The organism is Roseivivax sediminis, assembly GCF_900112685.1.
Taxonomy (GTDB): Bacteria; Pseudomonadota; Alphaproteobacteria; order Rhodobacterales; family Rhodobacteraceae; genus Roseivivax; species Roseivivax sediminis.
On record NZ_FOMS01000014.1, the window covers coordinates 56,536 to 112,644 of the forward strand.

Below are 56,109 nucleotides of genomic sequence, written 5' to 3' on the forward strand. Positions count from 1 at the left end.
AGAGCTGCAGATCGTGCATTTCGACCCCGGCTCCGACGTCGTCTATTACCGCTTTCTCGCCGACGAGCTGATCTCCAAGCACGGGGTGCGCCTGATCTTCGGCGCCTACCGCTCCAGCACCCGGATGGCGGTGAAATCCGTGGTCGAACACAAGAACGGCCTGCTGTTCTACCCTACCCAGTACGAGGGCTTCGAATATTCCCCGAACGTGATCTATGGCGGGGCCGTGGCCAACCAGAATTCCAGCCAGATGGCGGAATTCATCGCCGAGACCGCAGGCCCCCGCATCGCCATCATCGGCTCGGATTACATCTGGCCACGCGTCGCCTCCCGCACCATGGCCGAGCAGGTCTGCCCCGACGACCAGCCCCCCCTGACCGATTTCTTCGTCAAGCTGGACGCGCCCCGGGATGAATTCGACAATTACCTCCGGGAAATCCTGAAAACCTCGCCCGACGGCATCTATTGCAACCTCGTCGGCCCCTCGATCACGCATTTCTACCAGGCCTACCGCGCCATGGGGCTGGATCCGGCAAAGCTGCCGATCTTCAGCCTCACCACCTCAGAGACGGATATCTCGATGATGGGCTTTGACGCAGGCGAAGGTCATTTCACCGCCGCCCCCTATTTCCAGTCGCTGGACAATGCCCGCAACCGGCAGGTTCTGGGCGATTTCTACGACTGGCTGGGGCAGAGAACCCCCACGAACCTGGTCTGGGAAGCGACCTATTCCCAGGTGCACCTGGCCGCAAAGGCGATGCAGGCCTGCGGCACTGATGATCCTCACCAGGTGCGCGAGGCGCTGATGGGCGCCACGTTCGATGCCCCGCAGGGCCGGATCAAGATCGATGCCGATAACGGCCATACCTATCTCTGGCCCCGGATCGGCAGGATCAACGCAAGCGGCCAGTTCGACGTGATCCGCGAATCCGTCAGCGCCGTGAAACCCGACCCCTATTCACCCTTCGTGCACGAAAAGACATGGGTGATGCGGGAGCCGGCCCTGCTGTCAGGGAGCAAGAATTGAGCCGATGGCCGCGCCGGATAGACCAAGCAAGCCGATACGGGAATTGGTCCAGAGCTTTCGGAGCTTGCGGATCCACCTTCTGGTGCCCCCCGGGGGCGAGGCCAACGAGTTGATCCAGCACCTGCGCCGCATGGGCTGTTCGGCCGTCACCTCCTGGCCGCCGCCGCCACAGGCAGAGATCGACGCCGATGTGGTCTTCATCTCCATCCGTCACCTGATCGAGGATCCGCCCCCCTTCGACTGGAATGTCGAGGACCCCTCCGCCGCGCTGATCGCCATCGCCGATTACGAGAACCCGCTGATGGTCGAGAAGACGCTGTCGATAAATGCACAATCCATCATCACCATGCCCCTGCGGACCTTCGGGGTGCTGATGGAAGTGCTGCTGAGCGTCGCCAATTTCAAGCGCGAGCAGGAACGCCGAGCCCACATCAGGCGGCTGGAGGAGAAAGTGCGATTCAGCGACAAGATCGAGAAAGCCAAGGCGATCGTCGCCAGGCAACATGGCGTCAACCGGGACGAAGGCTACACGCTCCTGCGGCAATTCGCGATGCGAAAGCGCGTGACCATAGCCGAGATCGTCGAGGAGCTGATCGCCGGCGCGGAGTGAGATGATGCGCATTGGCACAGAGAAGGAGGACAGGACGAAAGATGAAGCCCGGCATGCCGGGCGGCGTGCCCCTGACACGGTTCCGAAACCGAACCCGAACGAGACGCGAGAAACGATGAATAAACCGTCACTTTCGGAGATTTCTCGTCGAGAAACAGCCCCGGACCAAGATTGAGAGCACCCTTTTCTTGACTGGCTTCAACCAGCGAATCTAGCTTGTCCCGAATGCGGCAACAGCGCCGCACCTGCGCCTTCTGGGAGACAACCCGAAAAGGCGCCTATCCGGAAAACGAACGCATATGCGCGCTATCGCTCGCCGCGTCCAGCAACCGGAAAATCCACAAAAGCAAAACATGATTGGCTCAATTCGGCTCCCGCCATTTGAGTCCACAGGAGAGGACTGTCCAATGAAATTCAGCAGAAGAAACTTCATGAAAGCTGCCAGTGGTGCCCTGGCCTATGCCAGCGCCCCCAGCATTCTCGCCACCGCCGGTATCGCACAGGAAAAGCCGATCGTGATCGGCAACATTCTCGATCAGACCGGGGGCCTGAACATCTACAGCCTGCAGCAGATCAAGACGACGGCCATGGCCGTGGACGAGATCAACGCCGCCGGCGGCGTGGTCGGACGGCCCCTGGAACTGGTGTTCTACGATTCCCAGTCGAACAACCAACTCAACGCGCAATACATGACCGAGGCGCTGGTCCGGGACGAGGCCGTCGTCGTGCATGGCGGCGTCACGTCCTCGGCGCGCGAGGTGATGCGTCCCATCGTCAGCAAGTTCGGCGGGCTCTATTTCTACAACTCGATGTACGAGGGCGGGGTCTGCGATCCCCGCCATGTCTGCCCGGCGATGGTGCCTTCGCAGCAACTCAAGCCACTGGTGCCGCACGTGGTGCAGAACATGGGCAAGCGTGCCTATGTGCTGGGCGCCGACTACCTCTACCCCCACACGATGGGCGAATGGATCAAGAGATACACGGAGGAAGCCGGCGGCGAGGTGATCCAGACCGAGTTCTTCCCGCTCGACGTGTCAAACTTTGCCTCCGCCATCACCCGCATCCAGGCCGAAAAGCCCGACGTGGTGTGGTCCGTCCTGGTCGGCAACGCCCATAACGCCTTCTACCGCCAGTACGAGGCGACCGTGGGCAAGGACACGATTCCGCTTGCGTCCTGCATGTTCGGAATCGGGCGCGAACAGACCTATCTCAGCGCCGACGAATCCGCCGGCATCGTCAACGCCACCTCCTTCCATGATGGGCTGGAAACCGAGGCGGCGCGGGTCTTCCTCAAGAATTTCAGGGCCTATACCGGCGACGAGTCCTACGTGGGCGATTATGGCGAGTTGGGCTACCGGGGCGTGAAACTCTGGGCCCTGGCGGCGGAAAAGGCCGGCGATCCATCCGCCGATGCGGTGATCGAAGCCCTGCCGGGCACCAGCTTCGACGCGCCGGGCGGCAAGGTCACGATCGACGGTCAGACCAATCATGCCGTGATGGATATCCACCTGATCCGCGCGAACCGCGAACAGGGCTGGGATCACCTCGGCACAACCGAGCAGCTGGAACCGGTCGATACGCAGGCGGTCTGCAGCCTCGGCAGCTAACTCCAACCCGTCAGGCGGCGTGTCCAAGCTCGCGCCGCCCGCGAGGAGCGCACCATGTATGACGCGATAATATTCCTCTACCAGATCCTGTTCTCGATCAGCCTGTTCATCCTGATCAGTACGGGCCTGGCGGTGATCTTCGGCATGATGAAGGTCATCAACCTCGCGCAGGGGGAGTTCATCATGCTCGGCGCGTATTTCGCGCTGTTGGGCGAAGTGATCGGACTTCCCTTCATCCTGTCGGTCGTGCTGGCGATGGTCGGCGTGGGCCTCTTCGGCGTGCTGGTCGAACGGCTGCTGATCCGGTTTCTCTACGGACGCCTCACGGACACGCTGCTGGCGACATGGGGCCTCAGCCTGCTGATGATCGGCGCCGTGACCACGTTCCTCGGCCCACAGGTCGCGGGCGTCAGCGTCGAGACCGGGCGCATCGCCGTCGGTGAGGTCTACTCGATTTCGGTCTATAACCTCTACATTATCCTCGTGGCCTTCGCCGCCCTTGCGAGTTGCTGGGCGCTCTGGCGATACACGACGTTCGGAATGATCGCCCGGGCGGTCATGGCCAATCCCGGCATGACCTCCGCCCTCGGTGTCGACTGCCACAGGTACTACATGCTCACATTCGGGATCGGCTCTGCCATCTCCGGCCTCGCCGGGGCAATGCTGGCGCCCATCGTCGGCACCCAGCCGACGATGGGCGGACTCTACGTAGCGCAGGCCTTCGTATCCGTGATCACCGGCGGCGAGCTGCCCTTTCTCGGCACGCTTCTGGCCGGCGGGCTGTTCGGCACGACCAATGGCGTCCTCTCTTATGCCTATTCCCAGGTGATTGGCGAGATTGGCGTTTTCCTGATCGCAATCGTGCTCTTGCGGTTCCTCCCGCACGGGATGACATCGCAGAAAGGACGTTCCTGATGACCCCGAAACTTTCCACGACCGAGATCGCGACGCTTATCATCCTGGCACTGGCGAGCGTCGCCATCCTGGCGGTCCCGAAATTCGCCGGGCTAAGCCTGCAGCTCGACCTGTCGATCATCTTTGTCTACGCCATCCTCGCCCTCTCCATGGGGTTCATGTGGGGACAGGTCGGCATGCTGAGCTTCGGCCAGACGGTGTTCTTCGGCATCGGCGGCTACAGCTACGCGATTTTCGCGCTGAACACCGGCGACACCACCACCGCCATGTTGCTGGCGATCCTGCTGCCGATGCTCGTCGCCGCGCTGCTGGGCTATTTCATCATCTATGGCGGCATCAACGATATCTATTTCGCGGTGATCACCATGGTCGCCACCATCGCGCTGGAAAAGGCCGTACGCGCCACCTCGGACCCGCGGATCAAGATCGGTGACGTCAGGCTGCAGGGGCAGAACGGCATCGCCGCCCTGCCCGACCTCAAAGTCCCGTGGAACCCGTCCGAGACGCTGTTCGTGACGGAGGTCTACTACCTCATCTTCATCGCCATGCTGCTGGTGACCGCGGCCTATGCCCTGCTGCTGCGCGCCAGGGTCGGGCGTGTGCTGGTGGGAATCCGCGAAAATGAGCAGCGCATCGCCCTGCTGGGCTATGACCCGCGCCGCTACAAGCTGCTGATCTTCGTCATCTCCGGCGGCGTGGCCGGGCTGGCGGGCGGGCTGTACGCCGTCTGGGGCAACTTCGTCGCACCGGAAATGATGAACCTCAACGCCTCCGCCTCGGTGGTGATCAACGTGCTCGTCGGCGGCAAGGCCAGCCTTCTCGGCCCTCTGGTCGGCACCGGCATCGTGCAGTCACTGACAAGTTGGCTGGGTTCGGCCGGGGTCGGACAGGTCAACGTCGTGCTGGGCCTCATCCTGATCGCTGCCGTGCAGGTCTTCCCGCAAGGGGTGGTTCCGATGGTCTCTGCCATCTGCAGATGGGGCCTGGGACATCTGGTAAGACTGGCGCAGCCGTCGCGGCGCGCCTCGGCCACCGGAGGAAAGCAATGACCGCGCTTCTGGAAACACGCGATCTGACGCGGCGCTTTGGCGGGGTCACGGCGATCGACAATGTCAACTTCGCCGTGGACCACAAGGAACTGCGCTGCCTGATCGGCTCCAACGGCGCGGGCAAGAGCACCTTCTTCAAGATGCTCACCGCGCAGATGCCACCCAGCACCGGCCGGATCATCTTTGACAATCGCGACATCACCGACCTGGAGCCGAGCGAGATTGCCCGGCTGGGCATCGGCATCAAGAACCAGGTGCCGGACGTGCTGGACGGGATGAGCGTGGAGGAAAACATCTGGCTGGCCGCGCGGTCCCGCGTAGGCAGGGAGGGCGCACTGTCCGTCGTAGAGGACACGCTGGCGCTCTTGGATCTCAGGGTGCGGCGCAAGGATCTTGTCGGCAATCTCGCCCATGGCCAGCGGCAGTGGGTGGAGTTCGGCATGGTCATCGCGCTGGCCCCGAGACTGGCCCTCCTGGATGAGCCGACCGCCGGCATGACCGCCGCCGAAACCATCCGCACGGCAGAGCTGATCGCCGAGTTGAACAAGACCATGGCGGTGATCGTGGTCGAGCATGACATGCAGTTCATCCGGCGCCTGAACGCCTTTGTCACCGTCTTCCACCAGGGCCGCGTCCTGGCCGAGGGGCCTATGCACAGGATCATGGAGAACGAGGAGGTGAGGAATGTATATCTCGGACGCGATGCAGCTTGAGGTGGACGGGCTGACCTCCGGCTACGGCGGGATCACCGTGCTGGAGGGGCTGACGCTGGCCGTGGCCGAGGGGGAGCTCGTGGGCATTCTCGGCCATAACGGTATGGGTAAGACGACCCTGATGCGCAGCCTGATCGGCGCGGTTCCGGCACGGGCCGGGCGGCTGTCCTTCATGGGTACGGACATCACAAATCTGCCGCCACACCGACGCAACCAGCTCGGCATCGGCTACGTGCCGCAGGGACGCGAGATCATCAAGGGCCTCTCGGTGAAAGAGAACCTGCTGCTGGGTCAGGCGGCGCACAGGGGCGCGTCGGAATATGACAGGACGCTGGCGCTCTTCCCCGAGCTGGTGGAACTTCTGGAACGTCCAGGCAGCCGCCTGTCGGGCGGACAGCAACAGCTTCTCGCGCTGGCCCGCTGTCTGATGGGCCGTCCCCGCCTGCTGCTCCTGGACGAGCCGACGGAGGGCATCCAGCCTTCGATCGTCAGCGACATCGCCCAGAAACTGAGACACCTGCGCTCCGAGCTGGGGCTGACGATCATCGTGGTGGAACAGAACCTCGACTTCCTGTGCAGCATTGCCGATCGCAGTATCGTCCTGCGCGGAGGCCGGATCGTCGCCGACCTGCGCGGTGCGGCCGTCCCGGACCGGGACGAGATCGAGCAGCACCTGCTGATCAACGCCTGAGGCGCCGTCCCCTCGGAATGTCGTCCGTTTCTGCAACCGGGTAAACTGCCCGCCGCATCCCGCGTCGGGGCTTTTCATGTCCCGGCTCTCACGGAACAGAAACGATACGGCGGTCTCTGGAGCAATCCTGACGAGGTCCTTGACCTGACATCTTGGGAGTGCGTGATGTGCTTAATGCCGCGCCGGTTCGGCGAGATCGGCCAAAGCCCCCATCACCGAAGGTTCAATGGTGCTCACAGCGATGGATCTGAACACCATCGGGCAGTTCGCTAAAAGACTTGGATCGTGCTCGACCTATGCCTACGGCGTCACAGCATGCCTCGATTTGGTCGAAATACTCGTCCGCCTGCTCGACACCCCACGTGTCGTAGGTGTAGCGTCAGATGCCTCGCAAATCGTCTTCGGCTGCGAGTGATAGGTCATACGTCGTCATGCCGTCGATTACAGTCCGGCTTGCTTGCGCGCTTCGCGGCGGATGTCACCTAGGGACTTGGTGGATAGCTCACCGTGACGCGCCTGCTCGATTCGAGGCTTCAGGAAACTCGCCACGGCGCTGAAGGCCTCGTCCTCGCTCATGCTGTCAAGGGCAGGAGCCTCGCGGAGAGTGCAGTTCAGGACATAGTCCTTTATACTCTGACCCTTAAGCGCAGCAATGGCTTTGAGCTTCTGGTACTCTTCAGGGGTTATATCAATGGATATCCTAGGCATAGATTCCATATAGCGCAACGCGAACAACATAACAACATTTGCGCTCGTGACCTGAGCCCCGATGAGTAGAAGACCACGTCGTCGCGCGGCAACTCCTTCAGTGTCGCGCCGATGGCGGCGAAGGCCTCGTCCCCCGTCGTCTCGACGTATCGGTCGGTGGCGGCGTCACAGCGCGTCGGGTGGGTGAGCCGACCGGTGCTCTCGAGCTCGTGGTCGGTCCAGTCGCGCAGGTCCGCGGCGGTATGGTCTTTTCAGAAGTCCGGCGTGCAACGCGCCGTGGTGGGTTCCCAGATCGTCGCCTTGGCGCCGTTCTCGCAGAATTCGAACGGCTTGTAATTCGCGGGCTTCGGTCAGGCGCAGGAAACGCACATGAAGCCGCCGGTCTTGTTCTGCCGCAGCAGCGTCTCGACCAGGCCCCCAGCCCCCTGCGGGGCCATGATCGGACATCTCGTTTTCATCTTTATTGTGGTTCGGCTTGAACGCGCCTGTTTCGGAATCTATGCAAATATAGTAAATAATGCAATTATACGCAGTCATATACCGAACAAGGCGCTGTATGATCGACAAGCTCGAGATGTTCATTGCCGTGGCGACAGAGGCGCATTTCGGGCGTGCCGCCGAACTCCTCGGCATCAGCCAGCCGACGCTTTCGTCCGGGATCAAGCAGCTCGAGGACCAGCTGGGCGTGCAGTTGATCGTGCGCGGGTCGCGCTATGGCGGGCTGACGGCCGAAGGGGAGGTCGCGCTCCAGCGCGCGCGGCAGATCGTCGGCGATGCCCGTATGCTGCGGGACGAGATGCGCTTTTCCCGCAACGAAATCTCGGGCGAGCTGCGCCTTGCGGTCATTCCGACCGCACTCAACTGCGCCGCCGACCTGGCGGCGCGTTTCAGCGACCTGCATCCGCATGTCCACGCGACGGTGCTGTCGCGCAACTCGACCGAGATCCTGCGCATGATCGACAACCTCGAAGTCGATGCGGGCCTGTCGTATCTCGACAACGAACCGCTCGGCCGCGCGACGACGGCGCCGCTCTACCGCGAAAGCTACGCGCTGCTGTGTTCTCCGGAGGGCGCGTTCGCGCAGCGGCAGGCGGTGTCGTGGAGCGATCTCGACGGCGCGCCCCTCGCGCTGCTGACGGGCGACATGCAGAACCGCCGGATCATGAACCGCAACCTGGCCGATGTGGGCGCGCGGCCGGTGATCGCGCTCGAATCGAATTCCCTGATCGTGCTGGCAGCGACGTCCGCGCGTCACGGCTGCATGACGATCCTGCCGGACGACGTGGCGCGCGTCCTCGCCGCAGGAAACGGCCTTGCCGTCGTTCCCATTGAGGGCGGCCGCCCGGGGCATACCGTCGGCCTCGTGGTACGCAGAAGCGAGCCGCACACGCCGATGATCCGCGCGCTGCTCACAGAAGCGCGGCGCATGACCCGCGTGCCGGAGGTCGCCTGACGGCGCTCGATAGGGAACGCCGATCACCCGACGGAAAGCCATTATTGATGGTACGGGGCGGCATGGCGACACTCCGGGCAGCCAAGGAGACCGCCATGACCGACATCGTTCCGCCCACAGCGGATGAAATGCGCGAGATCATCGCCGCGCATCAGGGCCTCGAAGGGCCGCTCTTGCCTATCCTCCACGCCATGCAGGACACGTTCGGATACGTGCCCGAGGATGCCGTCGCGCTGATCGCCGACGCGCTGAACCAGACGCGGGCCGAGATCCACGGCACGATTTCGTTCTACCACGATTTCCGCCGCGCGCCCGCCGGCCGCCACGTTCTGAAGATCTGCCGGGCGGAGGCCTGCCAGGCGATGGGCGGCGCCCAGTTGGCCGCCGCGACGCTCGGCAAGCTGGGCGTCGACTGGCACGGCACCAACGCCAACGGCGCAGTGACGGTCGAACCCGTCTACTGCCTTGGCATGTGCGCCTGCGCGCCGGCGGCGATGATGGATGATCGCGTCGCCGCGCGGCTCGACGAGGCGGGCATGGGCGAGCTGCTGGCGGAGGCCGGGGCATGAAGATCTACGTCTCGCGCGACAGTGCCGCCAAGGCGGTGGGCGCCGACCGCGTCGCCACCGCGATCGAGGCCGAGGCGATCCGCCGCGGCGAGCAGATCGAGATGATCCGCACCGGCAGCCGCGGCATGGTCTGGCTGGAGCCGCTGGTCGAGATCGACCGGGGCGAGGGCCGGATGACCTTCGGTCCCGTCGCCCCCGGCGATGCCGCGGCGCTGCTCGACGGCACGCTGGAGGGCCACGGCCCGACCGAGGAGATCCCGTTCTTCGCCCGCCAGACCCGGCTGACCTTTGCCCGCTGCGGGGTGATCGACCCGCTCGACCTCGATGCCTACGCCGCGCATGGCGGGCTCGCCGGGCTGCGCCGCGCACTTGAGATGACGGCGGAGGATATCGTCGAAGAGGTCAAGACCTCGGGCCTGCGCGGCCGCGGCGGGGCCGGTTTCCCGACCGGCATCAAGTGGGACACCGTGCGCAAGGCCGAGGCGGAGCAGAAATACATCGTCTGCAACGCCGACGAAGGCGACAGCGGCACCTTTGCCGACCGCATGATCATGGAGGGCGACCCCTTCACCCTGATCGAGGGCATGGCCATCGCCGGGCTCGCGGTCGGCGCGACCAAGGGCTACGTCTACCTGCGCTCCGAATATCCCGACGCCATCGCGGTGATGCGCGCGGCGGTGGAGCTCGGGCGCCGCAAGGGCGTGCTCGGCGGCGATATCCTCGGCTCGGGCCGCGCCTTCGACATGGAGATCCGCGCCGGCGCAGGGGCTTATGTCTGCGGCGAGGAAACCTCGCTCCTGAACTCGCTGGAGGGCAAGCGCGGCGTCGTGCGTGCCAAGCCGCCGCTGCCGGCGCTCGAGGGGTTTCTCGGCAAGCCGACGGTGGTCAACAACGTCATCTCGCTCGCCACCGTGCCGGTGATCTTCGAGAAGGGCGCACAGCACTACGCCGATTTCGGGCTCGGACGCTCGCGCGGGACCGCGACGCTGCAGATCGCCGGCAACGTGAAGTATGGCGGCCTTTTCGAGACCGCGTTTGGTCTGCCGCTGGGCGAGATCGTCGAAGAGATCGGCGGCGGCACCGCGACCGGACGGCCGATCAAGGCGGTGCAGATCGGCGGCCCGCTCGGCGCCTATTTCCCGCCCGAGAAGTTCGACACGCTGTTCGGATACGAGGAATTCGACGCCAATGACGGGCTGATCGGCCATGCCGGCATCACCGTCTTCGACGACAGCGCCGACATGCTGTCGATGGCGCGCTTCGCGATGGAGTTCTGCGCCGTGGAGAGCTGCGGCAAGTGCACGCCCTGCCGGATCGGCGCGGTGCGCGGGGTGGAGACGCTCGACCGTATCGCGGCGGGGGAAGCCGATGCGCTGCCGCTTCTGACCGAACTTTGCGACACCATGACGGACGGCTCGCTCTGCGCGCTCGGGGGGCTCACGCCCTATCCGGTAATGAGCGCCGTCCGCGACTTTCCCGACGACTTCGCACGCCACAAGGAGGCCGCGGAATGAAGGACTTCATCATCCCCACCGACGACCGCGACATGGGCACCCCCGCCAAGACCGGCGCGCCGGTCAGCCTGATCGTCGACGGATTCGAGATCACCGTGCCCGAGGGCACATCGGTCATGCGCGCCGCCGCCGAGGCCGGCATCGACGTGCCCAAGCTCTGCGCCTCGGACAACCTGGAGGCGTTCGGGTCCTGCCGGCTCTGCGTGGTGGAGATCGAGGGGCGGCGCGGCACGCCGGCCTCGTGCACCACGCCGGTGACCCAGGGCATGGTCGTCCACACCCAGACCTCGCGCGTGAAAAAGGTGCGGACGGGTGTGATGGAGCTCTACATCTCCGACCACCCGCTCGATTGCCTGACCTGTTCGGCGAACGGCGATTGCGAGTTGCAGGACATGGCCGGCGCCGTCGGCCTGCGCGACGTGCGCTACACCAGCGGGCGGAACCACTACGACCCCTCGGGCGCCGGGACGCTGGCGCAGGGCGACATCCGCGCGCGGGCGCCGGGAACGGACCTCGGCAACCCCGACTTCATCCCGAAGGACGACTCGAACCCGTACTTCACCTACGATCCGTCCAAGTGCATCGTCTGCAACCGCTGCGTCCGCGCCTGCGAAGAGGTGCAGGGCACCTTCGCGCTGACCATTGAGGGGCGCGGGTTCGACAGCCGCGTCAAGGCGGGCAACGAAGGCGACGATTTCCTGACCTCCGATTGCGTGAGCTGCGGGGCCTGCGTGCAGGCCTGCCCGACCGCGACGTTGCAGGAGAAATCCGTGGTCGAGATGGGCACGCCCGACCGCTCGGTCGTCACGACCTGCGCCTATTGCGGCGTCGGCTGCTCGTTCAAGGCCGAGATGAAGGGCGACCAGCTTGTCCGCATGGTGCCCTACAAGCACGGCAAGGCGAACAGGGGCCATTCCTGCGTGAAGGGCCGCTTTGCCTACGGCTACGCCCACCACCCCGACCGGATCCTGTCGCCGATGATCCGTGACAGCATCGACGAGCCCTGGCGCGAGGTCGGCTGGGAAGAGGCGCTGGAGTTTGCCGCGACCAAGATGAAGAGCCTGCAGGAAAAGCACGGCCGCCGCTCCATCGGCGTGATCACGTCGAGCCGCTGCACCAACGAGGAAACCTACCTCGTCCAGAAGCTCGCCCGCGGCGTCTTCATGAACAACAACACCGACACCTGCGCACGGGTGTGCCATTCGCCCACGGGCTACGGGCTGGGCCAGACCTACGGCACCTCCGCCGGCACGCAGGATTTCGACAGCGTCGAGAAGGCCGACGTGGTCGTGGTGATCGGCGCCAACCCGACCGACGGGCACCCGGTCTTCGCCTCGCGAATGAAGAAGCGGCTGCGCGAGGGGGCCAAGCTGATCGTGGTCGACCCGCGCCGCATCGACCTTGTCCGCTCGGCCCATATCGAGGCGTCGCACCACCTGCCCCTGCGGCCCGGCACCAACGTTGCCGTCGTCACCGCGATGGCGCATGTGATCGTCACCGAGGGTCTGATGGACGAGGCGTTCATCCGCGAGCGCTGCGACGGCGAGAGCTTCCGCGACTACATGGACTTCGTGAGCGATCCGCGCCACGCGCCCGAGGCGATCGAAGCCCAGACCGGCGTGCCGGCGCAGGAGCTGCGCGAGGCCGCGCGCCTCTACGCCACCGGCGGCAACGGCGCGATCTACTACGGCCTCGGCGTGACCGAGCACAGCCAGGGCTCGACCACCGTCATCGGTATCGCCAACCTTGCGATGCTGACCGGCAATATCGGGCGCGAGGGCGTCGGCGTGAACCCGCTGCGCGGGCAGAACAACGTGCAGGGCTCCTGCGACATGGGCTCCTTCCCGCACGAGCTGCCGGGCTACCGGCACGTGAAGCTGCCCGAAGCGCGCAAGGTCTATGAAGACCTCTGGGGCGTCGAGATCGACCCCGAGCCGGGCCTGCGCATTCCCAACATGCTCGACGCCGCGGTCGACGGCACGTTCAAGGGACTCTACTGCCAGGGTGAGGACATCCTGCAATCGGACCCCGACACCAAGCACGTGGCCGCCGGCCTCGCCGCGATGGAATGCGTGATCGTGCACGATCTCTTCCTGAACGAGACGGCGAACTACGCGCATGTCTTCCTGCCGGGGTCGAGCTTCCTCGAGAAGGACGGCACGTTCACCAACGCCGAGCGGCGGATCAACCGCGTGCGCCGCGTGATGTCGCCGCGCGCGACCTATGCCGACTGGGAGGTCACGCAGCTTCTCGCCAAGGCGATGGGGGCAAACTGGAACTACACCCACCCCGCGCAGATCATGGCCGAGATCGCCGCGACAACGCCGACCTTCTCCAATGTCGACTACCCGCTGCTCGATACCCAGGGCTCCGTTCAGTGGCCGTGCAACGACGCCGCGCCCGAGGGCACGCCGATGATGCACGTGGACGAGTTCAAGCGCGGCAAGGGGCGGTTCATCGTCACCGAATACGTGTCGACCGACGAGAAGACCGGCCCGCGCTTCCCGCTCCTGCTCACCACCGGGCGGATCCTGTCGCACTACAACGTGGGCGCGCAGACCCGGCGCACCGCCAACACCGCCTGGCACCCCGAGGACCTCCTGGAGGTGCATCCCCACGACGCGGAGACCCGCGGCATCAAGGAGGGCGACTGGGTGCGCCTTGCGAGCCGCGCCGGGGAGACGACGCTGCGCGCCAAGCTGACGGAACGGGTGAGCCCGGGCGTGGTCTACACCACGTTCCACCACCCCGAGACGCAGGCCAACGTCATCACCACCGATTTCTCGGACTGGGCGACGAACTGCCCAGAATACAAGGTGACGGCGGTGCAGATCAGCCCCTCGAACGGGCCGACGGACTGGCAAGAGGATTACGCCGCGCAGGCCGAGCAGGCGCGGCGCATCCTGCCCGCGGCAGAATGATGATGGAGCGCGATACCGCGCTCAGCGTACCGGGGCGCGCCGTGCAGGACAGCGGTGCGCTCCACGTCTCGCGCGCGCTGCCCGAGGAGACGCCGGTCGCCATCGTCTGCAACGGCACCACCCAGGCGGTGATGATGGCGACCCCGGCCGATATCGAGGACTTTGCGATCGGGTTCTCCCTGACAGAGGGGTTCATCGGCAGCGGCGCCGATGTGCGCGACATCGAGGTGGTCGAACATGCCAAGGGCATCGAGGCGCGGCTCTGGCTGAGCGAGGCGCGGGCGGACGCGCTGCGCGCGCGGCGGCGTGCGATGGCGGGGCCGGTGGGCTGCGGCCTGTGCGGCATCGACAGCCTGGAGGAGGCCGACCGCCCGCTGCCAAGCGTTGCCGATGCGGGCGTGCGGCTGACCGAGCGGGAGACCGGGCAGGCCACCGACATGCTACGCACCCATCAGCCGCTGCACGACCGCACGCGGGCCACTCATGCGGCGGGCTTCCTCGTGCCCGGCGACGGTATCCTGGCCAGCCGCGAGGATGTTGGCCGGCACAACGCGCTCGACAAGCTGCTCGGCGCCCTGCACCGGCAGGGCATCGATCCGGGCTCAGGCGCCGTGGTGATGACCAGCCGCGTCTCGGTCGAGCTGGTGCAGAAATGCGCCCTGGTCGGGGTGCCGGTGCTGATCGCCGTCTCGGCCCCCACGGCGGCGGCGCTACGCGCCGCGCATGCTGCCGGGATCACGCTTGTCGCCTTTGCCCGCGGCAACGGCTTCGACGTCTATTCCCATTCCCATCGCATCGGCAGCGGAGAGCCACCATGTCGCCAGACAAGATGACCCACATGGCCAATCAGATCGCCACCTTCTTCAAGACCCAGCCCGGGGATGACGGAGCGAACAAGGTCGCCTCGCATATCAACGACTTCTGGGAGCCTCGGATGCGTGCGCAACTGTTCGACTATGTCGACAATGGCGGGGCAGGCCTCGACCCGTTGGTGCTGGAGGCGGTCGAAAAGAATCTCGTCGCGCCGGTGTGACCGTAGGACGACGGCGCATCGACACCGAAGTCCCGCCCCGGGGAGGGAGACTGCAGCATGACTGACATGGATTCTGAGGCCGCCTCCGCGCGAGATTGTCTGACCGACCTCATAGCGCAGGCCGCGATCCTCGTTGTCGATGATGAGCCCGGTATGAGAAATGTCCTCGCGAAATGTCTCTCCCCGCATGCGCGTGTCGTTGTCGAAGCTGCATCGTCCGAGGAGGCCGGAACCCTGCCACAGCTTCGGCACGCGCAGGTTCAGGGCGCCAAGGCGTGTCTTCAGCTCACGGTCTCGGTAGCCGTTGCGCCAGGTCTGCCGCCCGTCACCGCGTTCGTAGCGGCCAGCGCCGATCAGCCCTTCGACGTCGTGCTCCATCAGGGTCTGGAGCACCGCCTCGGTGACGGCGCGGAGAAAGTCTCCCTCGTCGTGCTTTTGCAGCAGCTCGACCAGGGGCATGTTGGCCTCGGTCATCGAGGTCTCCATCGGTCCGTGGTTGAAGTCCGTAAACTCCACCATCACCGACGCCCTCGATGGCTACACCGTCGGCGCGGTGCCAAATTCCACCACGTGCTCGGAGACTACCTGAAGGGGAGCTTCGCTGGACGCTCGAGGTCGTGGGTGAAGGGAACACGTCCCATATCTGGGAGGATACCTTTGCTTCGGACTTCGCTGCCCTAGTGGAAGCGCAGAAGGCAATCCTGACCCTCGGCCCGGAGGCATTCATCGGGGGCGATGCAATTCCGACCATCCTCTGAGAGCCCGCGCTTGGATCGTCATGCTTACCCGTAGCCGCGCTTCGCCTTCGCCATGTGGAGTTCGAACCGCGCGTTCTTGGCTTCTGCTTCCGTGTTGAACCAGTCGATGCGCATCTGCCCGGACCGTCCGATCCGCCCCCATTCCCGGACCAAGGCCCACTCCCCGAAGAGGCCGGGGACGATCTCCATTCGGTAGTAGCGATGGAGGTTGGCTTCGGGAACGCTCCTGGTCAGGTCCATGTCTATCCCCCCATCATGGCTGCGATGTCCTGCTCTTCTTTGCCGGCAGGACGGGCACGGTCCGGTGGACCACCTTCGCCCGGCCCGTGGTGTCCTCGCGCTTCCTCAGGCTGCGGATGGCGATGATGCCACCGCAGAAATCGACCCGGGCCGGAGTGATCTGCATGAGTTCAGAGGGCCGGCAGCGGGTGAAATGCAGCGTCTCGCAAAGAGTCCGGTCGCGGGCGGGCTGCCGGTGGGCCACGGCGAGAAAGGCAGCGCGCTCCTCGGCGTTGAGATAGAGGCGGTTGCCGGCAGGGTCATGGAGGCGCATTCTGAGCATATCTAACAGTTTACGGAATATCCGTTAACAACCCGAGCGAAATCGGCCTCCCCTGCCCGCTCCGGGAGGACGGATGGGAGGGGGGCTTGTACCGCGAACGGCGGCTCCGGGCCCTTACGGTTAATTGGTGCCCCGACGATAAATGACGGCTTCGACCTAAAAGTCTCCGTGTGCGCCCCCGGAGCTATTCCGGCGCGGAAGAGGCGCGGAGCACCAGTGCGGGCTCCGGCAGGAGGCGTACGGGAGGCGTCTCGGCGCCTTCGATCATGTCGAGGAGCGCGAGCGTTCCGCGCTCGGCGGCCTCCTCGAGATGCAGGTCCACCGCAGTCAGGGGCGGCGTCTCGGTCCGTGCGCGCAGCCCGTCATAGCGTGTCACCACCCTGACGTCTCGAGGAACGTTGCGACCTGCAGCGCGCAAGCCTGCCATCACTCCGGTGGCCAGCGCGTCGACCGGCACGAGAACGCCGTCGAGCGCAGGGTCCTCTGCAAGCCGCGCCTCGACCGCCGCGGCGCCGGCCTCTTCGCCATGCGCCTCGTCCACGCGGATTACCCTCGGCACAAGTCCCGCGCTGGCCAGAATCGTGCAATACATCTCCTCGAACTCGCGATAATACTGCCGCGCGCTGGTGCCGATAACGAGCGGAAAGGAGCGCGAGCCCGCGGAAAGCAGATGCTCGGTCAGCAGCTTTGCGGTGGCGCGGTAGTGCAGGTCAATGCAGGGCATGCCGGCACGCGGCGCGGCGCCAATGCCGACGACGGGGACGGCGCGGGCCGACAGCAGATCGAGGAACGGGTCGTCCTCGGCCGGCTCCACCAGAAGCGCACCGTCGAAGGGAACGTTACGTAGCGCGTCCGCCGGTGCGGCGATGGGCGGGACGAGCACCAGCGCCACGTTGCGCCGCAGCGCCACCTGGGCGGCCGAGGCGGCGATCTCCATCATGAAGCCGAGCTTGGAGGCGCCCGCGGCAACCGCCGTCGGCATCGAAGAGAAGAGCGCGATGGTGCCCGCGCGCCCCGTGCGCATGCCACGGGCGGCCATGTTGGGCACATAACCGAGCGTCGCGATGGCCTTCTCGATCCGGGCGCGCGTCTCCGAATCGACCGGGCGTTTTCCGTTGATCGCGTTCGACACCGTGCCCGGAGAGACCTGCGCGGCCCGCGCCACGTCGATCACCGTGACCCGCTTTTCCGGCCGTTTCGTCGTCTCTGTCATTCGCGTTTCGCTCAAAATTTCAGTTTTTGGACGCGTTCGGCGCTTATGGGCGTGCAACTGGAGTCTCAGGATCCTCGCTGCGATTAAAACGTTTTAAGTCACGCTTCACAAGTGATTAACGTTGTTAAAACGTTTTAACGGCATCGGCGGTCCCTTGCCGCCTCACGGACAGAAAGGAGACCCCATGACCGCCACGACCCTCAAACGCCCAACCGAGCTGCTGCCCGACCAGGTCACGCTGCGGCGCCGCGCGCTCGGGCTGACCGCGCACGATCCGGCGCGCACCGCGGGAGGCTACACGCTCTTCGCCGGGCAGACCGCGGAAGGCCGCGTCGACCTCGTCGATATCGACGGGCGGCGGGTGCACAAGTGGCAGATGCCGGTTCGCGCCGGGCGCGACGCAGTGATCCTGCCGAATGGCAATCTCGGCTACAACGGCAGCCACGCCATCTCTGCGGATCTCTATCCCGCCTGGGACCTCTGGCATGGCGGCGACTTCTACGAGGCCACACCGGACGGCGAGATCGTCTGGCGACACGAGGACATCCATCACCACCACGACGCACAATGGCTGGACAACGGCAACCTCCTGTACACTGTCGCCGCACCCTTGCCGGCGGAGAAGGCTGCACGCATCACCGGCGGCGACCCGCGCAAGGACGCTGCCGACGGCATCGTACAATCCGACATCGTGCGCGAGGTGAACCGCGCCGGCGAGACAGTCTGGGAATGGCGCATCTGGGATCATCTCGATCCGGCCGACTTCCCGGTGCACCAGATCTTCGACCGCCGTCACTGGCCGATGATCAATGGGCTGTCGGTGACCGCCTCCGGGCTGATCCTGATGAGTCTGCGCACGACAAGCGGCATCATCGCCGTCGACCGCGCCACCGGCCGCGTCATCTGGAATGTGGGCTCCGACGTCGTCGCCCAGCAGCACACGCCGGTCGAGACCGAAGGCGGACAGGTTCTGTGCTTTGACAACGGCAACCTGCGCCAGGGCTCCACCTCGCCGTTCTCGCGCGCGCTGGAATTCGATCCGGCCACGGGCGACGTGGTCTGGAGCTACACCGACCCGATGCCTTCGGCGTTCTTCTCGCCCTACATGGGCGGCGCCCAGCGACTCTGGAACGGAAACACCTTCATCTGTGAGAGCGCCTTCGGCCGGCTCTTCGAGGTCACGCCCGAGGGCGAGACTGTCTGGGAATACGTCATTCCCGACTTCGCCGAATACCCCGCGCCACTCAGCGGCTTCATCCGCGGGCTGCACAATTCGTGTTTCCGTGCCCATCGCTACACCAAGGACCAGGTGCCATGGCTGTGACCGATCTCCTCCCCCCCTCTGAGCGCAAGGGCCGGCAACGGCCCGGCGCGACCGCCCTCAGAAGCATGGCCGCCGGCGCGCTCCTACGCGGGCCGCTCATCTCCTTCGTCTTCGTCTTGGGGCTCTGGTCGGTCGTCGGCGTATTGCAGCTTGTACCCGAGTCGATCTTCCCGGCCCCGTGGTCGGTCTGGTCCGCGACGGTGGAAATGTGGGCGAACGGCACCCTGCCGAACGACCTTTCCGTCTCGCGCAGCCGCGCCGCCATCGGCTTCACCATCGGCGCGAGTCTCGGCGTCGCGCTCGGCCTGATGACCGGCCGCATCGCGGTGGTGCGCACGCTCCTCAACCCGTTCCTGACGGTGCTGCGGCCGATCCCGGCCATCGCGCTGGTGCCCGTCGCCATCGTCTGGTTCGGCATCGGCGAGGGTTCGAAGTACTTCGTGATTTCCTACACCGTCTTCCTGACCGTCTGGTTCAACACCCATCACGGTATGGAATACGTGCCCGAGGTCTATCTCCGCGCCGCGCGCTCGCTCGGGGTGTCGCGCCTGCGCGAGTTCCTGACCGTCATCGTTCCCGCCGCCGCCCCCTACATCTTCGCCGGGCTTCGGCTGGGGGTCGCACTCGCCTTCCTCAGCCTCGTTGCAGCGGAACTGTCGGGCGCGTCCTCGGGGATCGGCTACCGCCTGCAGGAGGCACGGCAGTACATCCGCACCGACAGAATGTTCTCGCTCTTGATCATCCTCGGCCTGATGGGAGCGACCGTCGACCTGATCGTCCACCGCATATCCCGCAAGCTCGTGCACTGGGAGCAATCGTGATGACCAACGACATCAAGGAAGGCCATGTTCGCGTCGAGGACGTGACGATCAACTTCGCCGGCAAGTCTGGCCCCGTGACCGCGCTCGACACCACGTCGGTTGAGCTGAAGCCCGGCACCTTCACCGCGTTGATCGGCCCGTCGGGTTGCGGCAAGTCCACGCTGATGAACGCGATCGGCGGGTTCGTGACACCCTCCACAGGCCGGATCACCCTCGACGGCACGCCGATCACCGGCCCGTCCACGAAGGTGGGCGTGATCTTCCAGCAATACGGCCTCTTTCCGTGGTTCACCGCGCTCGGTAATGTACGCTTCGGTCTGAAGCGCTACGGCCTGCCGAAATCCGAGGAGATCGACCGCGCCCGCGCCGCGCTCGACGAGGTCGGCCTCGGCGCTCATGCGGACAAGTTCCCGCAGCAGCTCTCGGGCGGCATGAAGCAGCGGGTCGCGATCGCGCGTACCTTCGCCGTCGGGCCCAAGGTGCTGCTGATGGACGAGCCCTTTGGTGCGCTCGACGCGCAGACCCGGCTCGTGATGCACGATCTGCTGCTCGACGTCTGGCAGAAGCATCGCGCCACGGTGCTCTTCGTCACCCATGACGTGGACGAGGCGCTGCTCCTCGCCGATGACGTGCGGGTGATGAGCCAGGCGCCTGGCCGGCTGATCCGACACTACGAGATAAGGCAGCCGCGCCCCCGCGCGCTCAGCCGGTCCGGGTCGGACCTGCTCGCCACCCGCGACGAGATTATCGACCTGCTGCGCCCCGCCGGCGCACTGGCCGACGTGCACTGAAACCCACGACCGAAACGCATGACCGACAGGAGAGACAGATGACCGTTTTCAAGACCCTGGCCCTGACTGCCACGCTCGCCCTTGCACCCTCTTTCGCCAGCGCCGAAGAACTCGTCTTCGCCTGGAGTCCCAACCCGCAGACCCCGCAGGTCGATGTCGCGCTTGCCCAGGGGTATTTCGAGGAGGCCGGCGTCGACGTGTCGCTCGTCTCCTTCGCCTCGGGCCGAGAGGGCTTCGAGGCGCTGCTCGGCGGACAAGTGGATGTGGCCTTCATGGCCGAGTTTCCCGCCGCCACCGGCGCGCTGACCGGTCAGCCCTTCCGGATCGTCGGCGATCTTGCGCGCTACACCGGCAGTCGCGTGATCGGCAACGCCGAGGCCGGCCCGCTCGAGAGCGCGGCCGATCTCGCGGGACGTCGCATCGGCACGACGATCGGCACGAATGTCCACTATTTCCTCGACGGCCTTCTGAGCGAGGCGGGCATCGAGGCGGAGATCATCTCCGCTGCGCCGCCGGACCTGGTGCCGGCAGTCGAGCGGGGCGATGTGGACGCGATCGTCGCCTTCCCGACCTTCTACGCCGCAGCGGAGGAAACGCTGGGCGATAGCTACACCGAGCTGCGCGGCAGCGACTACCAGGTGCATTACATCCTCGCCACGACGCCCGAGATGACCGAGGCGAAACGCGGTACGCTCGAAGCCTTCATCGGCGCGCTTGCAAAGGCTGACGCGGACGTCGCCGCCGATCCGGATATGGCGATGGAGGCGGTCGCGGCCTCGATGAGCGGGGCGATGTCCGTCGCTGAGCTCGAGGCGATGTGGCGCGACGTCGATATCGGTCTGACGCTGGACGATGACCTGACCGATCTGATCACGGCCGAAGCGGGCTGGATCCTCGATCAGGGCGTCATCCGGGCCGAGCCTCTCTCGCGCGACGCGGTCGCGGCCTTTGTCGCGCCGGGTCCGCTTGAGGCGGTGGCCCCCGAAGCGGTGTCGCTCGCCAACTGAGCGCGTCCGGGGTGGGCAGAACCGGGCATTGAACCAAGCCGTCGCGCTCCACCGGCCGCGGCGTGGTGGCGAAGAAGCTCGCCGAACTGAACGCGCGCTACGGCATCGAGATCCACAAGGTGGAGCCGGCCTACACCTCGAAGACCTGCTCGGCCTGCGGCTATGTCGACGGCCGGCAGCGATCGGAAGAGACATACCACTGCCGCCATTGCGGCAGGAAGTTGCATGCAGACGTGAACGGCGCCCGGAACATCGCCAAGGCGGTGACTGGGCATCCGGCGGATCACGAAGCAGCCAAGGGGGACGGACGTTCCGCTCGCCCTGGCACACCATCGCCCGCCGGACGCGCACGCTCACGCAAGGCCTCGTCGTCGCCCCGAGCCCGGAGCGTCACGCTCCGCGATCTGGTCCGGCGCTTCGGTGAGAGCATAGCCCGGATTCCAGTTGAGAGCGGCTCAGTTCTCAGGGGGCAGAGCGTGTCTCACGAGGACGGGCTGGCTGCGTCATCGGGCGCTCTGGCTCCGGCCATGCGTCGGCTGGTCGGGGCCGAGGGGCTGCTTGCCGCGTTTCCCGGTTGCCGGGCGCCTACCGTCCGGTAATTCCCGGGAAGGTGACGAGCAGGCCCACGGCGAGCACCTGGAGCGCGATGAAGGGCAAAAGCGACTTGAAGATCTCTCCCAGCGAGATCTCCGGCGGGGCCACGGACTTGAGGTAGAAGGCAGCCGGGCCGAAGGGGGGCGAGAGGAAGCTGACCTGCATGTTCATGGCGAAGAGCACCCCGAACCACACGGGATCGAGTCCCAGCGACTTCACGATGGGCACGAAGATCGGCATGGTCAGGAGCGCGATGCCCACCCAGTCGAGGAAGGCCCCGAGCACGAAGAGGATCGCCATCATCACGAGCACGATGACGGTGGGATTGTCGGAGATCCCGGTCATCAGATCCGAGATGAAGCGGATCCCGCCCATGAGGTTGTAGACCCCGACGAGAGCCGTCGCGCCGATACCGATCCAGACGATCATGCCGACCGTGGCAAGGGTCTGCATGGCGCTGTCGCGGAGCATCGCGAAGGTCAGCTCGCCGCGCAACAGGGTCGAGAGCAGCACCCCACCCACGCCGACGGCGGAGGCCTCCGTCACCGAGGCGATGCCCGCGTAGATCGAGCCCAGCACGAAAAAGACCACGAGGAAGGGCAGGATCAGACCCTTGAGGAGCCTGATCTTCTCGGCGCGGGGGATGGGTTCGGCTTCGGGGGGTGGGGCGATGCCGGCACCGGTATAGGAGCGCACCAGCACGTAGGCGACGTAGAACATCGCCAGCATGAAGCCGGGCAGGAAGGACGCGGTGAAGAGGTCTCCGATCGAGACGTTCGCCGTGAGTCCGTAGATGATGAGCACGATGGAGGGCGGCACCATGGTGCCGAGCGAGCCGCCCGCGCAGACGACACCGATGGCGAGGCGGCGGTCGTAGCCCTGGCGCAGCATCTGCGGCAGGGCGATGAGGCCGAGAAGCACGATCTCGCCGCCGATGATGCCGGACATGGCCGCTAGGATGACCGAGACGAAGATGGTCTGCACCGCGACGCCGCCCCGGATGCGACCCCCGACGAGGCGCATGGCGTCGAAGAGGTCGCGCGCGATGCCGGACCGGTCGAGCAGCGCGGCCATGAGCACGAACATCGGGACCGAGACGAAGACGAAGCTCTCGACGAAGGTGTAGATGCGGCTCGTGATGATCGGCACGGCCAGGGTGCCGTAGCCGAGCAGCGTGAAGACGAGGGCGACAAGCAGCGTGACGAAGGCCAGCGGCATGCCCGTGAGCAGCAGCACCACCATGAGGCCGAACATGTAGAGCGTGAGCGGGCCGATCCCGATGGCGGCGAAGTCGAGAAGGGCGCTCATTCGAAGGACTCCGTGCCGCGGACGGGGCGGCGCAGGTAGCCGTGCGCGAGAACGAGGAACTGCACGGCCATGACGATCAGGATGACGAGGAGGAACGCCTTCACCAGGGCCGGAGTCGGGGGGTTCCAGGCGCTGCCGGACGTTTCCATGCGGACGTCTCCCTGGGGCGTCCAGAACGCCTTGCCCACCATGATCCAGGCCGCGAAGGCGAAGAAGCCCGCAGCGACCATGGAGAGGAGCGACAGGAAGATGTTCAGGATGCGCCGCGCGCCCGCGGGCAGGGCGTCGTAGATCAGGACCACGCGGATATGGCTGTTGCGCGAGACGCAGAAGAGGCCGCCGTAGAGGAAGGCGAGGCCGCACAGGAAGGTGGTCGTCTCGTGCGCCCAGATGGTGGGGCGGTTGAAGACGTAGCGCAGGAAGACCTCCATCAACAGGATGCAGGCCGCCAGCACGATTCCGGCAGCGAAGAGGTAGGCCCCCTTCTCGATTGCGCGCCCGAGGCGTCCCGCCTCGGGGATCGCACGAGGCGCCTCTCGGACTGGGCTTTCGACGTCGGTCTGGCTCATGGCTCTTCTTCCTGAGAGACGCGGGGAGCGGGGGCGGTCCGGTCCGCCCCCGGGGTCCATCACTGGATGAGGCCCTTGGACTCCAGGTAGGCGTTGAGCGTGTCGTAGACCTTTTGCGCCATCTGCGACTCCGCGGCGACCTTCTCCCACTCGCCGCGGGCGATTCCGCGGAAGCGGGCGCGCTCCTCGTCCGACCAGTCGTGGACGGTAATCTCCCCGCCGGCCTTGGCCTCCTCGACGGCGGCCAGATCACGCTCCCTGAGCGAGTCGACCTGCGTCTGCTGGAACCGCTTCACTGACTCGCGGAACATCTGCTTCACGTCGTCAGGCAGCGCATCCCACTTGGCCTTGTTCATCGAGACCTCGACGAGGGGCAGCGAGTGAAAGCCCGGGTAGACGGGGTTGGGAGCCACGTCGTTCATGCCGACCTCCTGGTTGACCGAGAACACCGAGTAGTCGGCGGCGTCGATCACGCCCTTGTCGACGGAGGTATAGACCTCGGAGGCGGGCAGGTTCACCGGCGCGGCGCCGGCGGCGCGGAAGACGTTGGCGATCAGACCCTCGGGGGTGCGGACCTTGAGGCCCTGCAGGTCGTCCACGCCCTCGAGGGGCACCTTCGAGACGAAGGCTTCGAGGCCGGGTGTGGAAACGCCGATGAACTCGAGCCCGTAGGGGTTGAGAAGCTCGTTCATCAGCTCGGCCCCGCCGCCGTTCTCGACGAAATCGATCATCTCCGCGGGCGACGACCAGGCCCCCACCGGGTTGGCGATGAGGCCGAAGGCCGGGTCCTTGCCCGCGAAGTAGGAGGTGTCGGTGATGTGACCGTCGATGATGCCCGCGCCGACGGCGTCCTGCGTCTCCTTGTAGTCGACGATGGAGCCGACGGGCAGGAGTTCGACCACCACGTTGCCGTCGCTCATCTCCTTCAGGGTCTCGGTCCAGCCCTGCTGGAACTCGAAGTTGGGATTGCCCGCCGGGTCCGAGGACTGGAAGCGGAACGAATGCTCCTGCGCCTGAGCGGCGAGGCTCGTCGCGGCGATGGCGGCGGTTGCGAGTAGGGTCGTCAGTCTCATGGTCTCTCCTCCCTTGAAACTCGGGTTGGACCCCGGCCGTCAGGGGCCGGGGAAGCGGATCTGCACCTTCATGGCGCGGGACTTGTCGGCGGCGAGGTCGAAGGCCTCCCGCGCCTCCTCCGCCTCGTGAACGCCGGTCAGCAGGGGGGCGGGGTCGATGCGCCCCGTCTCGATCATGCGGGCGGCGAGAGCGAACTCCTCGTGGAAGCGGAACGTGCCGCGCAGGGTGAGCTCCTTGGCGACGGCGGTGCCGAGAGGCAGGGGCACCTCGCCGCCGATGCCGACCAGCACGACCGTTCCGCCCGCGCGGGTGGCCCCGAGGGTGCCGGCAATCGCGGGCGGCGCGGCCGAGCACTCGAAGCTGGCATCCACCGTGCCCTTGCCGCGCGAGAGCGTCTCCATCGCCTCGGGGCTACGCCCAAGGTCGATGACCTCGTCCGCGCCCATGCCCCGGGCGATCCCGAGCGGAGCCTCGGCGATATCGGTGGCGACGATCTGCGCCGCTCCCGCGAGACGCGCGGCGGAGATCACGAGGCACCCGATGGGGCCGCAACCCGTCACGAGCACCCGCTTGCCGACAAGGCTGCCCGCCTGGCGAACCGCATGAAGCGCGACGGCGAGCGGCTCGGTCATGGCGGCCAGCGCGAGATCGGTACCGGGCGCGAGGCGCACGGCCTGCGCGGCGGGGAGGGTCAGCTGCGCGCGCATCAGGCCCTGCTCGTGAGGCGTGCGCATGGCCGACCCGTTGAAGCGCATGTCGAGGCACTGGTTCGGCTGGCCGCGCAGGCAGTAGGCGCAGGTTCCACAGGGCCGCGAGGGGTTCACGGCCACGCGGTCCCCGACGGCCAGCCCCTGCGTCTCCGGCCCGAGGGCGGTGACGATGCCCGAGACCTCGTGCCCGAGGATCAGCGGCTCGACGAGGCGCACCGCGCCGAAGCCGCCGTGAAGATAGTAGTGCAGGTCCGAGCCGCAAATGCCGCCGTGGGAGATGGCGATCTGCGCCTCTCCGGGGCCGGGGGCGGCGGCCTCGGGGCGGTCCTCGATCCGCAGGTCGCGCGGGGCGTGGCAGACGACGGCCTTCATGGGCGCACCACATCGAGGAGGGGCTTTCCGGCGGCGAGGCGGTTGATGTTCTCGGCCACCGCGGCGCGGCGACGGGCGATGGTGCCCTCGGTCCAGCCGGACATGTGCGGAGAGAGGGTCACGTTCGAGAGCTCGTGGAACGGATGCCGCGAGGGAAGAGGATCGGGGGTCTCCTCGCTGGGATAGGTATACCAGGTGTCGAGGATGGCGGTCAGACGGCCGTCCTTCACCGCCTCCCACAGCGCGTCCTCGTCGACCACCGGTCCGCGGCCGACATTCACCACGATGGCGCCGTCCTTCATCGCCGAGAGCGTGCCGACGTCGATCAGCGAGCGCGTCCCGTCGGTCAGGGGAAGGGTGTTCACGAGGATGTCCACCTCGCCCGCAACCTCGTCCAGCCGGTCCAGGGTCGCCGCACCGGCATAGCGCGGCTCCTCCACGGGGGAGCGGTTGACGACATGGACCGCCATGCCGAAGGCGAGCGCGCGATCGGCGACGGCCTTGCCGATATGCCCGTGCCCGACGATGCCGATGGACCGGCTGCCCAGTTCCGTGCGCGGCGCGCCGGTCCCGGCCCAGTAGTGCCAGTCGCCCTTGCGCAGCCGCGCGTCGGCGTCGGCAAGCGGGACATGCCGCGCCAGCAGCACGGCGAAGGTCCATTCGGCGATGGCGGCCTCGTGACCGAAGGCGTTGCAGACGGTGCAGCCATCGGGCAGCGCGTCCATGTCGATGCCGTCGTAGCCCGCGGCGGGAAGCTGGTAGAGCCGCGCCGAAAGGGGCGGATCGCCCGCGCGGTAACGCACGCCCACCACCACGTCGGCATTCGAGAGCGCCTCGGCCTCGCCGGGCTGGTCGACGGTCGGAGAGAGGACCCGGATGTCATGATCCCCGTCCAGCATGTCCTCGATACCGGGGGCGAAGGCGGCGGCGTTGGTGCCGTGAAAGACGATCCGCATCAGAGCACCGAGATCATGCCGCCGTCGGCATAGATGATCTGCCCCGAGACGTAGTTCGACGCATCCGAGGCAAGGTAGATGCAGGTCCCCGCCAGTTCCTCGGGCAGGCCCCAGCGGCGCATCGGCGTGCGGCCCTTCACCCAGGCGTCGAACTCGGGATTCGACGTCAACGCCTCGTTCATGTCCGTCACCATGTAGCCCGGCCCGATGGCATTGGCCTGGATACCCTTCTCGCCCCATTCGGCGGCCATGGCCTTGGTGAGCATCTTCACGCCCCCCTTGGCGACCGTATAGGGGGCCACCGTCGCCCGCGCGAGTTCCGAGGTCAGCGAGCCGATATTGACCACCTTGCCCCGGCCCCGGCCCGCCATGCGCCTGGCGGCCTCGCGCCCCACGACGAAGGCGGCGGTGAGGTTGATGTCGATGACGCGGCGCCAATCCTCCGTCTCCAGCTCCAGCATGGGCTTGCGAAACTGGATGCCGGCGTTGTTCACGAGGATGTCGATTTCGGTGCCGGCCGTATCGAAGGCCTCGAAGGCGGCAATCACGGCGGCCTCGTCGGCCACGTCGAAGGCGGAGATCAGCACGTCATGGCCCGCCTCGCGCATCTCGGCGGCGGCCTGTTCCAGCCGCTCGGTGTTCACGCCGTTGAGCACGACGCGTGCCCCCGCGCTCGCGAGGCCTTCGGCGAAGGCGCGGCCGAGGCCCCGCGAGGAGCCGGTGATGAGCGCCGTGCGCCCGGTCAGGTCGAAGAGGTTCGTGGGCATCAATCTGCCTCCGAGAGTCGCGTGGTCAGGTCGGATCGCTCGAAGAAGCCGGGCAGCAGTTCGGTGCCGAGGCCCGGCCCCTCCATGGGAAGGATGCAGCCGTTCTCCACCCTGGGAACTTCGGTGACGAGTTCGCGATACCAGCCCTCGTAGAAGGCGCGGACGGATTCCTGGATCAGCGTGTTGGGCTGGCTGATCGACATGTGGACGGCGGCGGCGAAGCCCACGGGGCCGATGCAGTCGTGGGGCGCGAAGGGGCGGTGGTAGGTGTCGGCCATGGCGGCGATCTTGCGCCCCTCTGTCAGCCCCCCGGTCCAGCACAGGTCGGCCATGACCACATGGGCGGCGTCCCGGTCGAGGTAGTCCTTGTAGGCGAAGCGCGAGCCCAGTGTTTCGGAGGCGCAGGTCCAGACCGGGGTGGAGCGGGCGAACTCGCCCAACGCCTGCGGGCTGTTCATGCGGATGGGGTCCTCGAACCAGCGCGGGGCGTAGGGCTCCAGCGCGCGGGCGATCTCCATTGCGGCGGGCAGGTTCCACAGGGAGTGCATCTCCACCATGATCTCCATGCGGTCCCCCACCGCGGCGCGGATCTGCTCGAAGGGGCGCAGGGCCTCCTTCATCTGCGCTCCGGAGATGAAGACGCCCTTGTTCTCGATGGCCGCCGGATCGAAGGGCCAGATCTTCATGGCAGTGATGCCGCTGTCGAGGAGGTTCTCGGCCAGCGCCCCCGCGTCGGTCATGAAGGCGTCGAGATCCTCGTAGGGGCCGTCTGCGCCACGGTTCCAGGTGTCCACCGGCTTGATGCGGTTGGTGCGCACGTAGCGGGTGCCGGCGCAGGTGTTGTAGGTGCGGATCTTGTCCCACGTCCGCCCGCCCAGCATGACGTGGACGGGCTGGCCGGAAACCTTGCCGAAGAGATCCCAGAGCGCGATGTCGACAGCCGAGGCGGCGCGATACTCGACCCCGGTGGAGGCCTGCGCGTTCGGCAGGCTCACCATCTCCTTGTGGAGCGCCTCGATGTTCAGGGGATCCTGCCCGAGGAGGCGTACGGAAAGAGTGTCGTGGATATGCGCCTCGCAGGCGGCGGCGCCGTAGAAGGTCTCGCCAAGACCGGTGATCCCGGCGTCGGTCTCGACATGGACCCACAGGACGTTGGCGAACTCCTCCAGGCGGAACGTGCGGATGGCGGTGATTTTCAAAGGTGTCCTCCCAGCTCCGCCCGGCGGGCGGCGTCCTCCTGTCGGGATGCTTAGAAAAGTCAGGGCATATGGACAAACCGAGTTTACGAAAACTACCGGATTGTCAGACAATTTTGGAGAGTTTATCGTCAACTCCTCGAAAACCCGGGCCCGGTTCGCCGGCTCCGCCGCACTTCGTCAGGAGGTTTCCATGAAGGCACCCATCCCCCAGGAGCGACATCCCGAGACGAGCCTCGCCGAACGCGCGATGGTCGGTATCCGGGACCTGATCCGCTCCAGGGGGCTGCGCCCCGGCGACAGCCTGCCCTCGGAGGCGGCGCTCGCCGCCCATCTCGGGGTTTCGCGCCCGGTCACGCGCGAGGCGCTGAGGGGATTGGCCACGCTGCAGCTTCTCGACATCGGAGGCTCGCGCAAGGCGCAGGTGGCAATGCCGGATGCGGGGGCGATCAGCGTGATCCTCGATCACGCGACCCATGCCAACGGGATGAGCATCCAGCAGGTGCTCGACGTGCGCAGGACGCTGGAAATGCGCACGGTCTGCCTCGCGGCCCTGCGCCGGAGCGACGCCGAGGCCGCCGAACTGCTCGACCTCTCCGCGCGCATGATCGCCGCACTCGACACGAATCACTCGGTGGTCATGGAACTCGACCTCCGCTTCCATTCGGTCATCGCCCGAGCCTCGGGCAACGCCCTTTACGCCATGCTCGTGGACAGCTTCCGCGTCATCACCCGCAAGACATGGGCCATCGGCTGGCGCTCGCGCGGGACGCGGGAAAACCGGCTGGAAAACCTGAAATGCCACGAGCGCATCGCCACCGCCATCACCGCGCAGGACGCGGGGCGGGCCGAACAGGCCATGTCGGAGCATTTCGACAGCGCCGTGAACGTTCTCCTGCGCGCGGGTGTGACCTGACGCACTCGCTGTCCGGGACACATGATCTTTGGCTAGGCCCAGGGGACCACGAACATCGTACTTGGAGACCAGAAGCGGCACCGGCCCGCCATACTGCCCGGACAGGGACGGCGCGGTGGCGGGGCGTCGCCTCAACCGCTGCGGCCGGTGATGGCAGCAACGTAACCAAGGCGGAAAACCACTTACGAAAAGCCCGGACCTTGTTCAGATCAGCCGAGCCGTCTCCGTGACCTCGCGAGGCGCGCGTCCCGGTGATCATCGAGGCAGACCTCTCGCTGCGGAAAGGCGGGGATGTGAATGGCATTCGCCTCAGCGAGGCCCCATCACGATCGAGCGCGCTCCTTGAAGGCCGGAATCTTGTCGGCAAGAGCCTTGTACCACAATTGCCGCGACAAGTTGCGGTTCGGATGGTGATCGAGGCGGAACTGGCCCGCGTATTTGTTGTCGATCACGCCGGTCTCTGCGAGCATCGCCTTGTCGATACGATGGAAGCTGATGCGGTTATCGAACCGCGGCAATTCCTGCTCCAACGCATCGTTGAGGGCGAGACCCCGCTTCGTACGGGCGACCTGCGAGAGGTCCATACGTTTTCCCAGCTCCTCGAAGGCCGAGCGTTCGAGCTTGGTCTGTGGCCCCGTGACATCGATGAAGTTCTCATCGAGCACGGGTGTCGGATGTGCGCCAAGGACGCAAATGTCCTCGATGACGGAGTCGGGGAAATCGTCGTCACACAGCAGAGTCAGAAAGGAGATGTAGTTGCGGACCCTGTCGGCGATGAAACGCTCCAGGGTGACGTCTGGGTCAAGCGCGCTGGAGCGATAGAAAGTGAAATCGATATCGACGTTCCCGAACATCAGGACAAGCGTCTTAGTCTCCGGCGCGCGCGCAAGATGCCGAATGATCGCGCCGTGCTGGGTGTGAGACCTCGGCGAGGGAAGACCCGCGATCGTCGCTCCGGAAAAGGAGGTGAAAGAAAACTTTCCCCATGTATCGATCTGAAAGATCCTTGAATGGGAATCCCCGCAAAACATGAACATTTATTCGAACACCTTTTCTTATCGCCCGCCGGCCGTTTTCTTTTCGGCTTTGGCCACTCTTTTTATCAACTTCTTTGTCGCCTTTCTATACGTGTCCAGCATGACCTTGGACATGTTATTTTCGGCGTCGGCCGCGGTGACGGCAGAGGACAGTTCGATATCCGGACAGAACGTCTTCAGAAGGGATATGTCGAGTTTGTTCTGCGACTCCACGCTTTCGAGCTGTTCCGCGGAAAACAGGAGACGGGCATCCATCCGCCCCCGCGCGTTTTCGACGCGTTCCTGCATCGGGATGCCCCCGAGCAGTTCGGACAGATCGGTCACGGCTTGCAAGACGGATGTCTGCGCACCGAGATAGCAGTAGTCGTTGCGTACATGCTCCTTGCAGAGGTCCAGAACCTCCGCATCGGAACGCCCCCCGAAGTCCGGCTCGCTCAGCCCGCTGATGAAGCGGGCCTGAATGTTGTTGTAGAAATAGGAAATGTCCGGCTGCCGCAGCGCGTGCTCGATCGGGGTGTCGACCAGCAGGCCCGCCTTTTCGGTCCCCATGCTGGGCAGGTTGAGTTCGATGGCGTGCTTGTAATGCGAGAAGATGCGCGCCACCGGATCACGCAGAACGGAGATGTACTTGAACGGGCGCCCGTCCAGCGCACGATGCATTCCGTACATGAAATGCCCGTGCACGACCTTCACCGACGGGTTCTCGTCCAGAACCTTTCGCAGTTCCTCCAGCGAGCGGTCGATGTTGTAAGGGTTAGAGGGGTTCCAGTGAATAAAATGGCCCGGCGCCAGAGCCTCTTTCACGGACCGGAGCAGCGACGTGCCGGCCGTCTTGGGGATGTGGCTGTGGAAGACGACCCCACGTTCCATTGCGTCCGCAACGCCGTCGCTATTTTTCCAGACCATGTCTTTATTGTACCTCGGCGCGGCCGTGCGTGGGGTGATCGGGCAGTCGATATGACGCGAGATGGAAAGCGGCTCGGACGCGAAGTGTCAAGGTGATCGCGGGTCTTTACCCGACCAGGCAGGCCCCCGGACGACGCCGTGCGAAGACAGACCCGGCAAGCGGTCCCGCCAGTCTCCGGCACCCGCGCCCCAGGGTTCAGGAATGCCGATCCGGGAGAAACGTTTCGCGCGCGAAACACCCCTACCCTTTCGCGCGCGCTTTCACGAAACCCAGGAAGGCCGCGTCGGCCGAGCGCAGGCGCGGCCGGCCCGAGGCGGCCCAGTAGGCGCGCCAGTCGGCCTCGAGCGCGTAGACGTCGGCACCGGGCGTCAGGGCGCGGGCAGCCTCGAGCGTCTCCGGTGCCAGCGCGGGGGCGTCCGCGCCCTTGTCGCGCAGCGGCCGGCGGCGGGTGAAGCGGACAAGATCGCCCTCCTCCTCGGCCATGGCGTAATCCGGCAGATGGTCCGAGGCGATCATCTTGCGCAGGTTCGCCCGGAACACCCGGCGCGGCGCCGCGGAGCCGGACTTCTTCAGCAGCACCTCGACCGACACGCGCCACGACGCCTGCCGCCCGCAATGCTTGCGCGCCAGTTCATAGATCCGCCGCTCCAGCGGTTTCCTCAGTCGGAAATAATCGCGGCTGAGAGTCAGTACCGATTTCGCCATCACCGCCCGGAAGAGCCAGTCCGACAGCGTCACCGAGACCGAGATCATCCGCCCCCCGCGCGAGCGGCGCAGGATCTCCCAGCTCTCGATCAGGCCGAAGCCGGTGGTGGTCTCGACCTCGCCGGTGGAGATGTTGGTGGTGATGCGGGTGCCGGCGAGGCGTTCGAACGCCTCGCGCAGGCGGCGATAGGCGTCTCCGCTGGTTTCGCGGTTCGTCGCCACCAGAAGATCGTGGGCGCGCAGGGTGAGCGTCCGCCCGACCTCCCGGCCGGCATTGAGCGCGGCCACGAGTTGGCTGATACAGAAGATCAGAATGTCCTTGTCGTGGATCGTGGCGAGGCCCTTCACCGAGGGAATGACCTCGATCTCGGCGCCGTTATGGGCATAGCGCAGGATGCGCCGGTCGGGACGCGTGGCCAGCGAGAAGACCGGATGCTCCATCGTCGCCAGATCGTCCTTGGGGATCGCATCGAAGATGTCGCAGATGAAGAAATCCATCTGCCCGTGCCGGTCCGGCATGAGGGTCCCGCCCCCGCCGCTCTGCGCCGCTGCCATCGCCTGTCCCGTTCCTGCCGCGGCGAAGGAAGAACGCCCCGCGCCGTTTGCCGCCCGATCCGATACCGCGGCGCCGGAACTGGAGCCCGGCTTATCGTGGTTTCGGTGACGCCCAGCCTATGCGCGCCCCCTGCCCCGGTCCAGCGCCGAGATCGGGGGTTCGGAATCGCTTCATCGGGGGTTCGGAGTCGCCACGACGTGGTTTCAGAGTCGCGCAGCCTTTCAGCAAGCTCCGAAAACCCAGACAGATCAGTAGGTTTGCCAAACGCTCTGAAACCCGTAACACTATAGATAACACGATTCTAACACGTGCAGAAAATCTTGGACGTCCCCTGCCCTGCCCCCTGCGCGACCGATTACCTCCGAATTTCCTGAGAAAAATCGAATCGGATGCGGTCTTCGCTTCCATGTTCGCGGTTTTTGCGTATCCTGATAAAAACGCGGCATGTCCGGCAGGATGCTCCGGACGATGACCGCCACAGGCAGCGACCATGGATAGGACGAGGCATGAGCGGCGAGGACGTTCCCTATCACAATATCGACCCCGACCGGGCGATGCGGGATCTCGGCGATCCCTTCTCCACCGCGCGGTTCTCGGAGATCGCCGAAGCCTGTGCCCGAGGTCGGCACGACCTGGCCTCACGCGGGCTCGACGAAGGCGGATCGAAGACGCTGCGGCTCTTCTCCACGTGGGAAATCACCCGCTACATGATCCCCGTCGCCACGCCGCATTTCCGTCGCGTGCTGAAGGCCAATCCCGACCTGCCGCAGGGCCGGTCCGATACCGCCGGCGGGGCGAAGTGGTTCACCCTCGACGAAGTCTTGCGGCTGCGCGCCCATTTCGCTGCGGAAGGGTCGAAATCGAAGGGCTACCTGCCCTACCGGCCCGAGGGGCAGCCGGCGAAGATGGTGGCGGTGGCGAACTTCAAGGGCGGGGTCGGCAAGACCTCGACCGCGGCACACCTGGCGATGTCGGCGGCGCTCGACGGCTACCGGGTGCTGGTGGTCGATCTCGACAGCCAGGGCTCGATGACCTCGATCTTCGGCGGCAAGGTCGCCGACGAATGGGGCACGGTCTTTCCCCTGCTCGCGCGCCACTATGCGCAGCACCTGCGACGCGAGAACCAGGCCCGCCTCGACCGGGGCGAGGCCCCCCTGCCCCTCGACGACACGCTCTCGGAGGCGCTGGAGATCGGCGCGGCCGATATCGTCCAGAAGACCCATTGGCCGAACATCGACCTGATCGGCGCGCAGCTGAACCTCTACTGGTCCGAGTTCCAGATCCCGGTCTGGCGGATGCAGGGGCGCACCTGGAAACTGTGGGACGCGCTGACCGAGACGCTCGAGGCCGACGGGGTTCTGGACCGTTACGACGTGGTCTTCCTCGATACCCCCCCTGCCCTCGGTTACCTGACGATCAACGGGCTCGCCGCCGCCGACATCCTTCTGGTGCCGCTCGGCGCCTCATTCCTGGAATTCGATTCCACGGGGCGGTTCTTCGACATGCTGCATTCCACCTTCGCCTCGATCGAGGAGGGAGAGAACATGGCCGCGCGGGCGTTGGGTCGCGAGGGGCTGGCCTTCGAATGGGACGCGGTGCGCGCGATCCTGACACGCTACGACGGCGCCCAGCAGGGCGAGCTCGCCTCACTGATGCAGGCCTATCTGGGCGCGACTCTGTCTCCCGAGCGGCAGGACTATACCGCGCTCATCGGCCAGGCCGGGGAGCAGGTCTCGGGCATCTACGAGGCCGATTATCGCGACTTCAACCGCGAGACCTATGCCCGCGGCCGCGCCACCTTCGACGCCACCTATGCCGCCTTCAAGCGGCTGCTCGTCGGCACCTGGCGGCGCGACGAGCTGGCCCGCGCAAAGGCGGCGGAGTGAGGATGTTTCGCGTGCGAAACGCAGGAGCGCGCCCGTCCGGCCCGAACGTTTCGCGCGCGAAACATCGGACCCGGACCACGGCCCACACGAAGGAAAGTGAGACATGGCCAAGCGCAAGCGACTGACCCCGGCCAATCCCGACTATCTCGGCCAGGCCGATGCGGGGGAGGGCGACGCGGCTCCCGGGCCGAAAGCGGCCTTTGCCTCGGCGCCGTCGCGCGCGCCCATCGCCGAGATCGCGCGCGAAACCTCCTCGGCCGCCGCGCTCGGCGAGCTCAGCCGCTCCATGGAGGAGGCTCGCGCGCAGGGGCGAATGATTCTGGCGCTGCCGCTCGATCAGGTCGCGGCGGAGCACCTGGTCCGCGACCGGATGGGCGCCGATGACGAAGACTTCGCCGCCCTGATCGAGAGCCTTGCTGCCCGCGGTCAGCAGACCCCGGTGGAGGTCGTCGACCGAGGCACGGACGCCGCGCCGCGTTACGGGCTGATCTCGGGCTGGCGGCGGCTCGCCGCGCTGAGGCATCTCGCGGAGGAGGGCAGGGGGGCCGGAGAGGTGCTGGCGGTCGTCCGCGCGCCCCGCACCGCCTCGGACGCCTATGTGGCGATGGTCGAGGAGAACGAGATCCGCGTCGGCCTGAGCTATTACGAACGCGCCCGGATCGCGGTGAAAGCCGTCGAGGAGGGGGTGTTCGAGACTCGGGAGGAGGCGCTGCGCGCGCTCTTCGCGAACGTTTCGCGCGCGAAACGCTCCAAGATCCGCAGCTTCACCGAGATCGTTGTGGCGCTCGACGGGGTATTGGTATTCCCTACGGCACTCGCTGAACGCAGCGGTCTTGAGTTGGCTCGGAGACTGGCCAAAGATCCAGACTTGGCTTCGCAGATCAAGGTTGATCTCGCAGCCTATCCGCCGGCGAATGCAGCTGAGGAACTCAAGCGTCTTGCAGCACCAGCGGTAGGGCAGGGGATGCGCACGAAACACGGCAGGGCAGGGGCTCAGACAGAAGCGAAGGCCACGGCCGCTTCGGACAGTGCCGACAAATCTGCCGCTCCCGTCGCCCCGTTGCGCCTCGAAACGACCTATGATCCCGAGCGTCGGGAGATCACCGTTTCCGGGTCGGGGGTCAGCGCATCGTTGCACGCCGAACTCGAGCGCTGGCTGGCCGTCCGATTGAGCTGATGTCAGTTCAACGCCGTTAGAGTGTTTCACTTGCGCTTTGACTCGGAAGCGGATTCATGCTGGCTGCCGCGAGAAGGTTAGCATTTATGGTTCGAGCCTATAGCGCGACAATTTGGATGAGACGCGCGCGTCGATCTGGATGAGATTCTACGTCGCGACCTCTGTGACGGTATCATCCTGATTGTCGCGCGGCACGAGCCTGTTCTGATGACTTGCGTAGCTGTGTAGTGACTGCGGTCGAGGGGGATGAGCTGCCGAGCGGCGGCCACCCTGTTCGGTGTGGCGGCGTCCTCTGCAGTGAGGTGGACGCAGCGCTTCCGGCGGACGGGGTCGGTCTCACCTGCGCTCCGCGCGGAGGCTGATCGCTCTAGGCTGGCACGCGTCGTGCCTGGTTGCTGGCGTGGATCACGGCCGAGTCGCACGTCACGCCGCGCCGCGAGGGCCAGACGCAAAAGAAGACCTGCGCGCCGCGGAACTGAGCCGCGCTGACGTCACCCGCAGGCGGAGCTCCTGGCGGCGATGGCTGGTCTGGCTCGATCCCACAGGCCTGGTCTTCGTGGACGAGAGCTGAATCAAGACCAACATGGCGCCGTTGCGTGGCTGGGAACCGAAGGGTGGGCAGGTCAGGGACACCGGAATTGCTATGACTGGGTCTCGGCTGGTTGCTCGATGGCAAGGCCAGCGCACGCTTGCGATAATTTCAGCACATACTTGGCCCGGAGTAGTGGACGGAGGTCGCAATAGCCGGTACGGCAGACATTGGCGTTAGGCTACGTGGTTCAGCTTGGCGCAACAGCGTCGTTCCACAGCTTCCGGATACTTTTGTATAATGACGAGAACATTCCAGCCGGTTTCTACACTAAGATCTAGTATGGCTGCGGCACAGTCCGATATATCCGGCGAAGATGATGTGATTGATCTTGGAGCGATCCTAGGAACTCTCTGGCGCGGCAAGCTTCTCATTGTTCTCACGATGATCGCGGCGGTACTTTTAGGGGGATATTACGCCTACATTGTGGCGACGCCCTTGTTCCGCTCGACAGCCACGGTTGTACTGGAGACTCAGCAGGAACAGATCGTTGATTTTGAAAGCGTGGTCGGTGGTATGTCGGCTGACTCGACGGTGATCAACACCGAAGTCGAAATCCTGAGAAGCCGTGCCCTGATGGGACAAGTGGTCGATGAGTTGAACCTCATGGACGATCCTGAATTTAATATGTCTCTGCAGCCAGCCGGGGTCGTTGATTGGCTCACATCAAGCATAAAGGTTCTTTTGGGGACAGCGGGGGCTGATCCTGTTTCGGGAGAGGCCACGGACAACCAGCAGCGAAACGCCACGATCAGTACGCTGCAGAAGGCCGTAAGCGTGCGCAACGTGCCACAGACCTACGTCTTCGAGGTCACGGCCGAGACAGCCAATTCGAGAAAGTCGGCTCGTATTTCGAACACGCTTGTGGAACTCTACATCAGCGACCAACTCGACGCGAAGTTCGAGGCCACCGAGAGTGCCACAGCATGGCTCTCGGATCGGGTGGCCGAGCTGCAGACCGAACTCGAGACCGCCGAGCAGGAGGTCAAGAACTTCCGCGCGGATATCGAGCTTATCAGTCCAGAAAGTTTGGCGGCGCTGGAACGCCAGCTCAAGGAGCTGCGCGACCGAACGACAAATCTACGCGCCGCACAGACCGAGGAACAAACGCGACTGGAGGCGTTGCGTGCGGCAGAGACCCCGGAAGAGCAGGCCGCCGCCGCTGGGGACCGGACTCTGAATTCGCTGTTGGGGCAACTTGATGAACCCGGTCGCACCGAGACGTTCGAGGCTCGTTTCGAGCAAATCGAAGCCCGCGCCGATGCTGATGTGCAGCGCAACGCCCGGCAGATAGAGACCCTCGAAGCCTCGCAGGAAAATCTCGAGACGCAGATCGCGCAGCAGAACGAGGACCTAATTACGCTGCAGCAGTTGACTCGCGAGGCGGAGGCGAGCCGGCTTCTCTATGAGTACTTCTTGTCGCGCTTGAAAGAGACTTCGGTCCAGCAGGGCATCCAAAAATCCGATAGCCGGACACTCTCCGAAGCGGTTGTGCCGGCCTCTGCATCGTCTCCCAGAAAATTTCTTGCTCTAGGTACAAGCGGCATGCTCGGCTTGCTGATCGGTGCCGCGCTCGTTCTGCTGTTGGAGGTGCGCCGTAATACGTTCCGCGATGCGACTGGTACCGAGAGGGTGACCGGCTACCCCGTTATGGGGCAGATTCCGCTCTTCCCGGCAAAAGAGCGCAAGAAAGCGGTGGCCTACATTACCGAGAAACCGACCTCCGCCGCGGCGGAAGCGCTGCGTAATCTGAGGACATCGCTGCTTTTGTCCAACGTCGACAAGCCGCCCCAGGTGGTTCTTGTCAGCTCTTCGATACCCGGGGAAGGCAAGACTACGCTTGCCATGACGTTGGCTAAGAACTTTACTGGCATGGACAAGCGCGTCTTGCTGATCGAGGGTGACATTCGTCGGCGTACGTTCGAACAATATATTGATGCTCGGAAAAGCGGCAGTCTAGTTTCGGTCATCTCCGGAGAGACCGGAATCGAGGACGCGATTGTCCACGATGAGGCGACCGGCCTCGAAGTTCTCATGGCCGAGAAGAGCCCGGTGAATGCGGCGGACCTCTTTTCTTCGCAGCGCTTTGCGGACTTTCTGGTGGAGGCACGCAAGCACTACGATCACATCATCATTGATACACCCCCGGTCTTGGTAGTGCCGGATGCCCGAGTGATTGCACAGGTCACGGATGCCGTGCTGTTCGTCATCCGCTGGGATCACACCTCTCGGGCTCAAGTGAACGAGGCACTGCAGATGTTTGAGAGCGTGAACCATCCGGTGACCGGGGTGGTGCTCAACCAGATCAGCGCGCAGGGGATGAAGCGCTATGGCTATGGCGGAAAGTACGGCGCATACAGCAGCTACGGGAAGAAATACTACACTGACTGACGTGTATCGAGCTAGGTGTTCTGCGGATCGCAGCCCCTCATCTGTCAAGACGACGGACTTGGCCCGCTTGACCGGATCGTGGATCAGGCCCTTCCGGTGCAGCCTGTCCAGCGTGGACCAATCCAAGCCCTTCCATGCACGGCGCTCTTCATGCAGCGTCAACCAGAGCAGGCCGAGCACCGCTTCGTCAATTTTGTCTTCGTCGATCTGCATCCTTCGAGATATACCACATCAGGAAGCCAAAGCGCCCGCGTTCCTCGCCGGATGGTTACCTTCGGCAGCGGATCCGGAGATCTTGCTCGAGGCGCGATTCGAGGTGGATGGCGTGACGAGTTCTTCGATCCCCGTGAGCGATGCGGCGGCGGCCCGGCCGGTGCTGGAACTGCGCCACGAGACCAGCTCCGGCGTTGCTAACATCCGCTGTGCCGGTCTGCGGGCCAAACCGGTCTGCGCCGAATGGGCCCGCGAACGCCAGGCCCGCATGGTGCAGGCATACCTCTGAACCGATCTTCTCCTGATGGAAGGCAAAACGCTCCGCGGTCCGCGGGGCGTTTCGCGTTGGTGGGGGCGGGCTCTGCCAAAGGGCGCGGAATGCCCAGATTCCCTGCAATCGACCGGCAAGTGGCCACCCCGGAGGCAGTGCAACGGGGATAGATATGGACACCATCTGGGTGCCTGATACATGTGCATTTGTGCAAAGGGTTGCAAAAGTTATGCAAATGTCTGTTTGAAAAGCACTGTACACGGTGCCGTTGATTGCCTGTGGCGCGGTGCCCGTTCTGCATTGAACCAAAGTTATTGAGAAGGCTGCTCATGAAGATTGAAGAAACACCCATTCCCGGTTTGCTGGTATTGGAACCAAAGCGGTTCGGCGATGCGCGGGGGTTCTTCAGCGAAAGCTGGAACCAGGCGACGCTGGAAGCAGCTGGCATCACCTATGATTTCGTGCAGGACAACCATTCCATGAGCGCCACTGTCGGGACCCTGCGCGGCCTGCACATGCAGACTCCGCCACATGCCCAGACCAAGCTGGTGCGCTGCGGGCGGGGCCGGCTGTTCGACGTGGCCGTCGACATCCGCAAGGGGTCGCCCACCTACGGTAAGTGGTTCGGGGTGGAGCTGAGCTTTGGCAACGGCAAGCAGCTGATGATCCCGACGGGATTCTTGCATGGCTTTATCACGCGCGAGGTCGACACAGAGATCTGCTACAAGTGTACGGACACCTATGCACCGGACTGCGACCGCAGCGTGCGTTTCGACGATCCCGAGATCGGCATCGACTGGGGGCTGGAAACCAATCCCGTGCTTTCGAGCAAGGATGAGGCTGCGCCGCTGCTGGCTGAGATCAACAACCCCTTTACCTTCGAGGGCTGAGCCATGAAAATTCTCGTAACCGGGGGCGCGGGCTTCATCGGCTCTGCAGTGGTGCGCCAAGCGATTGCCGCGGGCCATAGCGTGGTGAACCTTGATGCGCTGACCTATTCCGCCTGTCTCGAAAACGTGGCCTCGGTGGCGGACAGCCCGAACTACGCCTTCGTGCAGGCCGACCTGCGCGATCGCGCAGCATTGGACAAGGTGTTTGCCGAGCACACGCCCGAGGCGGTGATGCATCTGGCCGCGGAATCTCACGTCGACCGCTCCATCGACGGTCCGGGCGATTTCATCGAGACCAACATCCTCGGCACCTACAACCTGCTGGAAGCCACGCGCAGCTTTTGGGTGGCGAAAGACAAGCCCGAGAGCTTCCGCTTTCATCACATCTCCACCGATGAGGTCTTCGGCTCGCTGGGACCGACTGGCCAGTTCACCGAAACGACGCCCTACGATCCGCGCTCACCCTATTCGGCGTCGAAGGCGTCGTCGGACCATCTCGTGCGGGCATGGCATCACACCTACGGGCTGCCGATCGTGCTAACCAACTGCTCGAACAACTACGGGCCCTATCACTTCCCGGAAAAGCTAATCCCGGTGATCATCCTGAATGCGCTGGCCGGCAAGCCGCTGCCGATCTACGGCGACGGGTCGAACATCCGCGATTGGCTGTATGTCGAAGATCACGCTGATGCGCTGCTAACCGTGCTGGCCAAGGGTCGCAACGGCGAGTGCTACAACATCGGCGGCGAGAACGAGAAGACCAACCTCGAACTGGTGAAGACGCTCTGCGCCGTTCTCGACGACAAGCGCTCGAAAAACGAGGGCAGCTACGCCGATCAGATCACCTTTGTGGCCGACCGTCCGGGCCATGACGCGCGCTACGCCATCGATCCCACGCGGATGCAGACCGAACTGGGCTGGCGTCCCTCTGTTACCGTCGAAGAAGGGCTGGAAAAAACTGTCGACTGGTATCTCAATAACGCCGACTGGTGGCAGCCGCTGCTGGGCCGCGCCGGTGTCGGTGAACGTCTGGGAACAAAAGCATGAAGGCGCTGATCTGCGGCAAGACCGGCCAGGTAGCCACCGAGCTCGCCCACTAGCTCCCCGAGGGCGTGGAGGCGGTGTTCCTCTCGCGCGCGGATGCCGATCAGACCGACCCCAAAGCCTGCGCCGCTCTCGTGGCGCAGCACGCGCCGGAGGTGGTGATCAACGGTAACCGGCCGGTAAGGACCGCAGCTCAGGCGACGGCCTTTGCCTCCTGATCCAGCGGCACCCATTTCCACGGCAGCAGCTCATCGAGGCGGTTGATCTTGTGGTCGCCGATGCGGGACAGGATGTCGGTCAGGTAGGCTTCGGGGTCGTGGCCGCTGAGCTTCGCGCTTTCGATGATCGTCATGGCCTCCGCGAGGGGCTCGCCCCCGGCATCGGCCCCGGCGAAGAGCCAGTTCTTCCGGCCAATCACCACGGGCTTGATCGCGCGCTCGGCCGGGTCGTTGTCGATGGCCACGCGGCCGCCCTCCAGGAAGAGCGTGAAGGAGGGCCAGCGGCGGAGCGCGTAGCGGAAGGCCTTGGCCAGTGCGCTCTTGCCGGAGACACGGCCGAGCTGGGTCTCCGCCCACACCTTGAAGTCCTCCGCCAGCGGGCGTGCCTGACGCTCCGCCGCTCTTCGGCGGAGCAGCCGGTGATCTCGCGCTTGACCTGCCCCCCTTGGGTCCCTCGTTCATAGCGAGAGTCTGCGGGTTTGAGATTGGTAGTCTGAGCGGTCGTTCTGGGCAAGCGCGCCGGGCGCGGAGCCCTCAAATTGCTCAAGCGTCCGGCGCGCTTTGAGCGGCGTCTTGTTTCCCAGAGACGAGTGCGGTCTGACGGCGTTGTAATCGTAGCGCCAGAGCGCCAGCTTCCGGCGGCGTCGTCCAGGGTATCGAAGATCTCCTCGTTCAAGAGCTCGTCGCGCAGGCTGCCATTGAAGCTTTCGATGAAGGCGTTCTGCTGCGGCTTGCCCGGGTCGATGTAATGCCAGGGCACCCCGTTCTTGTCGGCCCACTTCAAGATGGCGCGGCTGGTGAACTCGATGCCGTTGTCGCTGACGATGCAAGCGGGCTTTCCGTAGATCCGCACCAGCGCATCCAGCTCGCGGGCGACACGAGCGCCCGAGATGCTGGTGTCAGCAGTCAGGCACAGGTTCTCCCGGCAGCAATCGTCGATCACCGCCAGAATGCGGAACTTGCGCGAGGCACCGAAGCTGTCCGCCAGGAAGTCGAGCGACCAGCGGGCATTGGGATGCGCCGCCTCCGGCATCGGCGTGCGTGACCCACGGGCCCGCTTGCGCCCGCGCCTTCGCTTCACCGACAGCCCCTCCTCCCGGTAGAGCCGATAGAGCTTCTTGTGGTTCATGAGCATGCCCTTGCGCTCGAGCAGGATACCGAGCCGGCGATAACCGAACCGGCGCCGTTTCCCGGCGATCTCCTTCATTTCCTCGCGGATCTCGGGGCAGTCCGGCGGGCGTGTGCGCCGGACCGTTTTGGGATCGACACCGACAAGCTGGCAGGCCCGGCGTTGCGAGATATCATGATCCCGCATGGCCCTGAGCGCTGCCTCTCGCCGCTTGGTCAATGTCGTCAGTTCTTTCCCAGAAGATCCTTCAGGACGACATTGTCGAGCATCGTGTCGGCCAGCAGGCGCTTGAGCTTGGCGTTCTCATCTTCCAAAGCCTTCAGCCTGGCGGCCTCGGAGACCTCCATGCCACCATACCTGGCTTTCAGCTTGTAGAACGTCGCCGGGCTGAGGCCATGCCTGCGGCACACCTCAGGTGTTGGCATGCCGGCCTCCTGCTCCTTGATCATCCCGATTATCTGCGCCTCGGTGAAACGGCTCTTCCTCATTCGTCTGCTCCTTCGCGGTTGAGCAGACTCTACATCAGACTGAGGGATCTTGCGGGGGGCAGGTCAAGACACGTCGCTAACGACGTAGTTATGACCGTGTCTTAGCCACTCAGGCCGTCGCCGAGCAGGTGGTGCTCATCGGGCGGTTACGGAGATCACCTCGCTGCTGGAGATGTACCTCGACGATGGCAGTCTGGATGTGCAGCGCATGGGCCGCGGCTATGCCTGGCTGGACACCGGGACGCATGACTCGCTGCTGGATGCGGGTAACTTCGTGCGGACCCTGACGAAACGCCAAGGGCTTCAGGCGGGCAACCCCGACGAGATCGCCTTTGAACAGGGGTGGATCAGCCGCGACCAGCTTGCGGAACGGGCAGAGCTGTTCCGCAAGAACTTCTACGGCCAGTATCTCAAGGATCTGTTGGAGAGCTGATCCCGGTCTGCCGCCCCTCCGCGCCGCCTTGCGCGCGTGGGGGGCGACCCCGTTCAGGCGGCGGTCCGGGCTTTTTGCGCCAGCGTGTCGTGCAGCGCCTGATCCTCGGCGTAGAACTCCGCAAGAAAGGCCATGTTGGCGGCTGTGACGGTCTCAATTGCCTCCTTGACCTGCGGGTCCTTGCGGATCAGCCGACGCGAGATGCCGTCCTTGGCCGCCTTGCCCATCCGGCCCGCCACGCGCTTGATCACCGGGTGGCGCATGAAGGACATCCACCCCGGCAGGCTGCCACCGGGATTGTCCACCGGCAGGTCCGGAAAGCGGCGGGACAGGTCGCCGATCAGGATCAGGTCACGCTGCGCCTCTGGCACGTCGGCCACGAAATCCACCTGCGGGCGTAAATGAATGTGGCGGTGATCCTCGCGGGCCGCGGCACACAATGCCTCGACCGAGGTGCCCTGCATGATGCGCTGCACCGTCTTGGCGGTAACGAAGTTCTTGTCCTGTGCCGCGAAGGTGCGGATGTATTGCAGCAGCGCGCTGGAGAATCGTGGGATCGGCGGGCGGATCACGGCGGTGATCGTGTAACCCTCGCCCACCAGATCATCACCGAAAAAGGCCGCCGCCTCGGCGGGGGTGATATGCGTCAGATCGCGGGTGCGCGGCGCCGCCTCGCCGGCCGCAATCTCGCGGCGGCCCTGATAGGCGCGGGAATCCTCCCACTGGCCCGCAAAATAGGCCCTGAGCGAAGAGCCGCCGTTCTTGGGGATGTGGCAGAACACTTTGTGACGGCTGTCGGAAATGATCATCGCCGCGCTCCGTTTGTCGGCTGTCTCAGGCGTCCGCCGTGGCGGCGAGCTGTTCGTAGAGCGCCTCGGCCTCGGCCTTGCGCGCCGCCAGCTCGGGGGCGGCGAACATCTCGAGGAAGCGGCGCTTTTCCTCATCGCGCTTGGCCCGGCGCCCGGCATCGGCATGAGGCGAGTATGCCTCGGTGCTCTGGCGGGCGCCATCGCGGGCCTTGCTGGTGGCGTCGAGCAAGGCAAAGGCCCCGGCCTCGTTCTCTGGCGTATGTCCGAAGGGTTTGAAATCGGTGCCGAACTTGGCGTTCAGCGCGGTGATCACCTTGCCGAAATCTCTGGTCACCGTGTCGAAGGTCGCCAGCACGATCTTGTCACGCACCGGGGCCAGGGCACGGTAAAAGGTGATGTATTCCCACAGCGCGAAATCGGGATCGAAGAGCGCCGGCTCCATCTGCACCAGAGAGCGTGCGGCCCCCATCGGTTGGCGGATCACCACCAGGCAGGGCACGCCGGCCTGCGCCGCCGCGATCACATGGGCCGAGGCATGGGTGTGATGCCCCAGCTTCACCTCGCGGCCCTGCGCATAAAGAAAGGCCGCCTCGCTGAATGAGTTGCCCGAACGCGGGTAGCCCTCGATCACCAACTCGGTGTCGGCGGTGAACACGCGGTCGCCCTTGGGCCCGCGACGCATCAGCGGCAGGTAGACGGCCGGCTGCGTCGAGATATGGGTGCGGAAAGTGCGACGGATCTTGCGAAGCGTGGTGGTCATGGCGGAAGGCTTTCGTGCTGAGATGAGGGCTGTGGTCAATGCTGTGCGGTTGGCTGATTGTCAGGGGGCCAGCGTCTCGGGGATGTCCCAGCGGGTGCGGATCGCCTGCTTTTCCTCCGAGGTATAGAGTGCGTCCCACAGCGCCACGTCGAGCGTGCGGCGCACAATCTGTGGCGCGGGACGCCAGGTGGCCTTCAGTCGGGTAATCGCGTCCGAATAGGACTTACGCTTGGAATCGTTGCGCCGTTCAAGCTGCACAGGCTTGCCGGCGAAATCGCTCAGGCTGGTTTCCCAGGGGGCCTGGTTTTCGTATTTCATCAGCAGGAACCGGCGCTTGTCACGGACCAGCACCTGCACCGGCTGGTCGCGCAGATTGACCTCTGCGATGTTCAGCCCGAAGGGTCGGGCCAGGTTCTGGGCAAACCAGGTCCGGGTGGTGTCATGGGGGCCGTGCTTTTCGTATAGCGCGATCAGCTCCTCGGTGGTCATGTCCTCGACCTTCACCCCCAGCTTCCAGGACTGCTCAAAAAAGGCGGACATGTTGCGCGCAAAGGGATCGCGGAAAGTGGTGACGAAACGTTTCGGACGGCTTTGCGTCAGCGCCAGCCAGCTGCGGGTCTTGACCTGAAAGGCGGCATTTTGCAGCGGCCGCTCTGGCAGCCCGTCGACAAAGAGGTATTCCTGCGGCGCGCGGTGCAGCGTGTGGGCCTGATAGGCGGGCACGCCGGCATCGACGAATCCTTGGATGATCGCCGAGGAGGCGGTCTTGCCGATGGTCAGCACGCAGATGTGTTGAGGGTCGAACCACATGCGCAGCTTCGCCCCGAGGTTGCGCGGAGTGGCGAAGGCTTTGTTCTGCTCCTGTTGCCGGGGTGTTTCCCCGGGGGCGGTGGCCTGGCTGTCGGGAAGTGTGCTGGTATCGGTCATTCAGGCAACCTTGTGTCTGGGGCTTCCTCGGGAACGTCCGGTCGGGCCATGTGTATTGCGCGAGGCGGAGACGAAGAAGGCAAGAAGCGATTTGAGAATGAAGAAGTAGAAAATCATCTTGAAACCCACTGCCCAGTCATACAGCAGCATGCGCGGGGCATAGGCGGCGAGGATGACCTGGTAGGGAAAAATGTCGGCGCCGTTACCGCGCAAAACTCGGATAAAGATCCAGGTAAAGATCGCGCACAGCACGATGCCGCCAACGAGACCCGCGAAGGCGTAGAAATAGCCGGGCATCATGCCGCCGCCGGGGATATCGAAGGCCCGCCCGGTGGCGGCCTTGAGGTCGAGCCCGCCGGGCAGCCCGCTCCGGGTGATAAAGATCGAGGCGATGTCGGAAAACAGAAAGTGCAGCCCGTTTATGTTATCGAAGGAGGCCACGTGGTCCACGTAGTAGGTATGGAACTTCGAGGTCTGAAAGGTGCCGCCGGAGGTGCTGACCAGGGCGCCCTTGTTGTACAGGTTGTCGACGGACAGGTTGCGCAGCCCCTCCATGGAAATTCCGGTGTTGCGCAGCATCCCGAGGATGAAAAGCGCAAGGGCTGCGAGCATCCCGGCGAGCTTCCAGATCGACGGAATGCGGATGCCGCCCATACAGCAAAAGACTACGATTGACACCGAGATGAAGCGCAGCCGCAGCCCCACCAGAAAGGTCGCCGCGAGGTAGACCATCGCGCAAGCCAGCAGCAGCTTGCGGGCCATGGCGCTGCGCGCGGCGCAAAATCCCACCAAGGTGATCAACGAGGAAAACTCAATGAAGCCCATACGCTCGGCCGTCACGTCGCGGTAGCCGCCCCCCAGCAGCGTCCCGCTGCGCAGCATCAACGCGCTGAACACCAAAAGCAGCACGGCCGCGAAGAACGGCACAAGGTCGGATTTCCCGATGCGGATCTCCGACAGGTCACGGTTGCGCACCGCGTTGGCACTGGGGACATACAGGCTGAAGATCCCGATGAACCAATAGAGGATCAGGATCATCTCGCGGTCGTATTCGCTGCCATTGGGCGGGATCTTCAGCGCGATGGCGGCCCCGCTGAGGATCAGCGGCGACAGGAAGACCAGCGTCATCAGCAGTAACGCGGGATAGACGAAATAGATCGTTCGATCAAAGGCGAACATCGCGATGATCAGCGCCAAGGCCGGCCAAAACACGGTAGAGACCTCCGCCAGCCCGAGGCTGGCAAGAAAGGTCATCGCCAGATGCAAGCCACACAGCGACCACAGGGTGATTAGATCGGTCGGTGCGGGCGGCGGCGCGGCCACGGTGCTGCGGGTCGCAGCGATCTGAGAAGTCAGGGCTTGGCGCATCATCTTGTCTCGTGGCGGCGCATGGGTCGGGTCACGATCAGCCCTCCCTCTTGGTATCTGGCCGGGTTTCTGGCGTGGCCTAGCCGGCCGGGATATCGAAGCCGAAGCGTTGCCGGTCCGCCGCTAGGCTGTCGTGGGCGAGGCGGCTCAGCCGGTCCAGCGTGACGGCATCCGCCGCCTGCGCCTCGGCCTCGGACAGATGCGCAGTGGCCAGCGGACGGTCCGCCACGGTGATGACGGGGATACCCCGCGACAGCGCATCCATCAACACGCCGCTGTCGCCGCAGATTGCCAGCGCAGGCGGCGGCGAGACGGTGTTAAGTGCGGCCTGCGCCAGGTCGGAATGGGCGGAGCGAAGCATAGGATGTAGCGACCAGAGTGTTTCAGTGCCTTCGGGCATATGTGTTTCCAGTTGCCGGAATATCTCGATCTGGGTCTCGTCGTAAGGGGGGCACAGCAGCACCCGCCCGGCCCGGCGGTCCTCTGCCGGTGCGAGGTGGCCGAAACCGTATTGTCCCACCACCCGCAACCGCGCGGGGTCTGTGCCCACCTCGATATAGTTTTGCCGGGTGAACCCTTCCCACAGGCAGATCTGCCCCGAGACGAAGTTGCGGATCATCATGAAGGAGCCGATGTCATCGCTGCGGTACAGCCCGTGTTGCAGCGAATAGGTGGCCCCCTCCGGCTGCGCCTGGGCGGCCAGCGACAGGGCAAAGCCAGACAGATGCCCGTCGGCGTACAGTACCAGCGGCCCGGTCCGCCGTGGCAGTACCCGCCGTGTCACCGCGATGATGCCCGTGATGGGCAGCAACGTCAGCAGGGCGGCCAGCATCAGCGCCAGCACCTTGGCCACGATCCCCATAGCGTGGGCCTCGATGATCGGGGCGCCGGGCAGCGCCGTGTCGATCTGGCCGGATCGACGGCTCTGGAACTCGCGGGTGAAGCTCAGCGCTCCGCCGCCCCACCAGTTGTGCACGATTAGCGCGCCCGCCCCCTTCCCACGCATCTGCATGAGGCACATGACCAGCGCCCAGCATTCCTTTGTCTTGTACTTCGGCCAGGCCAGGGGCTTGTGGCTCCCGGCGTGCCTGAAGTGAAAGGTCGGAGTCTCGGGGAGGCTGGCCATGGCGGCGGTCCTGTTCAGGCTTCGAAGAAGTCGATCAGGCCCGACAGGCCATCCTTGAGCGAGACCTTAGGCTCCCATCCCAGCGCGGTCTGCGCGGCGGTGATATCGGCTGCGGCGTGACGTACGTCGCCCAGGCGGTAGGCATCGCAGAACTCGGGTGCCGGGCCACCGGTCAGCTCGCAGATTTGGCTGGCCACCGCCTCCAGCGTCAGCCGCTCACCCGAGCCGATGTCATAGGTGCCCGCCGGGCCCTTGCCCGACAGGGCGGCGGCGATGGCGCTGGCGATGTCGGCCACATGCACGAAGTCGCGGGTGATGCCGCCATTCTCGTAGATGTTCACGGTCTTCTTCTGGCTCAGCATCCGCAGGAAGTGGATCAGCACGCCGGTGTAGGGGTTGGTCAGCGACTGCCCTGCCCCGTAGACGTTCTGTAGGCGCAAGATGTAGGCGTCGACGCCAAAGGACTGCGCCCAGTTGCGCAACAAGTTTTCTTGGCACAGCTTGGTCGCGCCATAGATGTTCGAGGGGTTCGGCAAGTGATCGGCTGCGCACATCGCCTGCGGAGTCAGCCCGTCGAACTCGAACTTGCCGGCCTTCAGGTCGGCCTCGGCGCGCTGCTGCGGGTAGACCAGCTTGCCGCTCTCATCGAGGTAGGGGCCCTCGCCGTAGACCGCGCGGCTGGAGGTCAGCACCACGCGCTTGGGCAGGGTGCCAATCGCGCTGAGCGCGTCGAGCACCAGCGCCGTGCCCATAGCGTTGACGCGGGTGTTCAACGTGACGTTGTGCAGCGACCGCCCGGTGCCGGTTTCGGCGGCCAGCAGCACGAGGTTCGTCGGAACGCCCTCTTCGAACAGCGCCTTCACGTCGTCGGGCTGGGTCACGTCACCGGGAAAAAATTCGACGCCGGAGCCCACGAAATCCGCGATCGACTTCTTGTTGTGGACGATGGGCGAGAGGTTGTCCGAGACTGTGAAATTCTCGGGGCCGAAGTCGGTGAACAGCCGCGTGCCGATAAAGCCGGCACCACCGATAATAAGGGTCTTTTGCATGAGAAATCGTCCTTGTAGTCTACCGTGCGACGTTCAGAAAAGGGAACGGCGTGGAATTGATGGCAAGGCGTTTGCGCACGAGCCTGTGCAGGTATATGTTCCAGGCCACAACGGTGATCGCGGTGGCAATGGCAGCGCCGGTCGGGCCGTAGATCGGGATCAACAGCGCATTGAGCACGACGTTGACGAGTGTGCCCAGCAGGACGCCCTTCATGGTGTCGACCTCGTGGCCGGTCATGTTAAGTATGGTTATCACCGATCCGAACAGAGCGCTGACCAGTTGCCCGGTCACGCGGATCACCATTGGCAGGTAACTGTCGATGTATTCCGGCCCGAAGGCCAGCGAAATCAGCGGCCGTCCCAGCGCCACCAGCAGCACCGAGGTGGGCAGCGCGGTCAGCAGGATCAGCCGCACCGACCGGGTGGCCAGCGCTTGCAGCGCGGCGGTGTTGCCTTCGCGGTGCAGGCGGGCGAAATGCGGCATCATCACCATGTTAATCGCCTGCAGCCCTGCCACGGTGACAAGCGCTGCGGTCGCGCCGAGCTTGTACAGCCCGGCCGCTTCGGCCCCGTCGAGGATGCCCAGCATGATGACATCGAGGTTGTCGTTCAAAATCTGTGCGCCGGAGATGACCCCCATCACCCCGGTCGATCCTAGCATGGCGCGCATCTGCAGCTGCGCGCCTGTCGTTGCGCCCTGCAGCGCGGGCTGCAGGCGCCACCAGATGAGCAGACCGACGCTCAGTGCCAGCGTCGCGGCCAGCGCATGCAGCCCCATGGCCGACAGGGCCGACAGCCCGCCGGTCAAGCTGGCGGGTAGCAGAACCCAGACCACTAGCAAGCATAAAAACAGCAGATGGCGCAGCACCTGCCCCACCAGCAGCCCGAGCATGTGGCCGCCGACGCCGCGCAGCGCCGCGCCGGTCACCTGTGTCAGCGCCATGGCCGGCACCAGCCCCAGCCCCAGCCAGAGCACCGCCTGCCCGGTCTGATCCGAAGAATGGATCACCAGCGTCCAGATCAACGCACCGGCGACAACCACCGCCGCCAGCATCAACACCAGCGTCACTGCGGCGCGAAAGATTTGCCGGGCAAGCCGCGGGTTGTCCTCGCTCAGCGCGCCCGCGATCTCGCGTACCACGTAGTTTGGCAAGCCCATGGCGGTGGGGATGGCCATGATGGTCACAGACGCCAGCGCCACCGAATAGATGCCATAGACCGCTGGCGACAGCACACGCGCCAGGATCGCGACCACGAGAAAGCCCAACAGGATGCTGAAGGCCTTGATGGCGATGCCGAAGATGCTTTGTCGTCCGAGGGTCATTGAGGAATACCTTCAGGCACTGCGGGCATGCAGGTGCGGCGCAGAGGCGGACTGCAGCAGCCGGTAGTCCGGCACCTCTTCGGCCAGCAGATGCGCGGCCCAAGTGCCGATGTGGTACTTGTGGTAGAACTGCTCCGCTTGGCTGCTGTCGCCGGAGGTGGGCACGCTGATGTCCAGCCGTTCGTCATCGAAGACGCTGATCGGGAAATGCGGGTAGAAGTCATGCCGCGCGATATTGGTGTTTGAGGTGGCAAAGGGCCGCCCGGCAAAGACCGCATCCATGGTGCGGATCGTCAGCCCGCCCTGATTTTGCTGTTCGATGTCCACCACGCAGGCCGATTGCGCCAGCTTTTCGAGGTAGGTCTCGAAGGGAACGCTCTCGCGCGACAGCGTGTCGGTGTAGCCAAAACGCCAGGCCGCGAGGCGGAGCAGCGCGTATTGCAGCGCCGAGGGCGCATAAAGGTAGAAGAAGGGCCGCTCGTCGCGTTCGCGAGTCTTGCGCGCGATACCCGCCAGCACCTTCACGCGGCGGATGCGCCCGGTGCCGATGAAACAGTAGTGATAGGCCGGTTCGGTCTTTTCCACTGCCGGAGCCTTGAAGGCGGTGTGGTGGTGGAACAGCGGCAGGAAGCCCAGCTGGTCAAATCTGTCGCAATCGTCCATATCAAAGCTGAAGGCGGCATCCACGCTGTCGATGGTCTGCTGGTCCAATGGCCGGTTGGCGGCGCTGTCATAGAGGTACAGCACGATGCGGATGCCCGGCAGCGCCGTGCGCAGCCGCGAGATTTCAGGGGGGCGCAGGTTCTCGGGGCTGATCAGCAGCAGCGTGTCAGCCCCGAACGCGCGGGCATCGGCGGCGAGGCGGTCGGTGTTGGCCTCGGAGATGCGCTTGATGTGCTGCAACAGGCCGAGGCGGGTAAGCGCCTTGACCATGAAGCTGTTGCTGGGTCGCGCATCCGAGAACCGCGCTGCGTGCCCCAGCGCCTCGATCGCCGCGGGAATCGATTTCTCGTACCCCTGAAAGCGGTTCATGACCACGAGGATGCGTCTTTGAGAGGTATGGGAGGGCATGGTGTCTTCCTGTCGTGCGCCGGTCAAGGGTGCGGGCATGGCTAATCTGGCGAGGGTGGGTCCAGTCGCTAGGTGCGGCTATTGTCAAATCCAGTCTGGCGCGGATTGGTAAAAACAGCATCATGGAAACGTCATTCAATGTCCTTGCCTTACGCGACGCTTTCACAAAGGACAACTGCGAGGGCCCTCTTGTCACACACTATTTTTTCCGCAGTGTTCAAAAATGAAGCAGGGGTGTTTTCTGCAAATACAACAGGAGGCTGCCTGCAGAGGTTATGCATGAAATGGCATGCTGCATCGCAGATAACTGCCTAAGCGCCTTTGCGGGTATGGATGTTTTCGCGCAGCCGACGTATGGGAGGGGCGATAGCGTGGGTTTGGATTTGCATGACTGATCAGAGGCTGAATTCGGCAACGCCAGTTGAATCGAATGTGGTCGAGTTCGTCGACCACCTGACCCAGTCGGTGCTGCTGTACCGGACCGCCGCCGCGGTCACGCTCAACAACCGCTCGGTGGTAAACACCGAGGACAAGGTGATGCGCAGCCGCCACGTGTTGGACCAGATAGTCGACGAGCTCGATCCCACCGCCGAGCCGCAGTTCAACCCGCGCAAAGGTTTCAGCCTGACGGCGGCGGCGATCTTGGACCTGTTCTTGAGCGAGATGCGCCATCTCTTGTTCCGAGCCAGCGAGGACGTCGAAGCCTTCATTTGCATGAAGTGGGCTGTGATGTGCTGTTCGGCGGCAAGAGCCTATCGGACCCGTCAGATATGATCAGGGAGCTACGCGAGAGCTATGACCAGATTGTCATCGACACGCCGCCGATCCTGCTGTTGCCTGATGCACGCATCATCGCACAATACGTCGATGCCATCGCGGTGGCGCTACGACAATTACATGGATTAAAGCTCGTCTTATTACAGCAATTGATGGGTGGCGCCGTGGTCGTCTCCCGGGCGGACCGCACGAAGCATTTGAAAAGAAGGAGTTTTGATATGGGTGATTTGGGAAGCTCTCCGACGGTGCAAACCGCGACGGACGATCTGGCGCACATGCAGCAGGTCCTGATGACCGAGGCGCGTGCGCTGGACAAGATGGGGCAGGAACTGGGCGACAACCACCTCAAGGCCATCGATCTGCTGTTTGCCGCCAAGGGGCGCATAATCATCTCGGGCGTGGGCAAGTCCGGGCACATCGGCTGCAAGATCGCAGCGACTTTTGCCTCTACCGGGACGCCGGCGCAATTCGTCCACCCCACCGAGGCCAGCCACGGCGATCTTGGCATGGTGACCGAACAGGACGTCTGCCTGGTGATCTCGAACTCCGGCGAGACCAAGGAGCTGGCGGATATCGTCACCCATTGCGGACGCTTCTCAATCCCGCTGATCGCCATCACCAGCCGCAGAGGCAGCACGCTCGATGTAGAATCGGACGTGACCTTGCTGCTGCCCGATGCGCCAGAAGCCTGTAGTATCGGCGTCGCGCCCACCACATCCACCACTGCGACACTCGCGATGGGCGATGCCCTAGCGGTAGCGCTGATGCACCGTCGTGGGTTCAAGCGTGAAGATTTCCAAGTGCTCCATCCGGGCGGCAAGCTTGGTTCCCAGCTGAAGCGAGTCGAGGCTTTGATGCACAGCGGCGACGCCATTCCTACCGTGCGTCCCGACGCCGCCATGGGCGAAGTGCTGATCGAGATGACCTCGAAAGGCTTTGGTATGGCCGGTGTCATCGAAGACGGCAAGTTGATCGGCGTTGTCACCGACGGTGACCTTCGCCGCAACCTGTCTGATCTCATGGCCCGCAGTGCGGGCGAAGTGGCAACGCTCGGTCCCAAGACCGTGCAGCGTGATATTCTGGCCTCCGAGGCGCTGAACATCATGAACACGTCTAAGATCAGCGCCCTATTCGTGCTTGATGTCACTGGTGCGGTTGTCGGCGTGCTGCACATCCACGATCTTCTGCGGGCGGGTGTTGCATGACCACGACCATTCTGATTCCGGCGCGCTACGCATCGACGCGCTATCCGGGCAAACCCTTGGCCACACTGACCGGTCCTGACGGCGCAAAGACGCTGATACAGCGCAGCTGGGAAGCGGCCATGTCGGTGCCGGAAGCGGACAACGTGTTTGTCGCCACCGATGATGAGCGCATTGCCGAAGCCTCCCGCGGGTTTGGCGCAGAGGTCATCATGACCGATGAGGCCTGCCGCAATGGCACGGAACGCTGCGCCGATGCGCTTGCCCGTACCGGCATGACCCCGGACATCGTGGTCAATCTGCAAGGTGATGCGCCTCTGACGCCTGCATGGTTCCTGTCCGACCTGATCCAGGCGATGAAGGCGGAGGAGAGCCTTGATGCGGCGACACCGGTGCTGCGCTGCGACCCCGAAACCCTGTCCATGTTAATCGAAGATCGGGACAATGGGCGCGTAGGTGGGACGACTGCCGTTTTCGACACAGATTATCGGGCGCTCTACTTCTCCAAGGAAGTGATCCCCTTTACCGGCGGCAAGACCTTTGCCGAAGGCGAGGTGCCAGTGTTCCACCACGTTGGTGTCTATGCCTACCGCACCACAGCTCTGACCCGCTACATCGATTGGCCAGAAGGCCGGATGGAAAAGCTCGAAGGGCTGGAACAGCTCCGCTTTCTTGAAAACGGCGCGCGCATGAAATGCGTCGAAGTCGACGCCCGGGGACGGATATTCTGGGAATTGAACAACCCCGAGGACATCGCTCGTATCGAGCAGGTTCTCAACCGTGATGGAACGCTATGAAAACTGTCACAGTCGGCAATATCGACATCTCCAACGAGAACCGCTTTGCCCTGCTTGCTGGTCCTTGCCAGCTTGAAAGCCTTGATCACGCCCGGATGCTGGCGGAAAAGATCGGTGAAGCCTGCGAAACCAACGGTGTGTCCTATGTCTTCAAGGCCAGCTACGACAAGGCGAACCGGACATCGTTGAGCGGCCAGCGCGGTCTCGGCATCGAAAAAGGTCTGGAGATCCTCAACAGCATCCGCGAGGAGTTCGGCTGCCCCATCGTGACAGATGTGCATGACATCCCGCAGGTGCAAGGCGCTGCTGAGGTCGTCGACATCCTGCAAATTCCAGCGTTCCTGTGCCGCCAGACCGACCTGCTGCTCGCCGCAGGTGAGACTGGCAAAGCCATCAACATCAAGAAGGGTCAGTTCCTTGCCCCGTGGGACATGATGAACGTCGCAGCCAAACTGGCCTCGACCGGCAACGAAAATATCATGCTGTGTGATCGTGGCACCTCCTTTGGCTACAACACGCTGGTCAGTGACTTCCGCGGTCTGCCCACTATGGCAGAGACCGGCTATCCGGTGGTCTTTGACGCAACCCATTCGGTGCAGCAGCCCGGCGGCAAAGGCGTCTCCTCTGGCGGTCAGCGTGAATTCGTGCCAGTGCTGGCGAGGGCGGCGGTGGCCGTGGGCGTCGGTGCGCTGTTCATGGAGGTCCACGAGGATCCCGACAATGCCCCCTCTGACGGGCCGAACATGGTCCGTATCGAAGAACTGGACGGTATCCTGTCGAAGCTGGTGGCGCTGGACAATGTCATCAAGGGCTGAGGTACCGGGATGTGCTGTGACCCCCGATTTTCCCTCCATCTGATGATAGAGTCCGGCCCAACAAGAGGACCGGAAGATGAAGAGATCGAAGTTCAGCGAAGAGCAGATCATCGCGATTCTGCGGGAGCAGGAAGCGGGCGCGAAGACTGCTGACGTCTGCCGCAGGGGCACGGGATCAGCAGCGCGACATTCTATTCCTGGAAGAGCCGCTATGGCGGCATGGATGTGTCTGACGTGAAGCGGCTGAAGGCGCTCGAGGAGGAGAACGCCAAGCTCAAGCGGCTCTATGCGGATGCGATGCTGGACAACACTGCGCTGAAGGATCTGCTCGGCCGAAAGTGGTGACGCCCGCCGCGAAGCGGCTTGCGGTCGCTCGGCTTGTGCAAGCGCACGAGATGAGCG

50 protein-coding genes and 6 pseudogenes (2 of these 56 cut by a window edge) are annotated in these 56,109 nt (G+C 64.6%); 30 read left to right on the forward strand and 26 right to left on the reverse strand.

The annotated features are described in order from the left end of the window. The 7 genes from F3H57_RS18640 to F3H57_RS18670 form a co-directional block, all read left to right on the forward strand. Positions 1-1,027, forward strand: partial view of a transporter substrate-binding domain-containing protein gene (locus F3H57_RS18640; RefSeq protein WP_149757854.1) — the 3' portion only. The gene continues 140 nt to the left of window position 1, outside the view; only the last 1,027 of its 1,167 coding nucleotides appear in the window; its start codon lies off the left edge, out of view; the stop codon is at positions 1,025-1,027. A 64-nt stretch (positions 1,028-1,091) separates the two neighbouring features. After that, positions 1,092-1,637, forward strand: coding sequence for an ANTAR domain-containing response regulator (locus tag F3H57_RS18645; RefSeq protein ID WP_188129743.1), 546 nt, complete (start codon positions 1,092-1,094; stop codon positions 1,635-1,637). A gap of 431 nt (positions 1,638-2,068) precedes the next feature. After that, positions 2,069-3,244 carry a transporter substrate-binding protein gene (locus F3H57_RS18650; RefSeq protein WP_188129744.1) on the forward strand — a complete coding sequence of 392 codons (1,176 nt, stop codon included), beginning with the start codon at positions 2,069-2,071 and terminating at the stop codon, positions 3,242-3,244. A gap of 54 nt (positions 3,245-3,298) precedes the next feature. Continuing rightward, on the forward strand, positions 3,299-4,159 hold the full coding sequence (locus F3H57_RS18655; RefSeq protein ID WP_149757860.1) for an ABC transporter permease subunit: 861 nt from the start codon (positions 3,299-3,301) through the stop codon (positions 4,157-4,159). Beyond that, positions 4,159-5,208, forward strand: coding sequence for a branched-chain amino acid ABC transporter permease (locus F3H57_RS18660; RefSeq protein ID WP_149757862.1), 1,050 nt, complete (start codon positions 4,159-4,161; stop codon positions 5,206-5,208). The genes F3H57_RS18655 and F3H57_RS18660 overlap by 1 nt, the downstream gene beginning before the upstream one ends. Continuing rightward, positions 5,205-5,921 carry an ATP-binding cassette domain-containing protein gene (locus tag F3H57_RS18665; RefSeq protein ID WP_149757864.1) on the forward strand — a complete coding sequence of 239 codons (717 nt, stop codon included), beginning with the start codon at positions 5,205-5,207 and terminating at the stop codon, positions 5,919-5,921. Before F3H57_RS18660 ends, F3H57_RS18665 begins: the two co-directional genes overlap by 4 nt. Beyond that, positions 5,893-6,612, forward strand: coding sequence for an ABC transporter ATP-binding protein (locus F3H57_RS18670; RefSeq protein ID WP_223163143.1), 720 nt, complete (start codon positions 5,893-5,895; stop codon positions 6,610-6,612). Before F3H57_RS18665 ends, F3H57_RS18670 begins: the two co-directional genes overlap by 29 nt. Positions 6,613-7,053: 441 nt before the next feature. Here F3H57_RS18670 and F3H57_RS18675 read toward each other — a convergent pair whose 3' ends face one another. Next, complete coding sequence (locus F3H57_RS18675) at positions 7,054-7,350, reverse strand: hypothetical protein (RefSeq protein ID WP_223163144.1); 297 nt, start codon at positions 7,348-7,350, stop codon at positions 7,054-7,056. Positions 7,351-7,876: 526 nt separating this feature from the next. Here F3H57_RS18675 and F3H57_RS18680 point away from each other — a divergent pair. From F3H57_RS18680 to F3H57_RS18705, 6 genes are all read left to right on the forward strand, one after another. Further along, positions 7,877-8,773 carry a LysR family transcriptional regulator gene (locus F3H57_RS18680; RefSeq protein WP_149757866.1) on the forward strand — a complete coding sequence of 299 codons (897 nt, stop codon included), beginning with the start codon at positions 7,877-7,879 and terminating at the stop codon, positions 8,771-8,773. A gap of 95 nt (positions 8,774-8,868) precedes the next feature. Then, positions 8,869-9,342 carry a formate dehydrogenase subunit gamma gene (locus F3H57_RS18685; protein ID WP_149757868.1) on the forward strand — a complete coding sequence of 158 codons (474 nt, stop codon included), beginning with the start codon at positions 8,869-8,871 and terminating at the stop codon, positions 9,340-9,342. Beyond that, a complete protein-coding gene (locus F3H57_RS18690) occupies positions 9,339-10,856 on the forward strand; it encodes a formate dehydrogenase beta subunit (RefSeq protein ID WP_149757870.1) in 1,518 nt (505 codons plus the stop codon). The genes F3H57_RS18685 and F3H57_RS18690 overlap by 4 nt, the downstream gene beginning before the upstream one ends. Continuing rightward, on the forward strand, positions 10,853-13,777 hold the full coding sequence (fdhF, locus tag F3H57_RS18695; protein WP_149757872.1) for a formate dehydrogenase subunit alpha: 2,925 nt from the start codon (positions 10,853-10,855) through the stop codon (positions 13,775-13,777). The genes F3H57_RS18690 and fdhF overlap by 4 nt, the downstream gene beginning before the upstream one ends. 2 nt (positions 13,778-13,779) lie before the next feature. Then, a complete protein-coding gene (fdhD, locus tag F3H57_RS18700; protein ID WP_149757874.1) occupies positions 13,780-14,610 on the forward strand; it encodes a formate dehydrogenase accessory sulfurtransferase FdhD in 831 nt (276 codons plus the stop codon). Further along, entirely contained in the window at positions 14,592-14,810 is a 219-nt protein-coding gene (locus tag F3H57_RS18705) for a formate dehydrogenase subunit delta (protein WP_149757970.1), read from the forward strand. The genes fdhD and F3H57_RS18705 overlap by 19 nt, the downstream gene beginning before the upstream one ends. A gap of 228 nt (positions 14,811-15,038) precedes the next feature. Here the strand turns inward: F3H57_RS18705 and F3H57_RS18710 are convergent. The 4 genes and pseudogenes from F3H57_RS18710 to F3H57_RS18725 form a co-directional block, all read right to left on the reverse strand. Further along, positions 15,039-15,284: pseudogene (locus F3H57_RS18710) on the reverse strand (transposase); the annotation flags it as partial. Positions 15,285-15,592: 308 nt separating this feature from the next. Next, positions 15,593-15,808, reverse strand: coding sequence for a WGR domain-containing protein (locus tag F3H57_RS18715; RefSeq protein ID WP_149757876.1), 216 nt, complete (start codon positions 15,806-15,808; stop codon positions 15,593-15,595). 13 nt (positions 15,809-15,821) lie between these two features. Continuing rightward, entirely contained in the window at positions 15,822-16,121 is a 300-nt protein-coding gene (locus F3H57_RS18720; RefSeq protein ID WP_188129745.1) for a site-specific integrase, read from the reverse strand. 193 nt (positions 16,122-16,314) lie between these two features. Next, on the reverse strand, positions 16,315-17,343 hold the full coding sequence (locus F3H57_RS18725) for a substrate-binding domain-containing protein (RefSeq protein ID WP_223163145.1): 1,029 nt from the start codon (positions 17,341-17,343) through the stop codon (positions 16,315-16,317). Positions 17,344-17,527: 184 nt separating this feature from the next. Between F3H57_RS18725 and F3H57_RS18730 the strand changes: the two genes are divergently transcribed. From F3H57_RS18730 to F3H57_RS23005, 5 genes are all read left to right on the forward strand, one after another. Then, on the forward strand, positions 17,528-18,667 hold the full coding sequence (locus F3H57_RS18730) for an aryl-sulfate sulfotransferase (RefSeq protein ID WP_149757880.1): 1,140 nt from the start codon (positions 17,528-17,530) through the stop codon (positions 18,665-18,667). Further along, positions 18,658-19,488 (forward strand): ABC transporter permease, encoded by an 831-nt coding sequence (locus F3H57_RS18735; RefSeq protein ID WP_149757882.1) that lies wholly within the window; start codon positions 18,658-18,660, stop codon positions 19,486-19,488. Before F3H57_RS18730 ends, F3H57_RS18735 begins: the two co-directional genes overlap by 10 nt. Continuing rightward, a complete protein-coding gene (locus F3H57_RS18740) occupies positions 19,488-20,279 on the forward strand; it encodes an ABC transporter ATP-binding protein (protein ID WP_149757884.1) in 792 nt (263 codons plus the stop codon). Before F3H57_RS18735 ends, F3H57_RS18740 begins: the two co-directional genes overlap by 1 nt. Positions 20,280-20,317: 38 nt before the next feature. Next, positions 20,318-21,286, forward strand: a complete 969-nt coding sequence (locus F3H57_RS18745) for an ABC transporter substrate-binding protein (protein ID WP_149757886.1) — start codon at positions 20,318-20,320, stop codon at positions 21,284-21,286. A 65-nt stretch (positions 21,287-21,351) separates the two neighbouring features. Continuing rightward, positions 21,352-21,885 carry a zinc ribbon domain-containing protein gene (locus tag F3H57_RS23005; protein WP_188129746.1) on the forward strand — a complete coding sequence of 178 codons (534 nt, stop codon included), beginning with the start codon at positions 21,352-21,354 and terminating at the stop codon, positions 21,883-21,885. On the opposite strand, the gene F3H57_RS18755 is transcribed toward F3H57_RS23005, so the two are convergent. The 7 genes from F3H57_RS18755 to F3H57_RS18785 are packed head-to-tail and all read right to left on the reverse strand — an operon-like array spanning position 21,872 to position 28,835. Next, positions 21,872-23,188, reverse strand: coding sequence for a TRAP transporter large permease (locus F3H57_RS18755; RefSeq protein ID WP_149757890.1), 1,317 nt, complete (start codon positions 23,186-23,188; stop codon positions 21,872-21,874). The genes F3H57_RS23005 and F3H57_RS18755 overlap by 14 nt on opposite strands. Then, positions 23,185-23,757: a TRAP transporter small permease subunit gene (locus F3H57_RS18760; protein WP_149757892.1), complete on the reverse strand. Its 573-nt coding sequence runs from the start codon at positions 23,755-23,757 to the stop codon at positions 23,185-23,187. The genes F3H57_RS18755 and F3H57_RS18760 overlap by 4 nt, the downstream gene beginning before the upstream one ends. Positions 23,758-23,816: 59 nt before the next feature. After that, complete coding sequence (locus F3H57_RS18765; RefSeq protein WP_149757894.1) at positions 23,817-24,830, reverse strand: TRAP transporter substrate-binding protein; 1,014 nt, start codon at positions 24,828-24,830, stop codon at positions 23,817-23,819. Positions 24,831-24,869: 39 nt separating this feature from the next. Beyond that, complete coding sequence (locus tag F3H57_RS18770) at positions 24,870-25,913, reverse strand: L-idonate 5-dehydrogenase (RefSeq protein WP_149757896.1); 1,044 nt, start codon at positions 25,911-25,913, stop codon at positions 24,870-24,872. Beyond that, positions 25,910-26,869, reverse strand: coding sequence for a 2-hydroxyacid dehydrogenase (locus F3H57_RS18775; RefSeq protein ID WP_223163146.1), 960 nt, complete (start codon positions 26,867-26,869; stop codon positions 25,910-25,912). The genes F3H57_RS18770 and F3H57_RS18775 overlap by 4 nt, the downstream gene beginning before the upstream one ends. Further along, a complete protein-coding gene (locus F3H57_RS18780) occupies positions 26,869-27,636 on the reverse strand; it encodes an SDR family oxidoreductase (RefSeq protein ID WP_149757898.1) in 768 nt (255 codons plus the stop codon). Before F3H57_RS18780 ends, F3H57_RS18775 begins: the two co-directional genes overlap by 1 nt. Next, entirely contained in the window at positions 27,636-28,835 is a 1,200-nt protein-coding gene (locus tag F3H57_RS18785) for a mandelate racemase/muconate lactonizing enzyme family protein (protein WP_149757900.1), read from the reverse strand. The genes F3H57_RS18780 and F3H57_RS18785 overlap by 1 nt, the downstream gene beginning before the upstream one ends. A gap of 190 nt (positions 28,836-29,025) precedes the next feature. Between F3H57_RS18785 and F3H57_RS18790 the strand changes: the two genes are divergently transcribed. Continuing rightward, complete coding sequence (locus F3H57_RS18790; RefSeq protein WP_223163147.1) at positions 29,026-29,748, forward strand: FadR/GntR family transcriptional regulator; 723 nt, start codon at positions 29,026-29,028, stop codon at positions 29,746-29,748. 323 nt (positions 29,749-30,071) lie between these two features. Here the strand turns inward: F3H57_RS18790 and F3H57_RS18795 are convergent, their stop codons facing one another. The 3 genes from F3H57_RS18795 to F3H57_RS18805 all read right to left on the reverse strand — a co-directional run bounded on the left by F3H57_RS18795 (position 30,072) and on the right by F3H57_RS18805 (position 32,952). Next, complete coding sequence (locus tag F3H57_RS18795) at positions 30,072-30,785, reverse strand: hypothetical protein (RefSeq protein WP_149757902.1); 714 nt, start codon at positions 30,783-30,785, stop codon at positions 30,072-30,074. An 18-nt stretch (positions 30,786-30,803) separates the two neighbouring features. After that, positions 30,804-31,691, reverse strand: a complete 888-nt coding sequence (locus tag F3H57_RS18800; protein ID WP_149757904.1) for a sulfotransferase family 2 domain-containing protein — start codon at positions 31,689-31,691, stop codon at positions 30,804-30,806. Between the two features lie 241 nt (positions 31,692-31,932). Then, entirely contained in the window at positions 31,933-32,952 is a 1,020-nt protein-coding gene (locus tag F3H57_RS18805) for a replication initiator protein A (protein ID WP_149757906.1), read from the reverse strand. 507 nt (positions 32,953-33,459) lie between these two features. On the opposite strand from F3H57_RS18805, the gene F3H57_RS18810 reads away from it, so the two are divergent. The 3 genes from F3H57_RS18810 to F3H57_RS18820 all read left to right on the forward strand — a co-directional run bounded on the left by F3H57_RS18810 (position 33,460) and on the right by F3H57_RS18820 (position 38,996). Beyond that, entirely contained in the window at positions 33,460-34,839 is a 1,380-nt protein-coding gene (locus F3H57_RS18810) for an AAA family ATPase (protein ID WP_149757908.1), read from the forward strand. 103 nt (positions 34,840-34,942) lie between these two features. Next, on the forward strand, positions 34,943-36,016 hold the full coding sequence (locus tag F3H57_RS18815) for a ParB/RepB/Spo0J family partition protein (RefSeq protein WP_149757910.1): 1,074 nt from the start codon (positions 34,943-34,945) through the stop codon (positions 36,014-36,016). Positions 36,017-36,887: 871 nt separating this feature from the next. Beyond that, positions 36,888-38,996: a GumC family protein gene (locus tag F3H57_RS18820; protein WP_149757912.1), complete on the forward strand. Its 2,109-nt coding sequence runs from the start codon at positions 36,888-36,890 to the stop codon at positions 38,994-38,996. A gap of 66 nt (positions 38,997-39,062) precedes the next feature. Here F3H57_RS18820 and F3H57_RS22835 read toward each other — a convergent pair. Continuing rightward, positions 39,063-39,209, reverse strand: a pseudogene (locus F3H57_RS22835) (DUF6429 family protein); the annotation flags it as partial. 600 nt (positions 39,210-39,809) lie between these two features. Between F3H57_RS22835 and rfbC the strand changes: the two are divergent. Together rfbC and rfbB are read left to right on the forward strand one after the other, a co-directional pair. After that, entirely contained in the window at positions 39,810-40,370 is a 561-nt protein-coding gene (rfbC, locus tag F3H57_RS18830) for a dTDP-4-dehydrorhamnose 3,5-epimerase (protein WP_149757914.1), read from the forward strand. Positions 40,371-40,373: 3 nt separating this feature from the next. Continuing rightward, positions 40,374-41,417: a dTDP-glucose 4,6-dehydratase gene (gene rfbB / locus F3H57_RS18835; protein WP_149757916.1), complete on the forward strand. Its 1,044-nt coding sequence runs from the start codon at positions 40,374-40,376 to the stop codon at positions 41,415-41,417. Between the two features lie 190 nt (positions 41,418-41,607). Here rfbB and F3H57_RS18840 read toward each other — a convergent pair. Then, a pseudogene (locus F3H57_RS18840) lies at positions 41,608-42,069 on the reverse strand (IS66 family transposase); the annotation flags it as partial. Positions 42,070-42,090: 21 nt separating this feature from the next. Continuing rightward, positions 42,091-43,249, reverse strand: a pseudogene (locus F3H57_RS18845) (IS3 family transposase). Between the two features lie 139 nt (positions 43,250-43,388). Between F3H57_RS18845 and F3H57_RS18850 the strand changes: the two are divergent. Next, a pseudogene (locus F3H57_RS18850) lies at positions 43,389-43,682 on the forward strand (sugar phosphate nucleotidyltransferase); the annotation flags it as partial. 53 nt (positions 43,683-43,735) lie between these two features. Here F3H57_RS18850 and F3H57_RS18855 read toward each other — a convergent pair. From F3H57_RS18855 to F3H57_RS18890, 8 genes are all read right to left on the reverse strand, one after another. Next, entirely contained in the window at positions 43,736-44,491 is a 756-nt protein-coding gene (locus F3H57_RS18855) for a hypothetical protein (RefSeq protein ID WP_149757920.1), read from the reverse strand. Between the two features lie 25 nt (positions 44,492-44,516). Further along, positions 44,517-45,251 (reverse strand): hypothetical protein, encoded by a 735-nt coding sequence (locus tag F3H57_RS18860; RefSeq protein WP_149757922.1) that lies wholly within the window; start codon positions 45,249-45,251, stop codon positions 44,517-44,519. Between the two features lie 60 nt (positions 45,252-45,311). After that, the gene (locus tag F3H57_RS18865) at positions 45,312-46,178 is read right to left on the reverse strand and encodes a putative capsular polysaccharide synthesis family protein (protein ID WP_149757924.1); all 867 of its coding nucleotides are present in this window, start codon (positions 46,176-46,178) and stop codon (positions 45,312-45,314) included. Next, complete coding sequence (locus F3H57_RS18870; RefSeq protein WP_149757926.1) at positions 46,179-47,549, reverse strand: hypothetical protein; 1,371 nt, start codon at positions 47,547-47,549, stop codon at positions 46,179-46,181. 76 nt (positions 47,550-47,625) lie between these two features. Continuing rightward, on the reverse strand, positions 47,626-48,672 hold the full coding sequence (locus F3H57_RS18875; RefSeq protein WP_149757928.1) for a hypothetical protein: 1,047 nt from the start codon (positions 48,670-48,672) through the stop codon (positions 47,626-47,628). 14 nt (positions 48,673-48,686) lie between these two features. Beyond that, positions 48,687-49,721, reverse strand: coding sequence for an NAD-dependent epimerase/dehydratase family protein (locus tag F3H57_RS18880; RefSeq protein WP_149757930.1), 1,035 nt, complete (start codon positions 49,719-49,721; stop codon positions 48,687-48,689). Between the two features lie 19 nt (positions 49,722-49,740). Continuing rightward, a complete protein-coding gene (locus F3H57_RS18885) occupies positions 49,741-51,045 on the reverse strand; it encodes a flippase (protein ID WP_149757932.1) in 1,305 nt (434 codons plus the stop codon). A 12-nt stretch (positions 51,046-51,057) separates the two neighbouring features. After that, positions 51,058-52,116, reverse strand: coding sequence for a CgeB family protein (locus tag F3H57_RS18890; RefSeq protein WP_149757934.1), 1,059 nt, complete (start codon positions 52,114-52,116; stop codon positions 51,058-51,060). A gap of 387 nt (positions 52,117-52,503) precedes the next feature. On the opposite strand from F3H57_RS18890, the gene F3H57_RS18895 reads away from it, so the two are divergent. The 5 genes and pseudogenes from F3H57_RS18895 to F3H57_RS18915 form a co-directional block, all read left to right on the forward strand. Next, positions 52,504-52,890, forward strand: a complete 387-nt coding sequence (locus F3H57_RS18895) for a hypothetical protein (RefSeq protein ID WP_149757936.1) — start codon at positions 52,504-52,506, stop codon at positions 52,888-52,890. Then, positions 52,887-54,098, forward strand: a complete 1,212-nt coding sequence (locus F3H57_RS18900) for a KpsF/GutQ family sugar-phosphate isomerase (RefSeq protein ID WP_394349845.1) — start codon at positions 52,887-52,889, stop codon at positions 54,096-54,098. Before F3H57_RS18895 ends, F3H57_RS18900 begins: the two co-directional genes overlap by 4 nt. Continuing rightward, positions 54,095-54,892, forward strand: a complete 798-nt coding sequence (locus F3H57_RS18905; protein WP_149757938.1) for a 3-deoxy-manno-octulosonate cytidylyltransferase — start codon at positions 54,095-54,097, stop codon at positions 54,890-54,892. Before F3H57_RS18900 ends, F3H57_RS18905 begins: the two co-directional genes overlap by 4 nt. Next, on the forward strand, positions 54,889-55,707 hold the full coding sequence (gene kdsA, locus F3H57_RS18910) for a 3-deoxy-8-phosphooctulonate synthase (protein ID WP_149757940.1): 819 nt from the start codon (positions 54,889-54,891) through the stop codon (positions 55,705-55,707). The genes F3H57_RS18905 and kdsA overlap by 4 nt, the downstream gene beginning before the upstream one ends. Positions 55,708-55,783: 76 nt before the next feature. Next, a pseudogene (locus F3H57_RS18915) lies at positions 55,784-56,109 on the forward strand (IS3 family transposase) (it continues 863 nt past the right edge of the window).

What these genes read in the sequence shown, in the direction of transcription:
- F3H57_RS18650 (WP_188129744.1), top strand. Translation starts at nt 2,069, where the DNA reads ATGAAAGCTGCCAGTGGTGCCCTGGCCTATGCCAGCGCCCCCAGCATT.
- F3H57_RS18655 (WP_149757860.1), top strand. Translation starts at nt 3,299, where the DNA reads ATGTATGACGCGATAATATTCCTCTACCAGATCCTGTTCTCGATCAGC.
- F3H57_RS18660 (WP_149757862.1), top strand. Translation starts at nt 4,159, where the DNA reads ATGACCCCGAAACTTTCCACGACCGAGATCGCGACGCTTATCATCCTG.
- F3H57_RS18665 (WP_149757864.1), top strand. Translation starts at nt 5,205, where the DNA reads ATGACCGCGCTTCTGGAAACACGCGATCTGACGCGGCGCTTTGGCGGG.
- F3H57_RS18670 (WP_223163143.1), top strand. Translation starts at nt 5,893, where the DNA reads ATGTATATCTCGGACGCGATGCAGCTTGAGGTGGACGGGCTGACCTCC.
- F3H57_RS18675 (WP_223163144.1), bottom strand. Translation starts at nt 7,350, where the DNA reads ATGTTGTTCGCGTTGCGCTATATGGAATCTATGCCTAGGATATCCATT.
- F3H57_RS18680 (WP_149757866.1), top strand. Translation starts at nt 7,877, where the DNA reads ATGATCGACAAGCTCGAGATGTTCATTGCCGTGGCGACAGAGGCGCAT.
- F3H57_RS18685 (WP_149757868.1), top strand. Translation starts at nt 8,869, where the DNA reads ATGACCGACATCGTTCCGCCCACAGCGGATGAAATGCGCGAGATCATC.
- F3H57_RS18690 (WP_149757870.1), top strand. Translation starts at nt 9,339, where the DNA reads ATGAAGATCTACGTCTCGCGCGACAGTGCCGCCAAGGCGGTGGGCGCC.
- fdhF (WP_149757872.1), top strand. Translation starts at nt 10,853, where the DNA reads ATGAAGGACTTCATCATCCCCACCGACGACCGCGACATGGGCACCCCC.
- fdhD (WP_149757874.1), top strand. Translation starts at nt 13,780, where the DNA reads ATGGAGCGCGATACCGCGCTCAGCGTACCGGGGCGCGCCGTGCAGGAC.
- F3H57_RS18705 (WP_149757970.1), top strand. Translation starts at nt 14,592, where the DNA reads ATGTCGCCAGACAAGATGACCCACATGGCCAATCAGATCGCCACCTTC.
- F3H57_RS18715 (WP_149757876.1), bottom strand. Translation starts at nt 15,808, where the DNA reads ATGGACCTGACCAGGAGCGTTCCCGAAGCCAACCTCCATCGCTACTAC.
- F3H57_RS18720 (WP_188129745.1), bottom strand. Translation starts at nt 16,121, where the DNA reads ATGCGCCTCCATGACCCTGCCGGCAACCGCCTCTATCTCAACGCCGAG.
- F3H57_RS18725 (WP_223163145.1), bottom strand. Translation starts at nt 17,343, where the DNA reads ATGACAGAGACGACGAAACGGCCGGAAAAGCGGGTCACGGTGATCGAC.
- F3H57_RS18730 (WP_149757880.1), top strand. Translation starts at nt 17,528, where the DNA reads ATGACCGCCACGACCCTCAAACGCCCAACCGAGCTGCTGCCCGACCAG.
- F3H57_RS18735 (WP_149757882.1), top strand. Translation starts at nt 18,658, where the DNA reads ATGGCTGTGACCGATCTCCTCCCCCCCTCTGAGCGCAAGGGCCGGCAA.
- F3H57_RS18740 (WP_149757884.1), top strand. Translation starts at nt 19,488, where the DNA reads ATGACCAACGACATCAAGGAAGGCCATGTTCGCGTCGAGGACGTGACG.
- F3H57_RS18745 (WP_149757886.1), top strand. Translation starts at nt 20,318, where the DNA reads ATGACCGTTTTCAAGACCCTGGCCCTGACTGCCACGCTCGCCCTTGCA.
- F3H57_RS18755 (WP_149757890.1), bottom strand. Translation starts at nt 23,188, where the DNA reads ATGAGCGCCCTTCTCGACTTCGCCGCCATCGGGATCGGCCCGCTCACG.
- F3H57_RS18760 (WP_149757892.1), bottom strand. Translation starts at nt 23,757, where the DNA reads ATGAGCCAGACCGACGTCGAAAGCCCAGTCCGAGAGGCGCCTCGTGCG.
- F3H57_RS18765 (WP_149757894.1), bottom strand. Translation starts at nt 24,830, where the DNA reads ATGAGACTGACGACCCTACTCGCAACCGCCGCCATCGCCGCGACGAGC.
- F3H57_RS18770 (WP_149757896.1), bottom strand. Translation starts at nt 25,913, where the DNA reads ATGAAGGCCGTCGTCTGCCACGCCCCGCGCGACCTGCGGATCGAGGAC.
- F3H57_RS18775 (WP_223163146.1), bottom strand. Translation starts at nt 26,869, where the DNA reads ATGCGGATCGTCTTTCACGGCACCAACGCCGCCGCCTTCGCCCCCGGT.
- F3H57_RS18780 (WP_149757898.1), bottom strand. Translation starts at nt 27,636, where the DNA reads ATGCCCACGAACCTCTTCGACCTGACCGGGCGCACGGCGCTCATCACC.
- F3H57_RS18790 (WP_223163147.1), top strand. Translation starts at nt 29,026, where the DNA reads ATGAAGGCACCCATCCCCCAGGAGCGACATCCCGAGACGAGCCTCGCC.
- F3H57_RS18795 (WP_149757902.1), bottom strand. Translation starts at nt 30,785, where the DNA reads ATGTTCATGTTTTGCGGGGATTCCCATTCAAGGATCTTTCAGATCGAT.
- F3H57_RS18800 (WP_149757904.1), bottom strand. Translation starts at nt 31,691, where the DNA reads ATGGTCTGGAAAAATAGCGACGGCGTTGCGGACGCAATGGAACGTGGG.
- F3H57_RS18805 (WP_149757906.1), bottom strand. Translation starts at nt 32,952, where the DNA reads ATGGCAGCGGCGCAGAGCGGCGGGGGCGGGACCCTCATGCCGGACCGG.
- F3H57_RS18810 (WP_149757908.1), top strand. Translation starts at nt 33,460, where the DNA reads ATGAGCGGCGAGGACGTTCCCTATCACAATATCGACCCCGACCGGGCG.
- F3H57_RS18815 (WP_149757910.1), top strand. Translation starts at nt 34,943, where the DNA reads ATGGCCAAGCGCAAGCGACTGACCCCGGCCAATCCCGACTATCTCGGC.
- F3H57_RS18820 (WP_149757912.1), top strand. Translation starts at nt 36,888, where the DNA reads ATGGCTGCGGCACAGTCCGATATATCCGGCGAAGATGATGTGATTGAT.
- rfbC (WP_149757914.1), top strand. Translation starts at nt 39,810, where the DNA reads ATGAAGATTGAAGAAACACCCATTCCCGGTTTGCTGGTATTGGAACCA.
- rfbB (WP_149757916.1), top strand. Translation starts at nt 40,374, where the DNA reads ATGAAAATTCTCGTAACCGGGGGCGCGGGCTTCATCGGCTCTGCAGTG.
- F3H57_RS18855 (WP_149757920.1), bottom strand. Translation starts at nt 44,491, where the DNA reads ATGATCATTTCCGACAGCCGTCACAAAGTGTTCTGCCACATCCCCAAG.
- F3H57_RS18860 (WP_149757922.1), bottom strand. Translation starts at nt 45,251, where the DNA reads ATGACCACCACGCTTCGCAAGATCCGTCGCACTTTCCGCACCCATATC.
- F3H57_RS18865 (WP_149757924.1), bottom strand. Translation starts at nt 46,178, where the DNA reads ATGACCGATACCAGCACACTTCCCGACAGCCAGGCCACCGCCCCCGGG.
- F3H57_RS18870 (WP_149757926.1), bottom strand. Translation starts at nt 47,549, where the DNA reads ATGATGCGCCAAGCCCTGACTTCTCAGATCGCTGCGACCCGCAGCACC.
- F3H57_RS18875 (WP_149757928.1), bottom strand. Translation starts at nt 48,672, where the DNA reads ATGGCCAGCCTCCCCGAGACTCCGACCTTTCACTTCAGGCACGCCGGG.
- F3H57_RS18880 (WP_149757930.1), bottom strand. Translation starts at nt 49,721, where the DNA reads ATGCAAAAGACCCTTATTATCGGTGGTGCCGGCTTTATCGGCACGCGG.
- F3H57_RS18885 (WP_149757932.1), bottom strand. Translation starts at nt 51,045, where the DNA reads ATGACCCTCGGACGACAAAGCATCTTCGGCATCGCCATCAAGGCCTTC.
- F3H57_RS18890 (WP_149757934.1), bottom strand. Translation starts at nt 52,116, where the DNA reads ATGCCCTCCCATACCTCTCAAAGACGCATCCTCGTGGTCATGAACCGC.
- F3H57_RS18895 (WP_149757936.1), top strand. Translation starts at nt 52,504, where the DNA reads ATGACTGATCAGAGGCTGAATTCGGCAACGCCAGTTGAATCGAATGTG.
- F3H57_RS18900 (WP_394349845.1), top strand. Translation starts at nt 52,887, where the DNA reads ATGATCAGGGAGCTACGCGAGAGCTATGACCAGATTGTCATCGACACG.
- F3H57_RS18905 (WP_149757938.1), top strand. Translation starts at nt 54,095, where the DNA reads ATGACCACGACCATTCTGATTCCGGCGCGCTACGCATCGACGCGCTAT.
- kdsA (WP_149757940.1), top strand. Translation starts at nt 54,889, where the DNA reads ATGAAAACTGTCACAGTCGGCAATATCGACATCTCCAACGAGAACCGC.